This is a genomic window from Bacillus sp. LJBS06 (assembly GCF_016924995.1).
Taxonomy (GTDB): Bacteria; Bacillota; Bacilli; order Bacillales; family Bacillaceae; genus Bacillus; species Bacillus stercoris.
This window is the reverse complement of the sequence record NZ_CP070483.1, coordinates 3,374,466-3,432,136: the sequence shown is the minus strand read 5'-3', so window position 1 is coordinate 3,432,136 and position 57,671 is coordinate 3,374,466. Positions and strand designations below refer to the sequence as shown.

Genomic DNA, 57,671 nt, shown 5'->3' with positions numbered 1-57,671 from the left:
CGGCGGCCGATTCCTGTTCACCGGCAAACCGGAATGTTGTTTTCGGCTTCCACCATTTCAAAAACACAGCAAGCGCAGCCATTGAAACAAGAGCTGACAAAACATCAGGCAGCTCAGGCCCTAAAAAATTGGAACTGAGATATTGAACAACAGCAAAGGAAACACCGGATACGAGAATTGCCGGCCAGACCTCCAAGGCTTTCCTGAACCCGCTCATAATGATGATTAAATAAAGAGGAATAAATACGGATAAAAACGGCAGCTGCCGCCCGACCATTTGTGAAATCTCCATCGCCGGAATCCCTGTCGGCCCTTCTACGGCTGTAATTGGAATTCCAATTGCGCCAAAGGCGACAGGCGCCGTATTGGCGATCAAACAGATCCCCGCCGCATAAAGAGGATTAAAGCCGAGACCGACCAAAAGCGCGGCAGAAATGGCGACAGGCGCTCCGAAGCCTGCTGCCCCTTCTAAAAAAGCCCCGAATGAAAAAGCGATCAAGAGGGCTTGAAGCCGCCGGTCATCAGTAATCGAGAGAACCGAACTGCGAATGATATCAAACTGCCCCGTTTTCACAGTAATTTTATACAAAAAAACAGACGTCACAATGATCCAGCCAATCGGCAATATTCCGTAAACGGCTCCTTGTGTCGCCGACATCAGCGCTTTTTCCGCAGGCATCCGATAAACCAATACAGCAATGACAAGGGCGATCCCCAATGTGGCCAAGCCCGCTGTATACCCCTTCATCCGTTTAATCGCGAGTGCCCAAAAAAAGAAAATAATCGGTACAAGTGCGGCAAGCGCTGATAAAAGCAAATTTCCCCCTATAGGCGTATATGCCTGTGTCCATAGCATCCCAAACCCCTCCTTGAAACATAAACTGGCGTTGTATGTAAGCGGTTTCTATAGATGATATGATCATCTGATGACTGGGTAATAAGACCAGTTACCTAGCATTATATTTTGAAAAAAATCAAAGTACAAGACTTTTTGACAAAATAGTCAAAATCTTTTGGCGGCCCATAAAACAGAGTATAATAGATCGTAAACAGCCAGACCTACAAGTTACGGGGTGAATTGCATGAAATACAAACAAATTAAAACAAAAAAAATATATGAAGAAGTAGCGGATGCACTATTAGATATGATCAAAAACGGCGAATTGAAGCCTGGAGATAAACTGGACTCTGTTCAGGCGCTTGCTGAGAACTTTCAAGTCAGCCGTTCAGCGGTTCGAGAAGCACTTTCTGCGCTAAAAGCGATGGGGCTTGTCGAAATGAAACAGGGGGAAGGCACGTACCTGAAGGAATTTGAGCTCAATCAAATTTCTCAGCCGCTCTCAGCCGCCCTTCTTATGAAAAAAGAGGACGTCAAGCAGCTGCTCGAGGTCAGAAAACTGCTTGAACTCGGCGTGGCGTCATTAGCTGCTGAAAAAAGGACAGAAGCAGATCTCGAAAGAATTCATGATGCACTAAAGGAAATGGGGAGCATTGAAGCAGACGGGGAGTTGGGAGAGAAAGCAGATTTTGCATTTCATCTGGCGCTTGCGGACGCTTCTCAAAATGAACTTCTTAAACACTTGATGAATCACGTATCATCATTGCTGCTGGAAACAATGAGAGAAACGCGGAAAATCTGGCTGTTTTCCAAGAAGACCTCAGTTCAGCGGCTGTATGAGGAGCACGAACGGATTTACAATGCCGTGGCTGCCGGGAACGGTGCACAGGCGGAAGCCGCCATGCTGGCGCACTTGACGAATGTGGAAGATGTGCTTTCGGGATATTTCGAGGAAAATGTGCAATAACCAACTCATTTCCCGGGCAATTCTGCCGGTTCCGGATGATACGAACAACTGAGACTGAGCCGCAAATGGTTCAGTCTTTTTACATGAGGTAGCCAGGGGCTTTGTACGCTTGACATTTTTGAAAAAGAAAGTAAAATATTTTACTAAAATGAATGCGAGCTGCATAATGGAGGCAGATGCAATGGCGACAATTAAAGATATCGCGCAGGAAGCGGGATTTTCAATCTCAACCGTTTCCCGCGTTTTAAATAACGATGAAAGCCTTTCTGTTCCTGATGAGACACGGGAGAAAATCTATGAAGCGGCGGAGAAACTCAATTACCGCAAAAAAACAGTAAGGCCGCTGGTGAAACATATTGCGTTTTTATATTGGCTGACAGATAAAGAAGAATTGGAAGATGTCTATTTTAAAACGATGAGATTGGAAATAGAGAAACTGGCGAAAGCATTCAATATCGATATAACCACTTATAAAATATCAGATGGAATCGAGTGCATTCCTGAATATACGGAAGGGTTTATTGCCGTCGGCACATTTTCAGATGAAGAGCTGGCTTTCCTTAGAAATCTCACTGAAAACGGCGTCTTTATCGATTCAACTCCTGATCCCGATTATTTTGACTCGGTAAGGCCTGACTTAGCACAAATGACAAGGAAGACGGTAAACATCCTGGCTGAGAAGGGACATAAAAGCATCGGCTTTATCGGCGGCACATACAAAAATCCGAACACCAACCAGGATGAAATGGACATCCGTGAAGAAACCTTCAGGTCCTATATGAGGGAAAAAGGCATGCTGGACGAGCGCTATATTTTCTGTCATCGCGGATTCTCTGTAGAAAACGGCTACCGCCTGATGTCAGCGGCGATCGAGACATTAGGCGACCAGCTTCCGACTGCTTTTATGATCGCAGCGGACCCGATTGCAGTGGGCTGTCTGCAAGCCCTGAACGAAAAAGGAATTGCCATACCGAACAGGGTAAGTATTGTGAGTATCAACAACATCAGCTTCGCGAAGTATGTCTCACCTCCTCTGACGACGTTTCATATTGATATACATGAATTATGTAAAAACGCTGTTCAATTGCTGCTTGAACAAGTGCAGGACAAGAGAAAGACGGTAAAAACTTTATATGTGGGCGCGGAATTAATCGTCAGAAAGAGTATGAATTAAAAACGGCTTAGGACACTAAGCCGTTTTTTTAATTAGGTAAAATAATTTACCTAAAGTAGTAAATAGTTTGTTTACACATTTTCTCAAGCGTGCTATATTATTTTAAAAGCGCTTTCATTTCTACCGAAAGGGTGACAATCAATGAAAAAGGCAAAAAGGTGTTCCGTACTCATGCTCTGCGCAGCTGTCAGTTTATCCTTGGCGGCTTGCGGCCCAAAGGAAAGCAGCAGCGCCAAATCGAGTTCAAAAGGGTCAGAGCTTGTTGTATGGGAGGATAAAGAAAAGAGCAACGGCATTAAAGACGCTGTGGCTGCGTTTGAAAAAGAGCACGATGTGAAGGTCAAAGTCGTTGAAAAACCGTATGCCAAGCAGATTGAAGATTTGCGAATGGACGGACCGGCCGGCACAGGCCCTGACGTGTTAACAATGCCAGGTGACCAAATCGGAACGGCTGTCACGGAAGGATTACTCAAGGAATTACATGTCAAAAAAGACGTTCAATCACTTTATACTGACGCTTCCATTCAGTCTCAAATGGTCGATCAAAAGCTTTATGGACTGCCAAAAGCAGTTGAAACGACTGTGCTGTTTTACAACAAAGATCTCATCTCAGAAAAGGAATTGCCCAAAACGCTGGAAGCGTGGTACGACTATTCCAAAAAGACTGCTGATGGCAGCAAATTTGGCTTTTTAGCCTTATTCGATCAAATTTATTATGCGGAAAGTGTAATGAGCGGATACGGCGGATACATTTTTGGGAAGGACAAAGACGGCAGCTATAACCCGTCAGACATTGGAATCAATAATGAAGGTGCTGTCAAAGGTGCGGCGCTGATGCAGAAGTTTTACAAAGAGGGCTTATTCCCGGCAGGCATTATTGGAGAACAAGGGATTAACGTGTTGGAATCACTGTTCACAGAAGGAAAAGCCGCCGCGATTATTTCTGGTCCATGGAATGTAGAAGCCTTTTCGAAAGCAGGGATCAATTATGGCATTACGAAACTGCCGAAGCTGGAAAATGGGAAAAACATGAGTTCCTTTATCGGCGTCAAAAGCTACAACGTCAGCGCATTTTCAAAGAATGCGGAGCTGGCGCAAGAATTAGCCGTATTCCTGGCAAATGAAAAAAATTCTAAAACACGATATGAAGAGACGAAAGAAGTTCCTGCTGTAAAATCTCTAGCCAATGACCCGGCTATTATGAAAAGCGAGGCGGCACGGGCTGTTACTGAACAATCCCGCTTCTCAGAGCCAACACCAAATATTCCGGAAATGAATGAAATATGGACGCCGGCTGATTCAGCATTACAGACAGTTGCAACAGGGAAGGCGGATCCGAAACAAGCATTGGATCAAGCAGCTGAAACGGCCAAAGGACAAATCAAGGCAAAGCACAGCGGAAAATAAAGAGAAAGCTAGATTTGTATTGTAAGAGAGGTGAAAACGGTGCAGCATCGTCAAATTGCTTTGTTGCTGTCTATCATCCCGGGGCTCGGGCAATTTTATAACAAGCAATGGATAAAAGGCTTTGTCTTTCTTTTCTTAGGCGCATCGTTTTTTGCGGTCTTTGGAGATCTGCTCAATATGGGGTTTTGGGGAATCTTTACACTGGGAACAGAAGTGCCGCGGGATAATTCCGTTTTCTTGCTGGCGGAAGGAATTATCGCTGTCATCGTGACCTGCTTTGGCCTTGCGGTGTATTATGTGAATCTTCGCGATGCGTTTCAAAGCGGAAAGCAGCGTGATGAAAACAAGCCATTAAGTTCCTTAAAAGAACAATACCGGCATATCATTTCTGAGGGCTATCCTTATGTCGTCAGCGGCCCATCTTTGTTTATTTTAATTTTCGCCGTGATCTTCCCCATTTTATTCAGCTTTGCATTAGCGTTCACAAACTATGATTTGTATCATTCTCCTCCTGCAAAATTAATTGATTGGGTCGGTTTTCAAACGTTCGCAAATATATTCACAGTTGATATTTGGAGGTCGACCTTTTTTGATGTATTGGCTTGGACGGTGGTTTGGACACTCGCTGCATCCACACTGCAAGTCAGCTTGGGGATTTTTCTCGCGATCATTGTCAACCAGAAAGACCTTCGGTTTAAACGCTTTTTCCGGACGATACTGATTTTGCCATGGGCCGTTCCCGGTTTTGTGACGATTTTAATTTTTGCGGGGCTGTTTAATGATAGCTTTGGTGCGATGAATCACGACATCTTGGCTTTCTTCGGGATAGATCCGCTTCCGTGGATGACAGATGCCAATTGGTCGAGGCTTGCGTTGATTCTCATGCAGGGCTGGCTCGGATTTCCGTACATCTTTCTCGTCTCAACAGGCGTATTGCAATCCATCCCGGACGATCTGTATGAAGCAGCTACGATTGATGGCGCTTCTGTCTTTTCAAAGCTGAGATACATTACGCTTCCAATGGTGTTCATCGCCATGGCTCCGATTATCATTACTCAGTTTACGTTTAATTTTAATAACTTTAATATTATCTATCTATTTAATGGCGGAGGTCCGGCTGTAACCGGATCGACAGCCGGCGGGACAGACATCCTAGTTTCATGGATTTATAAGTTGACAATGCAGTCCAGTCAATATTCACTTGCTGCGGCTTTAACGATTTTATTATCTGTGTTTGTCATCTCCATCGCATTATGGCAGTTCAGACAGACAAAGTCTTTTAAAGAGGAGGCATGAGTCATGCTGGCAGATATGAAGGTCAGAAAATATTTCCGTCTCCTTTTCTCTTACTTGTTGTTAGCCTTTATGGCGGTCATCATTGTTTATCCTCTCCTTTGGACGGCAGGCGCAAGCTTTAACCCCGGCAACAGCTTAATCAGTACATCCATCATTCCGAAGCATCCGACATTCGATCATTACAAGGAATTATTTGCGGGCAAGGAAAGCCTTCAATATGTGCAGTGGTATGTCAACTCAATGAAGATCAGCCTGTTTACAATGGCAGGGTCTTTGCTCTGTGTGACGTTTACGGCCTATGCGTTTTCGCGCTTTCGGTTCAAAGGGAGGAAATACGCTTTAACCCTCTTTTTATTGCTGCAAATGATTCCTCAGTTTTCGGCTTTAATCGCTTTGTTTGTATTGGCGCAAATCTTGGGCATGATCAATAGCCACTGGCTGTTAATCTTGCTTTATATCGGCGGCCTGATCCCGATGAATACGTATTTGATGAAAGGGTACATGGATTCGATTCCGATGGATTTAGACGAAAGCGCCAAGATTGACGGGGCCAGCAGCACCCGAATCTTCTTCCAAATCATTCTGCCATTATCAAAACCGATGGCGGCAGTGGTGGCCATGAACAGCTTTACAGGACCGCTCGGAGATTTTGTGCTGTCATCAACGATATTGAGAACGCCTGAATCATATACATTGCCCGTCGGCCTATTCAATTTAGTGAATGATGTTATGGGGGCCAGCTATACGACATTTGCGGCCGGAGCCTTGCTTATCAGCATTCCGGTTGCCGTCATCTTTATCATACTGCAAAAGAATTTTGTGTCCGGATTAACCGCAGGCGGAACGAAGGGCTAAGAGAATAAGGAGGAGAATGTGATGTCAAAGCTTGAAAAAACGCACGTAACCGAAGCAAATTTTATGCTTCATGGGGGAGACTACAACCCCGATCAGTGGCTGGATCGGCCCGATATTTTAGCTGACGATATCAAACTGATGAAGCTTTCTCATACGAATACGTTTTCTGTCGGCATTTTTGCATGGAGCGCACTTGAGCCGGAGGAGGGCGTATATCAATTTGACTGGCTGGATGATATTTTTGAGCGGATTCACAGTATAGGCGGCCGGGTCATATTAGCAACGCCGAGCGGAGCCCGTCCGGCCTGGCTGTCACAAGCCTATCCGGAAGTTTTGCGCGTCAATGCCTCCCGCGTCAAACAGCTGCACGGCGGAAGGCACAATCACTGTCTCACATCTAAAGTCTACCGAGATAAAACACGGCACATCAACCGCCTATTAGCAGAACGATACGGCAATCACCCGGCGCTGTTAATGTGGCATATTTCAAACGAATACGGGGGAGATTGCCACTGTGATCTATGCCAGCATGCTTTCAGGGAGTGGCTGAAAGCAAAATACGACAACAGCCTCAAAACATTGAACCGTGCGTGGTGGACTCCTTTTTGGAGCCATACATTCAATGACTGGTCACAAATTGAAAGCCCTTCGCCGATCGGTGAAAACGGCTTGCACGGCTTGAACTTAGACTGGCGCCGGTTCGTCACCGATCAAACGATTTCGTTTTATGAAAATGAAATCGTTCCGCTGAAAGAACTGACGCCTGATGTCCCTATCACAACGAACTTTATGGCTGACACACCGGATTTAATTCCGTATCAGGGTCTCGACTACAGCAAATTTGCGAAACATGTCGATGCCATCAGCTGGGACGCTTATCCTGTCTGGCACAATGACTGGGAAAGCACAGCTGATTTGGCGATGAAGGTCGGCTTTATCAATGACCTGTACCGAAGCTTGAAGCAGCAGCCTTTCTTATTAATGGAGTGTACGCCAAGCGCGGTCAATTGGCATAACGTCAATAAGGCGAAGCGCCCGGGCATGAATCTGCTGTCATCTATGCAAATGATAGCCCACGGCTCGGACAGCGTTCTCTACTTCCAATACCGCAAATCACGCGGGTCATCAGAAAAATTGCATGGGGCGGTTGTGGATCATGACAACAGCCCGAAGAACCGCGTCTTTCAAGAAGTGGCCAAGGTCGGCGAGACATTGGAACGGCTGTCCGAGGTTGTCGGAACGAAGAGGCCGGCACAAACCGCTATTTTATATGACTGGGAAAATCATTGGGCGCTCGAGGATGCTCAGGGGTTTGCGAAGGCGACAAAACGTTATCCGCAAACGCTTCAGCAGCATTACCGCACATTCTGGGAACACGATATCCCTGTCGATGTCATCACGAAAGAACAAGACTTTTCACCATATAAACTGCTCATCGTCCCGATGCTTTATTTAATCAGCGAGGATACCATTTCCCGTTTAAAAGCGTTTACAGCTGATGGCGGCACTTTAGTCATGACGTATATCAGCGGAATTGTGAATGAGCATGACTTAACATACACAGGCGGATGGCATCCGGATCTTCAAGCAATTTTCGGAATTGAGCCTCTTGAGACTGACACGCTGTATCCGAAGGATCGAAATGCTGTCAGCTACCGCGGCAAAACATACGAAATGAAGGATTATGCAACCGTGATTGATGTAAAGACTGCTTCAACAGAAGCGGTGTATCAAGAGGATTTTTACGCCCGTACGCCAGCTGTCACAAGCCATCAATATCAGCAGGGCAAGGCGTATTTTATCGGCGCGCGTTTGGAGGATCAATTTCACCGTGATTTCTATGAGGGTCTGATCACAGACCTGTCTCTTTCACCTGTTTTTCCGGTTCGGCACGGAAAAGGCGTCTCCGTACAAGCGAGGCAGGATCAGGACAATGATTATATTTTTGTCATGAATTTTACGGAAGAAAAACAGCTGGTCACGTTTGATCAGAGTGTGAAGGATATGATGACAGGAGAGATATTGTCAGGCGACCTGACGATGGAAAAGTATGAAGTAAGAATCGTCGTAAACACACATTAGGCTGATGCTCCGCTCGATACGGGCGGATTCTTTTTTCTGCATTTTAGAAAACGCTTACTAAATCCTGAGGGGTGGAATCATGAGGAATGGAGTGAAAATGTGCTTAGCGGCTGCCATCGTGTGGAGTGCATTCAGTTCACCGGGATCTGCCGCTGCCGTTAAGAAGGAGAAGCATGTGCCAGAGCTTCGGGCAGAGGATCTTTTTGTTAAAAAAGTAGAGGGAATGAACAAGGACTTTATTAAAGGGGCAGATGTGTCCAGCGTTATTGCTTTGGAAAACAGCGGTGTCACCTTTTATAATACAAGCGGAAAACGCCAGGACATCTTTACAACTTTAAAACAGGCTGGGGTCAACTATGTTCGGGTCCGCATTTGGAATCACCCGTATGATTCAAATGGCAACGGGTATGGGGGAGGAAACAATGATATTCAAAAAGCCATCGAAATCGGAAAAAGAGCGACAGCGAACGGAATGAAGGTGCTTGCCGACTTTCATTATTCTGATTTTTGGGCAGATCCCGCGAAACAAAAGGTGCCCAAAGCTTGGGCGAATCTCAGCTTTGAAGCAAAAAAAGCCAAGCTCTATGAGTATACGAAACAAAGTCTGCAAAAGATGATCAAGGAAGGCGTTGACATCGGCATGGTTCAGGTCGGAAATGAAACAACAGGAGGATTTGCGGGCGAAACCGATTGGACGAAGATGTGCCAATTATTTCAAGAAGGAAGCCGAGCGGTCAGGGAGACAAATCCAGGCATTTTGGTCGCCCTGCATTTTACCAATCCTGAAACGGCTGGAAGGTATTCATTTATTGCAGAAACACTCAGCAAAAACAAAGTAGATTATGATGTGTTCGCGAGCTCCTATTATCCTTTCTGGCATGGCACATTACAAAATTTGACCTCCGTGCTGAAGGCTGTTGCCGATACGTACGGCAAAAAAGTCATAGTGGCGGAGACGTCGTACACCTATACCGCTGAGGATGGCGATGGGCATGGAAATACAGCGCCAAAAAGCGGGCAGACGCTGCCATATCCCATTTCTGTTCAAGGCCAGGCAACTGCAGTAAGAGATGTAATGGCGGCAGTAGCGAATACGGGTAAAGCAGGACTTGGCGTTTTCTATTGGGAGCCGGCGTGGATTCCAGTCGGACCGAAGACGCAGATAGAGAAAAACAAAGTGTTATGGGAAACATACGGGTCAGGGTGGGCCTCAAGCTATGCCGCAGAATACGATCCTGAGGACGCCGGGAAGTGGTATGGGGGAAGTGCTGTAGATAATCAAGCTTTGTTTGATTTTAATGGTCATCCGCTGCCTTCCTTGCAAGTGTTTCAATATGCGGAATCAGGCCATATTCCAAAGAAACGCTGAAACAAAAAAATCCATGAGATGTAACAAATCATTGTTATGTCTCATGGATCATTTTATTTTACATCCACTAATATAAAACATTCATCATCACTCTTATGATGAGCTTCCTTTTGATGCTGGAGCGATGTAAGGATTTTCTCCTTCAGGTCAGTGATCGGCGAATCAGGATGCTCTTTTAGTAAATCAAATAAATAGCATGAAGCCGTAGGATCCATCACGCCATCCGTATATAGAAGCAGTCTCCCGCCATCCGTATATGAAAGGCTGCTTGACTGAAACACTAAGTCTTCAAACATCCCGATCGGAGGCGATGTCGCGTGAAGCAGATGTTGAGTTCCGCTGTCGTCCTGCCATAGTGCCGGCGGATGCCCTGCGTTGACATAATCAATGCTTTGCCGTGCTATATCAATCTCAAGATAAATAGCAGTGCAATAATGTCTTGCTTCCTCATCATTTTGAAACAAGCTGTGAAGGTGCCGGTCTAACTCTTTCATGACGTTAACGGGACTGAGACCTTGCGTGATCTGGCGCTGAAACAAAGGATGAAGAGACATCGTAATCAATGCAGATGAAATCCCATGCCCCATCACATCAAGGATAATAATGCCGTAACGGTGTTCATCGATTTGATAGAATCCGTAAAGATCCCCTGACAAATCACTTGATGCATTGTAATAAGAGTCAATCTGCACCTGATCGTTTACAATCGGTTCAGTCAACGAGTTTTTCTGGATCTTTCTGGCGAGTTCAAGCTCTCTTTTGGTGTTTAATTTAAATTGTTGATTTTGTTTATTGATCTCAAGAAGTTCTTCTTGTTTTGCCTTCAGCGTTTCCAAGGCAATCTCTAACTCCGCATTGGCTTTCTGTTTGGCAAGCAACGCTTCTTGAGCTTCATTTCTGGCTATCAGCAGCTCATTTTCATATTCATTTCGCTTTCGCATTGGAATAAGAACACAATCAAAGACAGAAACCCCGCTACTGTGTCTCGCAATAGCATTGATAAGGACGGGGACTTCTTCTCCATCTCTTGCTTTCAGGGAAATGTATAATTCTTCGATGTGATGCTCCAATTTCAAAAGCGGAAAAAAATAAAGCTGGCAGAAAAGCTGTGCGGGAATGGTCAACATCGTATTCATATGCTGGCCGAAAACCTGCTCCGGTTCATAATCCAGAATATTGATAAGGGTAAGGTTGGCAGCTATGATCGACCCCTCTTCTGACAAAGTGAGGAAACCGCATGGTGCATCATTCAATTGTTTGTCCATTAAGAGGGTCACCTCTATCCTTTTTGTTCCGCTATCACACGTGAGCTTTTAAATAATCACCGATCAGCTGTATCGTCTCATCTGGATGGCTCATATGAGGGCAATGTCCGCGGGCCACCATTTGTTTCAGACTGCTATAAGGCAGATGCTTATGCATATAATCACCTACTGTTGCAGGTGCGATGATATCCTCTGCACATTGGAGAATAAGAGAGGGAACCGTTACCTTCGAAAGATCTTCCCGGTGATCAGAAAAAAACGCCGCTTTTGCGAATTGGCGGGCAATGACAGGGTCAGTAGAACAAAAACGGCTTTCAAGCTCTTCCTTAATTTCAGGCCGATCTGGCTGATTCAGAACGGTTGCCGCAAATACAGTTGCCCAACCGATATAGTTTTTCTCCATCATCTCCAGCAAACCAAGGAGCTGCTCCTCTTCAAATCCTCCATAATACTCAGGCGGATCATTCAAATAGCAAGGAGAAGGCCCTACCATCACCAGTTGGGAAAAAAGCTCCGGGCGGCGGATGGATGCAAGCATCCCTATCACGGCTCCGACGGAGTGCCCCACAAACACGGTTTCCTCCAGATCTAAAGCGTCACAAACATCAAGGACATCTTGGGCATAGCCGTCAAGTGTCTGGTAGCGATTCAGGTCATATGCGCGCAAATCTGAATGTCCCGAACCGACGTAATCAAATAAAATGACCCGGTGCTCTTCTTCAAAGGCCGGTGCCACGGCATTCCACACGCTTTGATCGCATCCAAAACCGGGTGCGAACATGATAGATGCTTTGCCGCTGCCTTTCACCTTCACATGATTTCTAGACAAAATCGCTTCGTTCATGATTGGCTCCTTTCAGCCGGAAAGTAATATAAAGTTCAATGTGTCTATCATAACACTCGCATGCTTTGAAAAGTGTATCTTTCTATGAAAGTCATAGCAGTTTAAAAGAAAGAGGACATGGGTGATAGAAAAGGTGGATGAATTGGAAGATGCAGGAGGATTGCCTAGATACTAACGGTGAGAAAGAAAATGACATTTGTCACTCCATCATCATGACACCCCATACTAACAACAGCTGCTCCGGCATTTTACAATCAATGTAAGCCATCAGGAGGTGCTCATGTGATGAATGAGGCAGTATCAGTAAGCAACGTGACAAAACAGTTCCAGCAAAAAACAGCTGTAAACAACATCAGCTTCAGCATGAAAAAAGGAGAAATCGCAGCCATTCTCGGACCGAATGGAGCAGGGAAGACGACCGTCATCTCTATGATATTAGGATTGCTGAAACCGAGTGAGGGAGAAATCAAACTATTTAACCGGGTTCCCGATGATCAACAGGTTCGTGAAAAAATAGGTGTAATGCTTCAGGAAGTAAGTGTCATGCCGGGCCTTAAGGTGGATGAAATCCTTGAACTCTTCCGGAGCTATTATCCGAATCCATTGTCCATGAAAGAACTCGTTTCGTTAACAGCACTCACCAAAGAAGATTTGAAAACAAGAGCAGAAAAATTATCCGGCGGACAAAAACGCCGTTTAAGCTTTGCTTTGGCTCTTGCCGGGAATCCGGAGCTGCTTATATTTGATGAACCGACAGTCGGCATGGACACTTCATCAAGACATCGATTCTGGCAGACCATTCACGGACTGTCGGACCAAGGAAAAACGATTATTTTTTCAACGCATTATTTACAGGAAGCAGACGATGCCGCACAGCGAATCTTATTTTTTGCTGATGGACGGCTTGTGGCAGATGACTCGCCGATGCAAATCCGCTCAAGAATTCAAAAACAGTCTGTTTCCTTTGCGCTCCATTCAGATGAATCGTTGGAAAAGCTGTCTCGGCACCCGGAGGTAGAGCGGGTGTTCCGCAGGCATCAAAGAATCATCATCCAAACATCAAATACAGACAAAGTGTTGGCGTTGATCTTTCAAGAAAACATCCCAGCACGGGATATTCGAATTGAACACGGAACGCTCGATGAGGCATTTCGCCGGCTGGCTGACGGAAACAGGGAGGCGATGTGAGTGAACATGCTGCAGAAGCAAAGCATAGCTGAAATGAAAAGGGTGCTTAGGAACAAGTATTTTGTGCTTTGGTCGCTGATCATGCCAATAGTCTTTTATTATCTCTTTACCAATGTAGTGAATACCAACGTTCCCGACCAACGTGCATGGGACGCCCATTACTTAATGTCAATGACAGTCTTCAGCGTGATGGGTTCCTCTATCATGACACTGGGCATCCGTATGGTTCAAGAACGGTCACAAGGCTGGACTGCCTTTATCCGCCTTACGCCTCTTCCAGATCATATCTATTTATTAGCTCAGATGATCGGACAAAGTGTCATTCACGTTTTATCGATTACCGTCATTTTTCTGTTCGGCGCAATGATCAATGACATTGCCTTGTCACCGTTTGAATGGATGATGAGCGGACTGTGGATTTTGTTTGGCGCATTGCCTTTTTTAGCATTAGGCACACTAATCGGCCTCATGAGAAAAGTAGAAACAGCGGCCGGAATCAGTAATGTGCTTTATATGCTGCTGGCTTTAGGCGGGGGGATGTGGATGCCGTTTGAGGTCATGCCTGACATGATGCAGAACATTGGCCAGTGGCTCCCGTCTTATCATTTCGGGAGCGGCGCGTGGGAACTAGTGCGGGGCGGGAGTCCGGATTGGAAAAATATCCTGATATTAATCGCTTATATGATGTTCTTCATGCTACTATCTAAATATATTAGAAGAAAACAAGAAGCGGTGTAATACATGAAAAAGGCAATATCAATTTTCCCGAAGCAATTCGGTTTTTTCCCTTATATCTTTCTGGTGTACACCATTATGCCGTTCCTCTCTTTATTAAAAGAATCAGGGGTCAAACAGGTCATTGGATATGGCATCCTGCTTCTATTTATCGCGGCATATCGCCAGTTATTCTGCTGCGTGGGCAGAGTTTCGTTTACGTATTGGCTTATCATGCAAATGGCGGTTATTTTGATATATAGTGTGTTTTACAATATCACCTATATATACTTAGGTTTTTTCCCGGCAAACTTTGTTGGTTATTACAAAGAGAAAACGAATTTTAACCGTGCGTTCTGCGCTTTAATCTTTATCCTGCTTTTTCCATGCCTATACCAATTTATCGTGAATTCAGTCACGCTCCGGGAGCTTTTTTCTGTTCTCCCGTTTCTCGTCATCATGCTCATTTCTCCATTCGGCATTCGTTCAATGTTTCGGAGAATTGAGCTTGAAGCTAAGCTGGCACAAGCCAACGAACAGATAAAAGAACTCTCTAAAAGAGAGGAGCGTGTTCGAATCGCCCGTGATCTTCACGATACTCTTGGCCATACCTTGTCGCTGCTTACATTAAAAAGCCAGCTCATTCAGCGGTTGGCTGCATCTGATCCAGAACGGACCAAGCATGAGGCAAAAGAAATGGAAACCAGCTCGCGAGCCGCACTCAAGCAAGTCCGAGAGCTGGTTTCTGATATGAGGACGGTCACGATAACAGAGGAGCTCGTAAACATTCAGCACATTTTAAGGGCGGGGAACATTACCTTTCAATACGAAGGAGCCGACGACTTTTCAGCGATATCTCCCGTCACTCAAAATATTATCAGTATGTGTATGCGGGAAGCCGTGACTAACATCATCAAGCACAGCAAAGCAACCCACTGCGCCATCACCATTTCTCAGTTTGCTGGCAAAATGAGGATCGTGATACGGGATGACGGAAAGGGAGCAGCGAAGGAGAAAACCTTTGGGAATGGCCTGCGGGGAATGGAAGAACGGCTCATGCTCATTGAAGGGGGATTAACAGTTTCAGATCATAACGGAACGGTTGTGACTTTGACGATTCCGCTGATTAAAAAAGCAGAATGATTGGAGGACGAAAAGAATGATTCGTCTGTTTATTGCTGAGGACCAGCGAATGCTTTTAGGCGCTTTGGGATCTTTGCTTGATTTAGAAGAGGATATGACAGTCATCGGACAAGCATTAAACGGGGAAGAGGCGCTACATGCTATTTTGAAGCTGGAGCCGGATGTATGCATCATGGACATTGAAATGCCGGTTCGAAGCGGACTGGATGTGGCAGAGGAATTAATGAAAAAAGGCTGCGTCAGCAAGGTCATTATTTTAACTACCTTTGCCCGCCCCGGATATTTTGAACGTGCGGTAAAAGCCGGTGCACATGGCTATCTGCTGAAAGACGGAGAAATTGACGATCTGGCCGATGCCATTCGAAAATGTGTAGAGGGAAAACGTGTCTTCAGCCCCGAGCTGACGTTTAATATGATGCGAGACGAAAATCCCCTAACCGTTAGAGAACAAGAAATTCTGAGGCTTGCGGCTTTAGGCAAGACAACAAAAGACATTACGCTGGAGCTCTATTTATCTCAAGGCACAGTCCGAAACTATATCTCAGAAATCATCCAAAAGCTTCATGCGAAAAACCGGACAGAAGCCGCCAGCATTGCTGAGGAAAAGGGATGGATTTAACCGTATACTTTTCACCATTTACTGCACTCCTGGGAGATCAGGAGTGTTTTTGATATGCCCGCTAATGAAAATATCCCCAGAAAACCCTTCCCTTCTATTATCAGAATAGTGTACGATATTCATATAGTTATTTTAACTCAGGTCATCAGATGACCTGATCATATATTGGGGATGAGAGAGGGGTTCATCATGAAAGTCTCACTTTTTGTCACTTGTCTTGTTGATATGTTTCAAACAAATGTCGGAAAAGCAACGGTTGAGCTGCTGGAGCGGCTTGGGTGCGAGGTTGATTTTCCGGAGGGGCAGATTTGCTGCGGGCAGCCGGCTTACAACAGCGGCTATGTACATGACGCCAAAAAAGCAATGAAACGGATGATCGAAACGTTTCAGGATTCCGAATATGTTGTCAGTCCTTCCGGTTCCTGCACAACGATGTTCCGGGAATACCCGCACTTGTTTGCGGATGATCCGAAATGGGCCGATAAAGCGCAAAAGCTGGCGGATAAAACGTATGAACTGACAGATTTTATCGTGAACGTCCTTGGGGTAGAGGATGTCGGCGCGACCCTTCATACAAAAGCGACCTTACATACGTCGTGCCATATGACAAGGCTGCTCGGGGTTCGGGAGGAGCCGATGAAGCTGTTGAGCCATGTAAAGGGACTGCAGTTTACAGAGCTTCCGGGCAAACATAACTGCTGCGGATTCGGAGGAACGTTCTCCGTCAAAATGGCGCAGATTTCAGAGCAGATGGTCGATGAAAAAGTCGAATGTGTGGAGGAAACGGGAGCAGAGGTGCTGATCGGTGCTGACTGCGGCTGTTTGATGAATATCGGGGGACGGCTTGACCGAAAAGATAAGAATGTCAAAGTGATGCACATCGCCGAAGTGCTCAACAGCAGATAAAACTGGATTCAGAGGGGGAAAGGATCATGGCGATGAAAATCGGTACTGACGCTTTTAAAGAGCGGGTATCACAGGGGATTGATAATGAATTTATGAGAGGCGCTGTTTCAGGTGCACAGGAGCGTCTGCGGACGCGGCGCCTAGAGGCAGCCGAAGAGCTGGGAAACTGGGAGGAGTGGCGTTCTTTATCAGAGGAAATCAGGCAGCATGTCCTTGAAAACCTTGATTTCTATCTCGGACAGCTTGCCGAAAATGTGGCGAAAAGAGGCGGACATGTCTATTTCGCGGAAACAGCGGAAGAGGCGTCTTCTTATATTCGCGACGTCATTCAAAAGAAGAACGGGAAGAAAATCGTAAAATCAAAATCAATGGTTACAGAGGAAATCAATCTGAATGAGGTGCTGGAGAAGGAAGGCTGTGAAGTCATCGAAACCGACCTCGGCGAGTATATTTTGCAGATTGATGATCACGATCCGCCGTCACATATCGTCGCGCCCGCCCTTCATAAAAATAAAGAGCAGATACGCGATGTGTTTAAAGAAAGGCTGGGCTATCAACATACAGAAAAACCGGAAGAGCTTGTCATGCATGCGCGTGCCATTCTCCGGAAAAAGTTTCTGGAAGCGGATATCGGCATTACCGGCTGTAACTTCGCCATTGCGGACACGGGTTCTGTCAGCCTTGTGACCAATGAAGGAAATGGACGGCTTGTGAGCACCTTGCCGAAAACACAAATTACCGTCATGGGAATGGAACGGATTGTCCCGTCGTTTTCTGAATTTGAAGTGCTTGTCAGCATGCTGACAAGAAGTGCTGTCGGACAGCGGCTGACAAGTTATATTACAGCATTAACGGGTCCGAAGCTGGAAGGTGAAGTGGATGGTCCGGAAGAATTCCATCTTGTCATCGTTGACAATGGACGATCCAACATCCTAGGAACAGAATTCCAGTCTGTGCTGCAATGTATCCGCTGTGCCGCCTGTATCAATGTCTGCCCTGTGTACCGCCATGTCGGCGGACATTCATACGGCTCAATCTACTCGGGGCCGATCGGAGCGGTTTTATCGCCATTGCTCGGCGGTTATGACGATTATAAGGAGCTGCCGTACGCTTCTTCACTGTGCGCTGCTTGTACAGAAGCCTGCCCGGTCAAAATTCCGCTGCACGAGCTCCTTCTCAAGCATCGCCAAAACATCGTCGAAAAAGAAGGCAGAGCGCCGATCAGTGAAAAGCTTGCGATGAAAGCGTTCGGACTTGGCGCATCCTCCTTGTCACTATACAAAATGGGCTCAAAATGGGCGCCGGCCGCCATGACACCTTTTACAGAGGACGAAAAAATTTCGAAGGGACCCGGCCCGCTCAAAAGCTGGACACAGATCCGCGACTTCCCGGCACCACATAAATCGAGATTCAGAGACTGGTTTGCAGACAGAGAAACAAGTGAACGCACGAAGGAGGAGCAGTGATGACGAAGGGAACCATTCAGAATCAAGAGAGCTTTTTAAACCGAATCGCATCCAGCCTTGGCCGTGAAAGAAGAACAGGAGGCGTGGCAGTTCCTGAGTGGGCGCATCAGCCGCAATATAAAACACTTGAAGGATATTCAGCGGATGACTTAGTCACAGTGCTCAAAAACCATTGTGTCAAAATCCATACAGAGCTGATTGAAACGGATTCAACCGGCCTTTACGATGCCCTGCGCGAGCAAGTCAGCCGCTTCTCCGGAGGCCCTGTCATCATTCCGAAGGACCCCCGCTTTGAAGCATACGGACTGAAAAGCCTGCTCACCAAGGATTGGCCGAGCGAGGGAACGCCAGTCTGGGAGTGGGATGCTGACAAAGGCGAGGAAAATATCAAAAAAGCGGAGCAAGCCAATGTAGGGATTACATTCAGCGAAATTACATTGGCTGAGTCGGGGACGGTTGTCCTCTTCTCCTCAAAAGACATCGGCCGATCTGTCAGCCTTCTGCCGACGACTTATATTGCGATCGTGCCGAAATCAAGCATTGTGCCAAGAATGACACAAGCCAGTGATATCATACGCCAAAACATTGCGGACGGTGTCACTGTTCCTTCATGTATCAACTACATTACCGGACCGAGCAACTCAGCCGACATTGAAATGGATTTAGTTGTGGGAGTGCACGGACCAGTAAAGGCAGCCTATATTCTCGTCTCTGACCGCTAAACTCAGAAAGCCCGGCAGGCATATGCCGGGTTTTTTGCTTGAAAAAAAACTTCAACTTCCAATTTTTTGGCCGATGAGAAGAGTATGACTTGATACAGGAGGAAATGTGATGAAAAAATGGCTGATCATAGCGGTTTCACTGGCGATTGCGATTGTTCTGTTTATGTATACAAAAGGAGAAGCGAAGGCAGCCGGTATGACATTAGGCTACACGACTGGGGATACGGCTTCATACAATTCTCTTGCGAAATATCATACATACATGAATGCCATCGCAACCGATACATTTGCGTTTGAAAAAAACGGACAAATCATTGGCGATGCCCCAAGCAAGCAGCTGACATATGCGAAAAAGAAAAAAATCAAGACATGGGCTGTCATTTCAAACTATAATGATGCCATTTATGACTTTGACGGAGATTTGGCAAGTCGGGTCATGAGTAATAAAACAGCGAAAAAACGGTTCACTGATCAGCTCATATCTTTGGCGAAAAAGCACTCATACTACGGTATCAATATCGATTTTGAAGCAGTGAATCCAGAAGACCGATCTAAATACTCGCGTTTTATTCAAGATGTCTCACAGGCTTTGAAAAAGAAACATATTCAAACAATGGTATCCGTTCCTGCCAAAAGCGCTGATGATAAAAATGATGACTGGAGCTGGCCGTATGATTATGCGAAAATCGGCAAATATGCCGACTTCGTACAAGTCATGACCTACGACGAACACGGCATTTGGGGGAAGCCAGGATCAGTGGCAAGCACAAACTGGATCAAAAGCTCTCTGCAGTTTTCAGTCAAAAAGATCAAAGCCAATAAAGTCATCATGGGCATCCCCGCGTACGGCTATGATTGGGATGTAAAAGACGGAAGCGGAAGCTCTGTGAGGGAATGGAATGAACTCAAATCCATTATCCAAAAGCAAAAAGCAAAGCCTGCATTCAACAAAAAAACAGGTTCGATGACGTTTTCTTATGTTGATAAAAAGAAGCATAAACATGTCGTGTGGTATGAAAACGAAAAAACCGTTCAAACGAAAAGCCATTTGGCAAAGCAATATAAAATAGCAGGTGTTTCAGTCTACGCATTAGGAAACGAGTCAGAATCCTTTTGGAAAGCGATTCAAAAAGGGACAAAATAACAGTTTCTTTTTTCTCTGAAGTTATTGACAGGGAAAAGAGAAGCACGTATATTATGTTAATATATTCAGATCATAAAATTTGAGTTTTTCAGAAAACTAAAACGCATAGATTGGGAGCAGTAAAAGAAAGTAATCAGAACAGAGAGCTGCGGGGTGGTGCGACGCAGCCTGATTCTTCTTTGAACTCGCCCGGGAGTGGTAAGACGGAACGGAATAGATTGAATATTCCCTATGTTTTAACGGCTAACCTTCGTTACAGGTCAAAAGCAGGATTCTTCATGAAGAATCAACAAGAGTGGTACCGCGGTCAGCCGAAGGCTCGTCGTCTCTTTATCTATTAGATTAGATAGGGGGCGGCGGGCTTTTTTGTTTTTGAAAACGAGAAGGAGAGGTAGAAGAGGATGAAAAACGACAATCAAACGTTAAAACGCACGATGACGTCCCGCCATATTATGATGATGGCGCTGGGCGGAGCAATCGGCGCAGGTTTATTTAAAGGGAGCAGCTCAGCGATCGATGTGGCAGGGCCATCTGTCATTATCGCATACCTGCTCGGCGGGATTATTTTGCTGTTTATTATGCAGGGGCTCGCGGAAATGGCTGTTCGAAACCGCAACGCCAGAACCTTCAGGGACCTTGTCCAGCAGGTGTTAGGGAATTACGCCGCTTATTTCTTGGACTGGATCTACTGGAAAATGTGGGTGCTCAACATTGCGGCTGAAGCTGTTGTAGCTGCGATCTTTATTCAATACTGGCTCCCGGGCTGCCCGATCTGGGTGCTGGCATTGGGGATTTCTCTTATTGTTACGATCGTAAACTTGCTTTCTGTTAAAATCTTCGCCGAAACTGAATATTGGCTGGCCATGATCAAGATTACCGTTATTATCATCTTTATTATTTTAGGGTTATTGCTTTTATTCGTATCATTCGGTGATCATACAGCTGCTGGATTTTCAAACCTGACAGAGCACGGCGGATTTTTCCCGCACGGCGGCACAGGGCTGATTACGGCGATGCTTGTCGTCATCTACTCTTACGGCGGTACAGAAATTATCGGAGTGACACTTGCTGAAACAAAAAATCCAGAAAAGGTTGTCCCGAAAGCTGTCCGCAGCACACTGACACGGATTGTCGCGTTTTACCTGCTGCCGTTTTTCATCATCGTCAGCCTGATTCCGTGGAACCAAGTCAATTCCGTTCCGGAAAGTCCTTTCGTGATGGTCTTTAAAATGGTAGGCATTCCGGGCGCGGATCATATCATGAACGCAGTCATCCTGCTGGCGATCATTTCTTCTATGAATTCAGGTTTATACGGATCATCACGCATTTTGTATACACAGGCAAGTGACGGAAGGCTTCCAAAGGTCTTCTCGAAGCTTTCATCGAAAAACGTACCGATGTTTGCAATTCTGATGTGCACTTCTTCTCTCTATATTGGCGTGTTGATTTCTCTGTTCGCAGGAAGCCAAACATTTAATTATTTAATGGGATCATTGGGATATACCGTTTTATTCATTTGGCTGATCATCGGATTCGCTCATTTGAAATCGAGAAAACAGCAAACGGAAAAACCGGCTTATTATGTAAAATGGTTCCCGTACACGACATGGTTTGCGATTGTGGCATTACTCGCCATTCTGATCGGGGTCGTCATGACAACGTCAATTGTCATTACCGGCATTACTGCGGCGATCTACCTTTTGATTACCGTTGCATATTTGGTCAAAGGACGCAAGCATCAGTAAATAAGAAACCCTCTCGCCGCATTCGGCAAGAGGGTTTTTATTATTGTGCAGCTTTCTCATTTATGCCAATCGCCGCTGCTTTCTGCGCTTTTGATTTTGTATTCACGAGACAGATGCTTGTGACAATCAGCAGCAGCCCTGCCAAGAGGCTAAGGGTGAGCGGTTCATGCAGGAAAATGGAGCTGGCCACGATCGATATGAGCGGAATCAAAAACGTATAAGATGCGACCTTGCTTGCTTCTCCTGAACCGACAAGTGTAAAAAAGATAAGCCAGCCGAGTGCGATAACGAATACAGAGATGAACAGCAGGCTCGTGATAAACGGAGCTGTCCATTGGATCGCGGAAAAGCTTTCTGTCCAAAGACCGGATATAAGCAGAAACACGCTGCCGATCGTCAGCTGCAAGGCAACCATCCAGATGGAATCGACGCGGCTGCCTGTTTTTTTCATATATACTGTTCCGAGCGCCCAGCTGATTGCGGAGCCAAGCGCCAGCAGAACCCCAATGACAGAAATATGCCCGCCAAAGCCCGCGGCACTAATGACGGCTACTCCCGCAAAACCGAGGATGAGCCCGATCACTTTCAATACAAACATGGATTCGCCGAGCCACAGCCAAGAAAATACGCCCATCAGAACAGGCTGAAAGAAGACGATTGCAGAAAACAGGCCGGCCGGAAGATAATTCAGCCCGATCGTTTGCAGGCCGTAGAATAACGTAATATTTAAAAGTGCAGAAACCAAATAAATCGGCCACGTTTCTTTTAAATGTAATTTATGAAAACGCGGCAGTGCGACAATGACTAATAAAAGCCCGCCGATCAGCGTTCGGATGCCCGCGAATAATAAGGGCGGCGAATAGGCGAGCGCGGCTTTGGACAGCGGCCAATTGACGCCCCACATGATGACGAGAAATGCGAGCAGGAGAGCTGTCCGCGTTTTTGAGAGCTGCTTCATTGTTCATTCACTCCTTGTAGAACTTTTCCATCATATGATACGGTAGAACATAAGATAAATAAAATGAATCTTTTTTATGAGGAGCATAAGTAAATTGTTATGACCATTACACAATTAAGGGTTTTCGTCAAAATAGCTGAAACGGGAAGCTTTACAAAAGCGGGTCAGGCGCTGAACATGACACAGCCGGCTGTCAGCCATGCGATTTCTGCAATCGAAGCTGAGCTTGATGTAAAGCTGATTATTCGTGACCGCCGCAATGGCCTGATGCTGACTGATACGGGAAAACAGATCTTAGTACACATCAGGGAAGTCTTAAAAGGCATTGAAAAAGTTGAGCAGGTCGCAGCTGCGGAAAAAGGGCTTGAACTGGGTACGATCCATATTGGCACATTCTCAACTGCCTCGGCTTATTTTATGCCGAAGCTGATCAGTGAATTTAAACAAAAATATCCGAAACTGGAGCTTGTGCTGCACGAGGGAACTGTAAATGAAGTCAAGGAGTGGCTTCACACGCGGATGATAGATGTCGGCATTCTTCTGTATCCAACAGAGGAGATGGAGTATATTCATTTGAAAAAAGACAAAATGGCTGTCGTGCTCAGGGATGATCACCCGCTTTGCAGCCGTTCAGCCATTACGCTGAAAGATCTCGATGATGAACCGATGATCGTCTGCGACGGCGGCTATGAATCACCTTTTCACGATATGTTCAGGCAAGCGGGCGCTACGCTGAACGCCGCTTTCACAGTCTATAACATGAACACCTCGATCAGTATGGTCAAAGAAGGACTGGGTCTCGCGATTTTATCAGAAATGTCCATGTCGCACATGCCGCTGCCGGAGCATGTGGTGACCAGAGAGTTGGACCCGCAGGTATACCGTGATGTGCAGCTAGCTGTTCCGTCGCTGAAGGAGGCTTCTCTGGCGGCTAAGCTCTTTATTGAGATGGCTAAGGAGCTGTTTAGAGCAGAATAACGTCCCAAACCGTTCGTTTTATATTGTTCGAATTTCATCGAATCAAATTCTTTTATTCCAGAATGCAGTTGTGTTATGGTGTGATAGAAGTACATTCGATCATGACCTGACAGCTTTGGGCTGTTTCCTGATAACACATTTGCAAAGGAGAACAATATGTCTAACTACCAACGCAAAGATACCTTGCTTTCTGTCTTGAATTTATCTCCGGTTGTTCAGGGAGGAACGATCGCGGAATCATTCCGAAACAGCATGGACTTGGCGCGCCGTGCGGAGGAATGGGGATATCACCGTTACTGGCTTGCTGAGCATCATAATATAGAAGGTGTGGCAAGCTCTGCCACCGCAGTTTTGATTGGCCATATTGCCGGAGGCACTAAGAAAATCCGCGTCGGTTCCGGCGGCATTATGCTCCCGAACCACTCTTCATTAATCATTGCTGAACAATTCGGCACACTCGAAACATTGTATCCCGGGCGGATTGACCTGGGGCTCGGACGTGCGCCGGGAACGGACCAATTGACAGCAAGAGCGCTCCGCAGAAACATCAACAGCGGAGAGGATTTCCCAGAACAACTAGAGGAACTTCGCAATTACTTTAAACCGTCAGGAAATGTACGCAATCAAGTCCGCGCTATTCCCGGAGAGGGCATAGATGTGCCGATTTGGCTGCTGGGCTCAAGCGGCTTCAGCGCCCGCCTTGCAGGTGAACTAGGTCTTCCGTTTGCCTTCGCGGCTCATTTCTCGCCGGCGAATACGGTTCCTGCCTTGGAGCTGTACCGCAATTCCTTCACGCCCTCAGACGTACTCGACGAACCGTATGCAATGGTCGGTGTCACCATTATCGCGGCAGATACAAACGAGAAAGCGCAGCACCTTGCGACTTCACATTATCAAAGATTTCTTGATCTTGTCCGCGGTACGCCGAACCAGCTGAAGCCGCCTGTTGAGGATATGGACCAAATCTGGAGCCCGTATGAAAAAGCGATGGTCAATGAGCAGTTAAGCTCCACGATTGTCGGAGGGCCGGAAGAAGTGAAGGTGAAGCTTGAAGACTTCGTCAAAACGACACAGGCTGACGAAATTATGGTTAACTCAGAAACCTATGAACACGCAGACAGAATGCGTTCGTTTGAAATCATCGCTGATGTTTGGAAAAACAGATAACAGCTATAAAAAAAGCAATGTAGCGGGGAGACCCATACATTGCTTTTTTTATTCATTCAGTTTTCGTGCGGACTGGCGAATGATCAACTCAGGCTCAAATATAACATCCTCTTGCTTTGGCTTTTTATGCTCAAGGGAGTCAATCACATATTTCGCCGCCGCTTTACCGAGCACGGATTTCGGGTGCTTGACAGAGGTTAGTTTCACTTCGGAGATTTGGGCGAAATGTGAATCATCATACCCGACGATAGACATATCCTCCGGCACTTTTAGATCCATCTCCCGCAGCATATCGATCACCTTCAGCGCAATTTCATCGTTATAACAAAGAATGGCTGTCGGCATATGCTTGCTGTTTTTCTCCAGTGTGGCCCTTACTTTCTCCAGAAGTTTTGATTCTTTTTCTTCCGTTGTAAATGTCACAATCATATCTGGAGAGGGGAACAAATCACGCTCCCGGTGCGCCTGTATAAATCCGTTCATCCGTTTCACGCCTTGTGTGTCATCAGCTTTGAAAATACCCATCATGTGCGTGTGGCCGAGAGAAAGCAAATGCTCAGCCGCCATCATGCCGCCTTTCACATCATCCAAGGTAAAACTCGGTGCGGCAAGCTCGGCATATGACGCGTTAATCATCGCAAAGGGAATGCCGTTTTTCTCCAAGTTTAGATAGTAGCCGATGTTTGGGGTTTGCAGGGCGCTTTTTGTCGGTTCTACGATGAGTCCGTCAATATGCTGGGACAGCAGGTTTTCTAAGCCTCTTCTTTCATTGTCCGGGTTGTTGTTTGTGCTTGTCAAAAGCATAGAATATCCCTGCTCGCTTAAATAGGACTCGATTCCTCTAATAATGCTCGGGAAAATATAGTCTGATATGTAGGTTGTCAAAACACCGATCGTTTTATTGGAATGCAGCGCTGACTTCGCAGAGCGTGAAGCGACAAAGGTGCCTCCGCCTTGCACGCTGTACAGCAGACCTTGTGATACGAGGTCTCCGATCGCTTTGCGAATGGTATGCCGGCTGACGCCGAATTGCTGCATTAATTCGTTTTCGGTAGGGATTTTTTGATCGGGCAGTATTTTGCCTTGATTAATCCATGAACTAATTTCTTCTTTTACTTGCGCGTATTTTGGTAACATATCCATTCCTCCAAAATGTATACGGACAAATTTCAGTATATCATAGCGTTCTTTGGAAGAAAACATTGACAGAAAATACAAACAAGATTATTCTATATTTGTACGTACTAATTAAATGTAATTTTCGTTAAATTTTAATATAAGTACGTACAATTACAGGTTGAAATGAAAACGCTTTACTCAACATTTCGGGAGGGCAGGGAAATGAAGAATACTCCAACTCAATTAGAACCAAATGTTCCTGTAACAAGAAGCCATTCAATGGGATTTGTCATTTTAATCTCATGCGCGGCCGGGCTTGGCGGCTTATTGTATGGCTATGACACGGCGGTGATTTCTGGCGCCATCGGTTTTCTGAAAGATTTATACAGCCTGAGTCCGTTTATGGAGGGACTTGTCATTTCAAGCATTATGATTGGAGGAGTTGTGGGCGTCGGGATATCCGGATTTTTAAGTGACAGATTCGGCCGGAGAAAAATTTTAATGACAGCCGCTTTGTTATTTGCGATATCAGCAATCGTTTCAGCGCTTTCTCAAGATGTGTCCACTTTGATCATTGCAAGGATTATCGGGGGCCTGGGAATCGGGATGGGCTCATCGCTTTCTGTTACGTACATTACAGAAGCGGCGCCGCCCGCCATACGCGGAAGTTTATCATCCTTATATCAGCTCTTTACGATCCTGGGTATTTCCGCAACATACTTTATTAATCTGGCTGTGCAGCGGTCCGGAACATACGAATGGGGCGTGCACACCGGCTGGAGATGGATGCTTGCTTATGGAATGGTGCCGTCCGTCATCTTTTTCCTTGTCCTGCTCGTCGTCCCGGAAAGCCCGAGATGGCTGGCGAAAGCGGGCAAAACAAACGAAGCTTTAAAGATTCTGACACGTATTAATGGAGAAACTGTTGCAAAAGAAGAATTAAAGAACATTGAGAACTCATTAAAAATAGAACAAATGGGGTCGCTCTCCCAGCTGTTTAAGCCGGGTCTCAGAAAGGCGCTTATCATTGGAATCCTGCTGGCGCTGTTTAACCAAGTCATCGGCATGAACGCCATTACTTACTATGGGCCGGAAATCTTTAAAATGATGGGATTCGGGCAAAACGCCGGATTCGTGACGACTTGTATCGTTGGAGTTGTAGAAGTCATCTTTACCGTTATTGCGGTGTTGCTGATTGATAAAGTCGGACGAAAAAAACTGATGTCCATCGGTTCTGCTTTTATGGCTATTTTTATGATTTTAATCGGGACGTCGTTTTATTTTGAGTTAACAAGCGGGATCATGATGATCATCCTTATATTAGGTTTTGTCGCTGCTTTCTGTGTCTCGGTTGGACCGATCACATGGATTATGATTTCTGAAATCTTCCCGAACCATCTGCGTGCGCGGGCCGCGGGCATTGCGACCATCTTTTTATGGGGAGCAAACTGGGCGATCGGACAGTTTGTGCCAATGATGATTGATTCGTTCGGGCTCGCCTATACATTCTGGATCTTCGCGGTGATTAACATCCTTTGCTTCCTGTTTGTCGTAACAATCTGCCCGGAAACGAAGAACAAATCGCTTGAAGAAATTGAAAAGCTCTGGATAAAATGAAAACGCTTTAAAAGAACAGCCCTTTCTCTGGGAAGGGCTGTTTATATTGGGATGCACCATTTGGCGATTTCTGTATAAGATAAAGATATATAGGAAAAAATAGTGCTAGTTAAAACGCCGCGGCATGAAAACTCTGCGAATATTGTCGATGAATTGGCTCTTAACAGTTGAATAAACAATTCCACCCTGTTAAAATAATTAAAGAAAGCAGAAATGATTTTTTTTGGCTATGATGGGACGTTTTTTGTCATAGCGGGACATATAATGTCCAGCAAAAAAGGAAGGAACGTTTGAGTCATGAACCAGTTAATACAAGCTCAAAAAAAATTATTGCCTGATCTTCTGCTCGTTATGCAAAAGAGGTTTGAAATCTTGCAGTATATCAGGCTGACAGAACCCATCGGGCGAAGAAGCCTGTCTGCCAGTCTCGAAATCAGCGAGCGTGTGCTGAGGGGCGAGGTTCAGTTTTTAAAGGAACAGAACCTGGTCGATATTAAGACAAACGGCATGACATTGACAGAAGAGGGCTATGAACTGCTTTCTGTTCTGGAAGATACAATGAAAGATGTTTTAGGTTTGACGCTTTTGGAAAAGACATTAAAAGAACGTTTAAATCTAAAGGATGTCATTATCGTATCCGGAGACAGCGATCACTCTCCATGGGTCAAAAAAGAAATGGGTAGAGCGGCTGTCGCATGTATGAAAAAAAGATTTTCAGGCAAAAATATCGTCGCTGTAACTGGCGGTACGACAATTGAAGCTGTCGCCGAAATGATGACGCCGGATTCTAAAAACCGCGAGCTTTTGTTTGTGCCTGCAAGAGGCGGTTTAGGCGAAGACGTGAAAAACCAGGCGAACACCATATGCGCGCATATGGCGGAGAAGGCTTCAGGCACTTACCGGCTTTTGTTTGTTCCGGGACAGCTGTCACAAGGCGCCTATTCATCTATTATTGAAGAGCCTTCTGTCAAAGAGGTGCTGAACACCATTAAATCAGCGAGTATGCTGGTTCACGGAATCGGCGAAGCTAAAACTATGGCTCAGCGCAGAAACACACCTTTAGAAGACTTAAAGAAAATAGATGATAACGACGCGGTGACAGAAGCGTTTGGCTACTATTTTAATGCGGACGGCGAAGTGGTCCACAAAGTGCATTCTGTCGGAATGCAGCTGGATGACATAGACGCCATTCCCGATATTATTGCGGTAGCGGGCGGATCATCAAAAGCCGAGGCGATCGAGGCTTACTTTAAAAAGCCGCGCAACACGGTTCTCGTCACAGACGAAGGAGCCGCAAAGAAGTTATTAAGGGATGAATAATCCCTCAATATAAATATCTCTCACTTATTTAAAGGAGGAAACAATCATGGCAGTAAAAGTCGGTATTAACGGTTTTGGTCGTATTGGACGTAACGTATTCCGCGCAGCATTAAACAATCCTGAAGTTGAGGTAGTAGCGGTTAACGATTTAACAGATGCTAACATGCTGGCTCACCTTTTACAATATGATTCTGTACACGGAAAATTAGACGCTGAAGTTTCAGTTGACGGTAACAACCTTGTTGTTAACGGCAAAACAATTGAAGTTTCTGCAGAACGCGATCCTGCTAAACTTAGCTGGGGCAAACAAGGCGTTGAAATCGTAGTTGAATCTACTGGTTTCTTCACAAAACGCGCAGACGCTGCGAAACACTTAGAAGCTGGCGCGAAAAAAGTAATCATCTCTGCTCCTGCTAACGAAGAAGATATCACAATCGTTATGGGTGTTAACGAAGATAAATACGATGCGGCTAACCACGATGTTATCTCTAACGCATCTTGCACAACAAACTGCCTTGCGCCGTTTGCAAAAGTACTTAACGATAAATTCGGCATCAAACGCGGTATGATGACAACTGTTCACTCTTACACAAACGATCAGCAAATCCTTGATCTTCCGCACAAAGACTACCGTCGTGCGCGTGCAGCAGCTGAAAACATCATCCCAACATCAACTGGTGCTGCTAAAGCAGTTTCTCTAGTTCTTCCTGAACTAAAAGGCAAACTGAACGGTGGAGCAATGCGTGTTCCAACTCCAAACGTTTCTCTAGTTGACTTGGTTGCTGAACTGAACCAAGAAGTAACAGCTGAAGAAGTAAATGCAGCTCTTAAAGAAGCAGCTGAAGGCGACCTTAAAGGAATCCTTGGCTACAGCGAAGAGCCATTAGTTTCTGGCGACTACAACGGAAACAAAAACTCTTCTACAATTGATGCTCTTTCTACAATGGTTATGGAAGGCAGCATGGTAAAAGTAATCTCTTGGTACGATAACGAAAGCGGCTACTCTAACCGCGTTGTTGACCTTGCAGCTTACATCGCAAAAAAAGGTCTTTAATTTATAGCTGAAAAAGGACCTGACTTGGTTCTTTTGAATAGAAGCGCTATAATGAAAGCGGACAAGGGAAGGGGACGGACTCCCTTTCCCTTTTTCCATGAAGACCGGCTTTCAGAAAACGCTCTGTGAAAGAGAAACGACCGCGTTTTTAGCAGCTTTGCCGGCGCTTTCGCCTAAGGCCGCTGCCCTGGCTTTTAGACGAACTGCCCTGTGCCGAAAAAAGACTGCGATCTGCCCTAGCGGCGTTATCGCTTGACCAGACGGTTTCACGTTTTTCGTGCTGTATGCAAACCATTTTGAAGGAGGATCTCCTAGGCATGAATAAGAAAACTCTCAAAGACATCGACGTAAAAGGCAAAGTTGTATTCTGCCGCGTCGACTTTAACGTTCCAATGAAAGACGGGGAAGTAACAGACGATACACGTATCCGTGCTGCGCTTCCAACAATCAAACACCTTGCAGAACAAGGCGCAAAAGTCCTTCTTGCGAGCCACTTAGGCCGCCCGAAAGGCGAAGTGGTTGAGGAGCTTCGTTTAACTCCTGTCGCTGCACGTCTCGGCGAACTGCTTGGCAAAGAAGTGAAAAAAGCGGATGAAGCTTACGGCGATGCTGTAAAAGCACAAATTTCCGAGATGAAGGACGGAGACGTTCTTGTATTGGAAAACGTACGTTTCTATCCTGGTGAAGAGAAAAATGATCCTGAGCTTGCAAAAGCATTTGCTGAGCTTGCAGATGTATATGTAAATGACGCATTCGGTGCTGCCCACCGTGCTCACGCATCTACAGCTGGAATTGCCGAGCATCTGCCAGCAGTTGCAGGTTTCTTAATGGAAAAAGAGCTTGATGTACTCGGAAAAGCGGTTTCTAACCCTGACCGCCCGTTCACGGCGATCATCGGCGGAGCGAAAGTAAAAGACAAAATCGGTGTTATCGAAAGTCTTCTTGATAAAGTAGACAACCTGATCATCGGCGGAGGTCTTGCTTATACTTTCGTAAAAGCGCTTGGCTATGAAGTCGGTAAATCTCTTCTTGAAGAAGATAAAATCGAGCTTGCGAAATCATTTATGGACCGCGCTAAAGAAAAAGGCGTTAACTTCTACATGCCTGAAGATGTACTCGTTGCAGATGATTTCTCTAACGATGCAAACGTGAAAATTGTGCCGATCTCTGAAATCCCTAGTGATTTAGAAGCAATCGACATTGGTACGAAAACACGCGAAACGTATGCTGACGTCATCAAAAACAGCAAACTTGTCGTGTGGAACGGACCGATGGGCGTATTCGAAATCGACTTGTTCGCTCAAGGAACAAAAGCGGTTGCGGAAGCATTGGCAGAGGCGAAAGATACATACTCTGTCATCGGCGGAGGAGACTCTGCGGCAGCGGTTGAAAAATTCGGCCTTGCTGACAAAATGAGCCACATCTCAACAGGCGGCGGCGCATCCCTTGAGTTTATGGAAGGCAAAGAGCTTCCAGGGGTAGCTGCACTGAACGATAAATAATCTCAAAACTGCTATAAGGAAGTGGAACAGATGAGAAAACCAATTATCGCCGGTAACTGGAAAATGAACAAAACACTCGGCGAAGCTGTCAGCTTCGTTGAAGAAGTGAAATCTTCCATTCCAGCAGCAGACAAAGCTGAAGCTGTTGTTTGCGCGCCAGCACTTTTCTTAGAAAAGCTTGCTTCTGCTGTTAAAGGCACTGACCTAAAAGTCGGCGCTCAAAACATGCACTTCGAAGAAAGCGGCGCGTTCACAGGCGAAATCAGCCCGGTTGCTCTGAAAGACCTTGGCGTTGACTACTGCGTCATCGGCCACTCTGAGCGCCGTGAAATGTTCGCTGAAACTGATGAAACAGTTAACAAAAAAGCACACGCAGCTTTCAAACACGGCATTGTGCCGATCATCTGTGTAGGTGAAACGCTTGAAGAGCGTGAAGCCGGCAAAACAAATGATCTTGTTGCTGACCAAGTGACAAAAGGCCTTGCTGGTCTTTCTGAAGAACAAGTTGCTGCTTCTGTTATTGCGTATGAGCCAATCTGGGCAATCGGAACAGGCAAATCTTCTACAGCGAAAGATGCGAATGACGTGTGTGCGCATATCCGTAAAACCGTCGCTGAAAGCTTCAGCCAAGAAGCTGCAGACAAGCTTCGCATCCAATATGGCGGAAGCGTAAAGCCTGCAAACATTAAAGAATATATGGCAGAGTCCGATATTGACGGTGCTTTGGTCGGCGGCGCGAGCCTTGAGCCACAGTCATTCGTTCAATTATTGGAGGAAGGTCAATATGAGTAAAAAACCAGCTGCACTCATCATTCTTGATGGGTTCGGATTACGTAACGAAACAGTAGGGAACGCTGTCGCTTTAGCGAAAAAACCGAATTTTGACCGCTATTGGAACCAGTATCCTCATCAAACATTGACTGCTTCAGGCGAGGCTGTAGGTCTTCCTGAAGGGCAAATGGGGAACTCCGAAGTAGGTCACTTAAATATCGGTGCGGGACGTATTGTGTACCAAAGCTTAACACGCGTAAATGTTGCCATTCGTGAAGGAGAGTTCGAACGCAATCAAACATTCCTTGACGCGATCAGCAACGCGAAAGAAAACAACAAAGCCTTGCACCTGTTCGGTCTTTTATCCGACGGAGGCGTGCACAGCCATATCAACCATTTATTCGCACTGTTAAAGCTTGCGAAAAAAGAAGGGCTGACAAAGGTTTATATCCATGGCTTCCTTGACGGCCGTGATGTAGGTCCGCAGACAGCGAAAACGTACATCAACCAGTTGAACGATCAAATCAAGGAAATCGGTGTGGGTGAAATCGCCAGTATTTCCGGACGTTACTACTCTATGGACCGCGACAAACGCTGGGACCGTGTAGAAAAAGCGTACCGCGCAATGGCGTACGGCGAAGGCCCATCTTACCGCAGCGCCCTAGATGTTGTTGATGATTCATATGCAAATGGTATCTACGATGAATTCGTGATTCCATCTGTCATCACAAAAGAAAACGGTGAGCCTGTTGCGAAAATCCAAGACGGCGATTCTGTGATTTTCTATAATTTCAGACCGGACCGCGCCATCCAGATTTCCAACACGTTCACAAACAAAGACTTCCGTGAATTCGACCGCGGCGAGAATTATCCAAAGAACCTGTATTTCGTCTGCCTGACTCACTTTAGTGAAACAGTTGACGGCTATGTAGCGTTTAAACCGATAAATCTTGATAACACAGTCGGAGAAGTATTATCTCAGCACGGATTAAAACAGCTTCGAATTGCAGAGACTGAAAAGTATCCGCATGTCACGTTCTTTATGAGCGGCGGCCGTGAAGCTGAATTCCCGGGTGAAGAGCGTATTCTCATCAACTCGCCTAAAGTTGCAACGTATGACTTGAAGCCTGAAATGAGTGCGTATGAAGTGAAAGACGCGCTTGTCAAAGAAATTGAAGCTGACAAGCATGACGCGATCATTCTGAACTTCGCAAACCCTGATATGGTCGGCCACTCCGGAATGGTTGAACCAACAATTAAAGCAATTGAAGCAGTGGACGAATGCTTAGGCGAAGTCGTTGACGCGATTCTCGCTAAAGGCGGACACGCTATCATTACCGCTGATCACGGTAATGCTGACATTCTGATTACAGAATCAGGCGAACCGCACACTGCGCATACAACAAACCCAGTCCCTGTGATTGTAACGAAAGAAGGCGTTACGCTGCGTGAAGGCGGAATCCTAGGAGACCTTGCACCAACGTTATTAGACCTTCTCGGTGTTGAAAAACCGAAAGAAATGACAGGAACATCTTTAATTCAAAAATAATTTGAAAATCAAAAGGAGAGACAAAACTCATGCCATACATTGTTGATGTTTATGCACGCGAAGTATTAGACTCCCGCGGCAACCCAACAGTTGAAGTTGAAGTATATACAGAAACAGGAGCTTTCGGCCGCGCATTAGTGCCAAGCGGAGCTTCTACAGGTGAATACGAAGCGGTTGAGCTTCGTGACGGCGACAAAGACCGTTACCTTGGAAAAGGCGTGTTAACAGCTGTTAACAACGTAAACGAAATCATTGCTCCAGAGCTTCTTGGCTTTGATGTAACTGAACAAAACGCAATCGATCAGCTTTTAATCGAGCTTGACGGCACTGAAAACAAAGGCAAACTTGGTGCGAACGCAATCCTTGGCGTATCTATGGCTTGTGCGCGTGCTGCTGCTGATTTCTTACAGATTCCTCTTTACCAATACCTTGGAGGATTCAACTCAAAAACTCTTCCTGTACCGATGATGAACATCGTAAACGGCGGAGAGCATGCTGATAACAACGTGGATATTCAAGAATTCATGATCATGCCTGTAGGTGCTCCTAACTTCCGTGAAGCACTTCGCATGGGCGCTCAAATCTTCCACAGCCTGAAATCAGTTCTTTCTGCTAAAGGAATGAACACAGCTGTAGGTGATGAAGGCGGATTCGCTCCAAACCTTGGTTCTAACGAAGAAGCGCTTCAAACAATCGTTGAAGCAATCGAAAAAGCCGGCTTCAAACCTGGCGAAGAAGTGAAACTTGCAATGGATGCTGCATCTTCTGAGTTCTACAACAAAGAAGACGGCAAATACCATCTGTCTGGCGAAGGCGTTGTGAAAACATCTGCTGAAATGGTTGACTGGTACGAAGAAATGGTTTCTAAATACCCAATCATCTCTATCGAAGACGGACTTGACGAAAACGACTGGGAAGGCCACAAGCTTCTTACTGAGCGTCTTGGCAAAAAAGTTCAGCTTGTCGGTGATGACCTCTTCGTTACAAACACGAAAAAACTTGCTGAAGGTATTAAAAACGGCGTAGGCAACTCTATCCTGATCAAAGTAAACCAAATCGGTACATTGACTGAAACATTCGATGCAATCGAAATGGCGAAACGCGCAGGCTACACAGCTGTTATCTCTCACCGTTCTGGTGAAACTGAAGACAGCACAATCGCTGACATCGCTGTGGCAACAAACGCAGGACAAATCAAAACAGGTGCTCCGTCTCGTACGGACCGTGTTGCGAAATACAACCAGCTTCTTCGCATCGAAGATCAGTTGGCTGAAACTGCTCAATACCACGGTATCAACTCTTTCTACAACTTAAACAAGTAATAAAAAGACCGCCGAGTTAAGTCTCGGCGGTTTTTTTATGCAAACTTTCCTAGCTCCAGCTTTTATTCTCCTCCTGTCTATTTCCTATATTGATGTACAAACAGATATGTATTTTTTAAAGACTGTCCCGACTTGAATACTTCGGAAGAATTTCCTCACTTTTTCTGATTGTAGAACCTCTTTCAGCAGCTGTTTACACAGGCCTTCTAGTTTTTATGGATGCTGATTATATCTGTCTGTCGGTCTGACTCTCATGCTGGCTTTTTTTTATCATATCAGTGAGACATGGAATGCAGCGGGATACCGGGAAAAAAGCCATCAGCTCTTTTATAAAAGATCCAAATAAAGCCTCACCATATCGCGGCATTGAATCCCGTTTTCAAAAATCTCTTCATCATAGTGTCTGATAAAGAAATCATGGTCGATTGCCTGAAGGCGGAATCCGCATTTTTGATAGAGAGAAAGCTGATGAATGCTTGAATTCCCCGTGCCGATTTCAATTGTGTCCGCCCCCAGATCCTTCGCCTTTTCGATGGCGTCAAGTACAAGCTGTTTGCCAAAGCCCTTCTTCTGAAGAGATTCTTTTACGGCAATATTTACAATTTCAACCGTTTGCGGCCTTGTTTTTAGCAACACATAAACACCTGCAAGCTCATCATCGGCCCAAGCCGTGTAACATTCTCCCCTCTCAAGGTATTCATCTACAATGTCTTTGGACGGATCGGCGAGCAGCAATAGATCATATAATTCGTCATTTGTATCTTCTCTTAATTCGATCCTGAGCTTTTGCATATTCTTACCACCTTTTTTAGTCTGATAGACATTTAATTTTTTCATTCGTTCCCAATTTCATTCTGTTTTATTATAAAATATGAAAAGTAGTAAATGTTATCAATTCAGTAGAATAGGAGGAAAGTCATGTTTTTTTGCAAGAATTGCGGTACCAAGAATAATGAAGGGGCCAAGTTTTGTAAAGAATGCGGCATCCCGATCGGAGGGAGCAGTAAACAGGCCGATCCAGAAACAGCAAGCACTGCCGAAACGAGGCAGGCTCCGCGAAAACCGATTCCTAAGAAAACCATCATTTTATGGAGCAGCATTGCCGCAGCGTGCGTTATATTATTTGCCGCATATAAAACCGGAGCGTACTTTACTTCAAAGGATAGGTTAATTGACAAGTTTGAGCAGGCCGTAAATGATGAGGACAAGGACCAAATCGCGTCTCTTCTCACACCGGTAAATGACAAGCTGAAGCTCACTAAAAACAATGTAAAACCGTTTCTTACATATTTGAAGGACCATCCAGACAAAAAGGATGAACTTTTTGCATCGCTGCGTGATGAAGCAGCCCAGAAGGACATCGTATATGCGGAAAAAGACGGGAAAAGCCTGCTGGTATTCGATCATTACGACTTAATGATAGCACCTGTTTATTTTGAAGTAACTAGCAATTATAAAAATACCGATTTATATGTCAATAAAGAGGAAGCCGGATCTGTAAAGAAAGCCGATCAAGCACAAACCCTTGGTCCGTACATTCCCGGTGAATATACAGTCTCAGCCAAACTGAAAAACGATGTCGTCGATCTTGTGAAAAAAGAAGACATTCAGGCGGTTGGCGATAACAGCTTTCGTGTAGATCTCTCATTGGAAGCAGACGATGTGACATTCAGCTTAGCGGATGACATTAAGAGCGGGAAGGGAGATTTGCTGATTAACGGCAAGTCGATTCATAAAGATCCATTCAAAACTTTTACATATGGCCCTCTTTTGACTGATGGCAGTATGTCGGCGACTGTGAAAACTGACTTTCCATGGGGAAAGCAAATGACTGATGCAATGCCAATTACAGGTAGCGACATGAAGATGAGATTAGTTCCCGATAAAGAAACAAAAGAAAACATCATAGAAACCATTAATAAGGCGACTGAGCAATACACGGCTGCCTTTTCCAATGGGAAAACCGAACAGATGACAAAAGCTGTATCCGATGTTAAAGCTCAAACGAAAAAACAAATTTCAGAGATGAAGAGCAATCATATGTATTATAAGGATAAATATATAGAAACAGATTACGATCTTGATTCATTTGCTATTTCACAAAGTGACAAGGGACAATGGATTGTTTCAGTGAACGGAAATGAACTTCACGAATCAGCTTATTTTGATGATTATACAGAACCTGAGATGAAACAAGAACATACAGCTTATCGTTATTATTTGTCTTATGATAAAAAACAACAAGAATGGAAGCTTGAGAGTGCGGAGACCACTTCTGATTCCATAGGAGACCATATAAAAACTCTTAAAAATGAAAATCCTAAAATATACACCTCCGCTTGGGCGTCATCAAATGAGTCCAAAGTTAATTCCGACACACTTACAAAAGAGCAAGTGACATCATTTATGGTTGATTATCTGACAAATCAATCAAGTGCTGTGAGTTTAAATGAATTTGCAGTGATGGAAGGTAATTTGGAAAAAGGAAGCACATTATATGCTGATCAGCAGAAACTAGTTAAGAAATTGTATAGCGAGGGGACGACTGAAGTATTTATTGATGTAGAGGTCAAAAGCTTTAGTCAAAGCGGCTCGAATATCACAATTAAAACATACGAAGAATTCGAAATCACAAAATCAGGCGGCAGTCCAAAGCTCAGAACATATAATTGGACCTATACCGGTGTAGTGAAGAACGGAAGAATATACTTAACGTCTATTCAATAAAAGAACCCCATCGCCAGCAGGTGATGGGGTTCTTTTTAAAAGAGCATATAACGGAAAATCTCTTTGACATAGTGTTCGATAATAAGCTGAAATGTGACGCAGATGATCAGATAAATCACAATCGTTGAGTAAATGACATCAACCTTCCCTTTATACGAATGCTGGTAACTGCTCAGCATCGCAGGAGGAATGGCGAAGAATGCACCGATTAAACCAACGGCTAATATAGTAAAGCAAATGTCTGTATGTAATAAAAAGAAGAAAAGGGCAAGAATCAAAATAGCCGTAAACGGAATGAGAAACGCTCCGAATCTTGAGAATGAATCTTTAAAAGACACTTGGTTCCCCGCGATTTTCAGGGCGAAAAAAATGCATGCATGCAGGCCAAATAGAAATAAAATAAAATAAATGGTTGGCTCTAAGAAGATTGCTGTAAAGCTTACGCTTCCGGGACCGTCTGAAAAAAGAATATAAAACATCAAAGGGGTCAGCAAACTGAAAAGAACCAGCGTAATCACCGCGCTGATCAACTGCTCTCCGCCTGTTGCTTTACATTCCTGATAAGGGCGTTTCAGGACGGCCAGGACAAATGAACCGAACTGTTTTGCTGCTTGTTTTGCAGCGGCTCCAGTCTGAGATGTCTGCTGTTGGCCTGGTTGACCAGGGAGCGGCGAACCGCATTTCTCACAAAACTTTCCGCCATCAGTTTGATGGCCGCATTGAGGACAATACATAAAATAACTCCTTTACCTGTAATATAGGGAAAATAGACTAATAGTTTTATTATAAAAGAAAAAAGTTGTAAAGTAATCAATATTCATACAAAAAAAGACACGAGCCTTATAGCAGCTGTGTCTTTTTTTATGCTAGTTATTCATATATTTCTCAAATACATCTCCAAAATCCTTGATATGATACTGCGAGCGAACGGATGTCAGCCAAGTGAATCCGAATTCGGTCAGTCTTTATATTGCGTTTCAATTGACGTGCTCAGGGCGGGTATGGGAAGAATCGTCACTGTGGACATCAATGTCGAATTGTTCACCGCCCAGCTTAAACTTAATTTCAACATCCAAATCGACTTTTCCGGCAGTTTCAAGAAAAACGTCAGAGATTTTATATTGCGAATAAGAGTAGCGTTTCTAACAGGCTATAAAGGTTTACCGGGAAATCACCTCCGGGTAAAAGGGGGAAGAATAATTCTATTTTCTGTGCAGACAATACCAACAAGGAGGTATATGATGTTCTCATTCATCGTTCACGTCTTCATTTCTTTATTCGCAGTATCAAATCCGATCGGAAACGTACCGATATTTCTGACGCTGACAGAAGGCTATACATCAGCGGAAAGAAAAGCGATTGCCCGGAAGGCAGCTATTTTATCCTTTTTTATTCTCGCGGCTTTTTTGGTTTTCGGCCATCTTATCTTTAAACTGTTTGATATCAACATTCACGCGCTCCGAGTGGCGGGCGGCATATTCATTTTCGGCATTGCCTATAATCTATTGAATGCGAAAGAATCACACGTGCAATCTCTTCATCATGATGAACATAAGGAAAGCAAGGAAAAAGCCGATATATCCGTCACGCCTTTATCCATTCCGATTATTGCTGGGCCCGGAACGATTGCAACAGTGATGAGCCTTTCCGCCGGTCATAGCGGCATCGGTCATTATGTCGCTGTCATGATTGGCATAGCTGCAGTGATTGCCCTGACCTTTCTCTTTTTCCACTATTCTGCATTCATTAGCAGCAAACTCGGAAAAACCGAGATGAATGTGATTACCAGACTGATGGGATTAATCTTAGCCGTGGTCGCGGTCGGGATGATTGGTGCCGGGCTGAAAGGCATGTTTCCGGTCTTAACCTCATGATGCAAAAAAGCAGCTCCCTTATTTTAGAGAGCTGCTTTCTTTTGTTTTCGGCACATATTGAAAGATTTCCTCACTCTCAAAAAATTCAATCAACCTGCTCAGCCAGTCATAGTAATGAAGCCATTCTTTTAATTCATTCAGCAGCTGATTAACCTTCTCTTCCGCTTCCGGGGTGAGCCCGTCCCTTTGTAAAAGATCAGTCAGCTCCCGGTTTAATTTTTTATAAAGCACTTTGTTTTTGCTCACGACCTTTGTCCAATTGGCCGCGAATAAAGAAATGAAGGTTTGATAATAATCCTGCTCGACGTCATAAAGGTCTTTTCGTACGCCTTTTTCAAACACCTTTTCGGCGATATTGGCATCGATCATTTCACGGACAACCTGGCTCATCCGTGTTTTGCTCATGCCCGTAGCCTCAGAGAGCTCGCTTAAGGTCATCGGTTTTCGATTCATATAAATAATTCCGAGCACACGTCCGACAGTTGAAGGCATTCCAAACGTATGCATATTTTCGGCAATCTTCTCAATGAGATGCTCTTCAGCATGTTCAATGATGTCGAGAGCGGTTTTTTTCACAGCTGATCATCCCTTCAAATGGCAATTGATGGTGTCAATATATCATATTTCTTCCTGATGTTGAAAATAGCTGAATGCAGAGGAAGTGGGAGGTATCCGGCGTAATTGTAAGAACACCCTTTCCGTCTCGGTCATAACAATAAATAATCTATAAATAACATATAATTTCAACACATTGTAAACTTTTTATTTTACAAAGTTCAAATTATAATAAGGATTATACTTTTCAGAAAATTTAATGGAAACCTGCGGAGGTGCACGGATTGCTGAAATTGGAACAAGTGTCAAAAGTATATAAAGGCGGCAAAAAAGCTGTGAACAGCATTGATTTAGATATTGCCAAAGGTGAGTTTATCTGTTTTATCGGCCCGAGCGGCTGCGGAAAAACGACAACGATGAAGATGATCAACAGGCTGATAGAACCATCGTCTGGAAGGATCTTTATCGACGGAGAAAATATTATGGAACAGGACCCTGTTGAGCTGAGGAGAAAAATCGGCTATGTGATTCAGCAGATTGGTTTGTTCCCCCATATGACCATCCAGCAGAACATCTCACTCGTACCAAAGCTGCTGAAATGGCCTGAGGAAAAACGGAAAGAACGGGCGCGAGAGCTGTTAAAGCTTGTGGATATGGGTCCGGAGTATTTAGACCGTTATCCCCATGAGCTCAGCGGCGGACAGCAGCAAAGAATCGGCGTGCTGCGCGCGCTTGCCGCGGAACCCCCTCTCATTTTAATGGATGAACCGTTCGGAGCGCTTGATCCAATTACGCGTGATTCCCTTCAGGAAGAATTCAAAAAACTGCAGAGAACACTAAACAAAACGATTGTGTTTGTTACCCACGATATGGATGAAGCGATTAAGCTTGCTGACAGAATCGTGATTTTAAAAGCGGGAGAAATCGTTCAAGTCGGCACACCTGATGAGATTCTCCGGAACCCGGCAAATGAATTTGTTGAAGAATTTATCGGAAAAGAACGCCTGATTCAGTCAAGACCGGATATTGAGCGGGTAGAGCAAATGATGAACAGAACGCCGGTGACGGTATCTGCGGACAAAACGCTTTCTCAGGCGATTCAGCTGATGAGAGAAAAACGTGTTGACTCGCTGCTAGTTGTGGACCGGCAAAACGTGCTGAAGGGCTATGTTGATGTGGAAATGATTGATCAAAACCGCAAAAAAGCGAGCATCGTTGGCGATGTATACCGCTCAGATATATATACCGTTCAAAAAGGGGCGCTACTTCGCGATACAGTCCGAAAAATTTTGAAGCAGGGGATCAAGTATGTTCCGGTCGTCGATGAACAGAATCATTTAGCAGGGATTGTGACAAGAGCGAGTCTTGTTGATATCGTGTACGATTCCATATGGGGCGACGAGGAAAACCAGCTCATGACGATCTGACCAGGGGAGGAGCTCTTTTAAGATGAATCAAATGATGACTTTTTTGCAAACGAACGGCGGAGAGCTGCTGTATAAAACAGGAGAGCATTTATATATTTCACTCATAGCCGTTGTATTGGGCATTATCGTTGCGGTGCCGCTCGGTGTTGCTCTTACCAGAATGAAAAAAGGCGCAGGTGCGGTTATCGGTTTCGTAAACATTGTGCAAACCCTGCCGAGTCTTGCGATTTTAGCCTTTTTTATTCCGCTTCTCGGCGTAGGAAAGGTGCCGGCGATTGTCGCTTTATTTTTCTATTCGGTGCTGCCGATCCTGCGCAATACGTATACCGGCATTAAAGGTGTAAATAAAAACCTGCTGGAATCGGGAAAAGGGATTGGCATGACCGGCTGGGAGCAGATTCGGCTCGTCGAAATCCCGCTGGCGATTCCCATCATCATGGCGGGTATCCGCACATCAACGATCTACCTAATCGGCTGGGCGACACTTGCGTCGTTTATCGGGGGAGGCGGCCTCGGGGACTATATTTTTATCGGCCTGAACCTATATCAGCCTGAATATATCATTGGCGGTGCCGTGCCTGTCACAATTCTGGCCATTATCATTGATTATGTGCTGGCTGTGACAGAACGAAAGGTGACGCCGAAAGGCTTGCAAGGGATGAAGGAAGTTTCGTAAGGAGTTGGCTCTGTTGAAAACGAAAAAAATCAAATGGCTTGGCGCGTGCGCTCTAGGTTTGGTCATACTGCTAAGCGGCTGTTCTCTGCCGGGACTCGGCGGCGCTTCAGACGACACGATCAAAATCGGGGCGCAAAGCATGACTGAATCAGAAATTGTAGCGAATATGATCGCGCAGCTTATTGAACATGATACAGATTTGAATACCGCTTTAGTGAAAAACCTCGGGTCAAACTATGTGCAGCACCAAGCGATGCTGGGCGGTGACATTGATATTTCTGCCACGCGCTATTCCGGAACTGATTTAACAAGCACCCTCGGCAAGGAAGCGGAGAAAGATCCGAAAAAAGCCCTGAACATTGTGCAGAACGAGTTTCAAAAGCGCTTTTCTTATAAATGGTTTGATTCCTACGGCTTTGATAACACATATGCCTTCACCGTAACAAAAAAGTTTGCGGAGAAGGAGCATATTAACACCGTGTCTGACCTGAAGAAAAATGCCTCCCAATATAAATTAGGCGTCGACAATGCTTGGCTGAAACGAAAAGGCGATGGGTATAAAGGCTTTGTCAGCACATATGGCTTTGAGTTCGGCACAACGTATCCAATGCAGATCGGGCTAGTCTATGACGCAGTCAAAAACGGGAAAATGGACGCCGTTCTGGCTTATTCAACGGATGGACGGATTAAAGCCTATGACTTGAAAATCTTAAAAGATGATAAGCGTTTCTTCCCGCCGTATGACTGTTCACCAGTGATTCCGGAAAAGGTGCTTAAGGCGCATCCCGAGCTTGAGGGTGTGATCAATAAGCTGATTGGGCAAATCGATACGGAAACGATGCAGGAGCTGAACTATGAGGTGGATGGCAAGCTGAAGGAGCCGTCTGTCGTAGCAAAGGAATTTTTAGAGAAACATCATTATTTTGACTAAGGAAAGAGGCGGATCATATGGAAGTACTACAGCAGCTTGGCACTTACTATTCGCAAAACGGCGGTTACGTGCTGCAGGAGTTTTACCGCCATTTTCTGATGTCGGTGTACGGCGTTTTATTTGCTGCCATTGTTGGAATTCCGCTCGGCATCCTGGTAGCCAGATACAGAAAATTAAGCGGATGGGTTTTTGCGGTCACGAACGTCATTCAGACGATCCCGGCTCTCGCCATGCTCGCCGTGCTGATGCTTGTCATGGGGCTGGGCGCTAATACGGTGATATTGTCATTATTTCTGTATTCTCTTCTGCCGATTATCAGAAATACGTATACAGGGATTATCAGCATTGAACATGCTTATCTTGAATCCGGAAAAGCAATGGGGATGACAAAATTTCAAGTGCTGCGGATGGTCGAGCTTCCGCTTGCGCTTTCGGTCATAATGGCCGGCCTGCGCACTGCGCTTGTCATTGCCATCGGCATTACGGCCATCGGGACATTTGTCGGTGCAGGCGGTCTCGGGGACATCATCGTCAGGGGATCAAACGCCACAAACGGAACCGCGATTATATTAGCGGGCGCAATCCCCACAGCTTTGATGGCGGTGATTGCCGATTTGGTCATGGGCTGGCTTGAACGAGCGTTAAGCCCGATTAAAAAGAAAAAGAAGAAAAACCTGGCCAGTGCTGCATAAGAAAAAACGCCTTGTAATAACAGGGCGTTTTTTACGGCTTCGGCACATATTTAAAAATGTCTTCGCTCTCAAAAAACTCAATCAAACGGCTGAGCCAATTATAATAATCGAGCCATTCCTTTAATTCCTTCAGCAGTTCATTCACTTTTTCTTCCGCTTCAGGAGTAAGCTCTTCATCCAACACGCTAAGCAGCTCCCGATTGAGTTTTTTATGCATCATTTTGTTTTTGCTGACGACTTTGCTCCAAGTGGCTGAAAACAGCGTGATAAACGTTTGATAGTAATCCTGTTCAACCTCATATAAATCTTTTCGGACGCCCTTTTCGAACACCTTCTCGGCGATATTGGCATCAAGCATTTCCCGCACTACCTGGCTCATGCGTGTTTTGCTCATGCCGGTGGCCTCAGATAATTCCATAAGCGTCATCGGTTTTCGATTCATATAAATAATGCCCAGCACACGTCCGACGGTAGAGGGCATTCCAAATGCATGCATGTTTTCCGCAATTCTTTCTATAAAATGGTCCTCGGCTTGTTCAATGATCGTTAACGGATCTTTCTCCAACGGTTTCATCCTTTCAGCTAACAATTCCGATGTCAATATACCACATTTTTGATACGGCGAAAATGCTGTCAAAAGAGAATTTGGCAGGAAATTGGAGCAATAAGGAGATCAACACACGTCAATGCGGGTAAATCAGCGTTTACACATACTTTATAAATAATATGAACAAATTGTAAACTTTTTATTTTATAAACTTTAATCTATAATGGAAAGCATTCAATTGTCTGAAAAATTAAATTTAAACTGAACAAATTGAATAAATTTAATTTTGGAGGTGCGATGTTTGCTGACATTAGAAAATGTCTCGAAAACATATAAGGGCGGCAAAAAAGCCGTGAACAACGTGAATCTTAAGATTGCAAAAGGTGAATTTATCTGTTTTATCGGGCCGAGCGGCTGCGGAAAAACGACAACGATGAAAATGATTAACCGATTAATTGAGCCTTCCGCCGGGAAGATTTTCATTGACGGCGAAAACATTATGGAACAGGATCCTGTAGAGCTCAGGCGCAAAATTGGCTATGTGATTCAGCAAATCGGCCTGTTTCCCCATATGACCATTCAGCAGAATATCTCACTCGTCCCAAAACTGCTGAAATGGCCGGAGCAGCAGCGGAAAGAGCGGGCGCGTGAGCTTTTAAAATTGGTCGATATGGGGCCAGAATATTTAGACCGTTACCCTCATGAATTAAGCGGGGGGCAGCAGCAGCGAATTGGTGTATTACGGGCACTTGCCGCGGAGCCGCCGCTTATCTTAATGGATGAACCGTTCGGGGCACTCGACCCGATTACGAGGGATTCCCTTCAGGAAGAATTTAAAAAACTGCAAAAAACCTTACATAAAACCATCGTATTTGTTACCCACGATATGGACGAAGCAATTAAGCTGGCAGATCGGATTGTGATTTTAAAAGCGGGAGAAATCGTTCAAATTGGAACGCCCGATGACATTTTGAGAAATCCGGCAGACGAATTTGTTGAGGAATTTATCGGCAAGGAGCGGCTGATTCAGTCATCCAGCCCGGATGTTGAACGGGTTGACCAGATTATGAATACTCAGCCTGTAATGATCACCGCGGATAAAACGCTTTCTGAGGCCATTCAGCTGATGAGGCAGGAACGGGTCGATTCATTGCTTGTCGTCGATGACGACCACGTTCTGCAAGGTTATGTCGATGTTGAAATCATTGATCAATGCCGGAAAAAGGCCAATCTCGTAGGAGAGGTTTTACATGAAGATCTATACACAGTATTGGGAGGCACATTGCTGCGCGACACGGTCCGCAAAATTTTAAAACGGGGTGTCAAATATGTCCCTGTTGTGGATGAAAACCGACGTTTAATCGGAATTGTGACGAGAGCAAGTCTGGTCGATATCGTGTATGACTCCCTCTGGGGAGAAGAAAAGCAGCTCGCGGTATTGTCATAGGGAGGGGATAAGTCATGCATCATATTGTTCAATTTTTGCAAACCAACGGGGGCGAGCTTCTTTATAAAACATACGAGCATATTACGATATCGCTCATTGCTGTTATCTTAGGCGTGCTGGTTGCCGTCCCCCTAGGCATTGTGCTGACCAGAATGAAAAAAGGAGCCGGCACCATTATCGGCATTGTGAATATCATTCAGACGCTGCCGAGTCTGGCTATCCTTGCCTTTTTTATCCCGCTCCTTGGTGTAGGGAAGGTTCCAGCCATTGTGGCTTTGTTTTTCTATTCCGTATTGCCAATACTTCGCAACACGTATACCGGCATTCGCGGCGTCAACAAAAATTTGCTCGAGTCTGGCAAAGGCATCGGAATGACACCGGCTGAACAAGTCCGCTTGGTGGAGCTGCCGCTTGCCGCGCCAGTGATCATGGCAGGAATTAGAACATCGACGATTTACTTAATCGGCTGGGCCACGCTTGCATCTTTTATCGGAGGCGGCGGATTGGGTGATTACATTTTTATCGGACTAAATTTATATCAGCCGGAATATATCATCGGGGGCGCGGTTCCCGTCACAATATTGGCGATTGTGATTGATTATGTGCTGGCAGTGTCTGAACGAAAACTGACACCTGCCGGCATGCAAAGGTTGAAGGAAGTGTCATAAGGAGGCGGCTTATGAAAAGAAAATATCTTACATTAATGATTGGTTTAGCACTTGCGGCAACATTGACGTTGAGCGGCTGTTCGCTTCCTGGTCTCAGCGCCGCTCCAGACCAGACCATTAAAATTGGCGCGCAAAGCATGAGCGAATCAGAAATCATCGCCAGCATGCTTGGCCAGTTGATCGAACACCATACTGATCTCAAAACAACAACAATTAAAAATCTTGGCTCCAACGCGGTGCAGCAGCAGGCTTTAATGAACGGGGAAATCGACATTGCAGCCACAAGATATACGGGAGACGCGCTGACAGGAACATTGAGAATGCAACCGGAAAAAGACCCGGACAAAGCGCTGGCGCTTACTCAGCGGGAGTTTAAAAAAAGATACGATTTAAAATGGTATGACTCCTACGGGTTTGATAATACGTACGTCTTTACGGTCAGCAAAAAGCTGGCAGATCAATATCATTTAGAAACTGTATCAGACGTAAAAAAACGGGCGCCGCAATTAAAACTTGGCGTCGATAACTATTGGATGAAGCTCAAAGGAAACGGCTATCAGGATTTTACGAAAACCTACGGTATGACATTCGGCGGCACGTATCCAATGCAGATCGGCCTTGTGTACGATGCGGTGAAAAGCGGAAAAATGGACATTGTGCTTGCGTATTCAACCGATGGAAGAATCAAGTCCTATGGTCTCAAAATGCTGAAGGACGATAAACAATTTTTCCCGCCGTACGATTGCTCTCCGGTTATTCCGGAAAAGGTGCTCAAAGAACATCCTGAGCTTGAAGGCATCATCAAGAAAATGATCGGAAAAATCGACACAGCCACGATGCAGGCGCTTAACTATGAAGTCGACGGCAATCTAAAGGAACCGTCTGTCGTTGCCAAGGAATATTTAGAAAAACATCACTACTTTGAATCGTGAAAGGGGGATGAGGTCAATGAACGTGCTTGAACAGTTAATGACGTATTTCGCGCAGAATGGCAGTTATGTCATGGATGAATTCGGCCGCCACTTTCTTATGTCGGCTTACGGCGTTTTGTTTGCCGCTGCCGTCGGGGTTCCGGCGGGAATCCTCATCGCGCATTTTCGCCGTTTGTCAGCTTGGGTGTTCGCCGTAACAAACGTTATTCAAACAATCCCCGCGCTCGCCATGCTGGCCGTCTTGATGCTTGTTATGGGGCTCGGCGCAAATACCGTAATTGTATCATTATTTCTGTATTCCCTGCTTCCGATTATCCGAAACACGTACACAGGGATTGTCAGCATTGAGCATGCCTACCTAGAATCGGGAAAAGCAATGGGCATGACGAAATTCCAAGTGCTCAGAATGGTTGAGCTCCCGCTCGCGCTTTCTGTCATCATGGCGGGCCTTCGCACGGCTCTCGTCATAGCCATCGGGATTACAGCAATCGGCACATTTGTCGGCGCCGGAGGCCTTGGGGACATGATCGTCCGCGGATCGAACGCGACAAACGGAACTGCGATTATTCTAGCCGGGGCGATACCGACTGCGGTGATGGCGGTGGCAGCCGATTTGCTCATGGCCTGGCTGGAGCGGGCATTAAGTCCGGTGAAGAAAAAAAGAACAAGAGCCAAACACGTTCAATCAGCTGCATAGAATAGAAAAAGAGGCTGGAGTCCAGCCTCTTTTTTCTAATTAAATTGTAAACTGCTCCATCTTTGCATTAAGCTCCTTCGCCAGCCGCTCCAACTCCTCAGCATTTTGAAGCACTTGATCCATCGAATGGGCGGATTGCTCGGTAATTGAAAATGTTTCTTCAATGCCGGCGGCCGACTCTTCGGATACAGAAGCGATATTTTCAATCGATTGATTGATGGTAATCGATTGGTTTGTTAACTGCTTCAGGCCATCCGTAACTTCCTTAATGCTGTCAGCAACATGAGTGACAGATTGTTTGATATGCTGCATAGCCTGTCCGGTGTCTGTCAGGTTTTCCGTTCCTTTTTCGACTTCTGTAAAGCTGCTTTCCAAGTACTTAATAACGGAGTGGATTTCCTGCTGTGTCCCGTTTACAATCCGGGTAATGTCCTGCACGGAATCAGAAACGCCGTCAGCCAGCTTTCTGACTTCATCAGCCACAACGGCGAAGCCTTTGCCGCTTTCTCCTGCGCGGGCAGCTTCAATCGCGGCGTTAAGGGACAGCAAATTCGTTTGCTCGGCAATCCCGTTGATGACCTGAACGAGCTTGTTGATATCCTGAGAATGCTGTTCAAGTGATCTCACTTTATGCACGGCTTCTTGAACGATATGGTGGATGGTTTTCATTTGCTGTAATGACGTATCCATATTTTCGTTTCCGCTTACCGCGAGTTCGAGAACGTTTTGAGACGTATCGCTGATTGTAATGCCGTGATTATAGGCTTTATCAATGCTTTCGGTAAACTCATTCATCGATTCGGCAATCGTCACAGCGTCTTGGGCTTGCTGTTCAGAGCCCTCAGCCATTTCGTTCATCGTTTCAGTAATATGTTTGCTGCCGGATCTTGTTTCGTTCGTTGCGGTAGCAAGCACCTGTGAAGAAGAAAGAACCCGGCTTGAGATGTCTTTAGAATATCCGACAATATCTCTCAGATTCCCTACCATTTTTTGCAGGGCTTCATTCAGGTCGCCCAGCTCGTCTTTTGAGTTGAGCGGCTCCATGTCGTTCGACAAATCTCCCTTGGCAATATGATTGGCAGACTCCTTCATGCGAATGATAGGCTTTACAATGTTTCGCGCGATATAAAGCCAGATGAAAATGCTGACGATGATCGAAGCTGCCACAAGCAGAGCAGTATAAATGAGCCCTTTTTGATAGACGGCCTTCGTTTCTTTTACTGCTGTGTTGCTGCCTTCTTTATTGTAGTCAACAAGCTGAGTGATTGTTTTTTTCATATCCTCAAAACTGGTCTCAGTTTGGACCAATAAACCTCTTGCTTTGTCCATGTCATTAGTGCGGCCGCTCTCGATTATTTGCGCATGAATATCGATATAGGTGTTCACTTCAGTTTGAAGCTGCTCGAACAGTTTCTGCTCTTTATCAGTGGAGATTGTTTTTTTATAGCTATCAAGCTTTTGGTTAATGTCTTCCATGATTTGATTCATTTCTTGATCAAGTGTATCCATTTTACTTTTGTCTGTATAAATCAGAAAGTCCTTTTCTTTAGAAGACAGGTGTTCGGTTACATAATTAATCGAGGTAATGTCTTTGATGCCGTCAATCCATTTCGTGTTGATTTCATCTGTTTTTTGAATGATATGCTGCATATTAAGAACGCCTATTCCGCCTACAAGCAAATTGATCAGGATCAGTGTCAAAAATACCAGGCTGAATTTGCGGGAAATCGTCAGTCGCATATAGTGGTCTCCTTTAAAATCGTAATGTGTGGATGTACTATATATCGGCTGAGATATCTTTTTTTCACCTGGAAAATAAAAAAATAAAAAACGGTTCTTTTTCTCGTCTTTGAGATCAGAACCGTTTTAGCAATTAGTCAAGAAAGGAAGGGTCAATCCATTCAGTCGCCCATTTAGAAATCTCACCTAAAATGGGGGCTAGCGCCTTTCCTTTATCGGTCAATGAATATTCGATGCGAACCGGAGTTTCAGGGATGACATCCCGCTTTACTACTCCTTCAAGCTCAAGTTCTTTCAGCCGTTCTGACAGAACTCTGCCGCTTAGATTTGGAAGTGCTGCTTCAATTTCGCTAAATCGCTGCGACCCGTTCAAGAGCTGAAATACGATTAAAGCGACCCAGCGTTTACTTAAGATGTCGACTGCTTTTTCAAATCTAGGACACATTTCTGATTGGTTCATACTTTTCACCTCGTCTGTCACTATTATAACGCAAATAACGAGGGAAGGTATGCAGGCGTGATTGATGAAATGCAGAAAGAGGAATAGGGGATTATGAAGAAGAAGCGCGTTTTTTTGCTTCCGAAGATAAAAAATCGAAGTATTTGCTGAGATTTTCAATATCCTGCTTTGAAAGATGTTCCCACTTTTGGCTATTGAAAATCGGGAGGTGCTCCGCTCCGCGCGTGACAGCCGTCTGGTAAATGTCATAAACGGACTGATAGCTTTCAGATGCTTCGCGGATTTCTTTAGGAAAGGCCTGAATATGGCCTGCGGCGGCCATTAGGTCTTCGTACGGCACCTTCAGGACGGACGCCAGTTTTTTGATCGTGGCGGGTTTTGGCGTCCCGCGCTTGCCGTTTTCAATTTTCGAAATGGTGGCCGAGCTGATGCCTGAGTACACCGCAAGCTGATTCACTGTCAGTTTGCGGGCGCGGCGCAGCTCCCGTAATTGCTGTCCGAACGGTGACATGGTCTATCGCCTCTCATTTCTATCAATAGTCAGTCATCAGCAGACCGTTTTTTGGCTTCGTCTGAAATAAACGAAAAATAATGATCGAGCATGAGCAAATCTTCTTTATTGAGATATTGCCATTTTTCGTTCTCAAGAAGCGCAAGGTTTTTCAGGTCATAGGCCTCCGCTTTTTCGAGCAGCTTGCACTTCGTTTCATAAGGAGCCTTGGCTTCATGAACTTCTTCGATGTAACCAGCCTTGTACATAAGCCCCTCATAAGGAATTTTTAAGGCCTCCGCCAGTTTTTTGATGGTGGCGGGTTTGGGAACGCCCCGTTTTCCGTTTTCGATTCTGGAGATGCCGGCCGCGCTTACGCCTGAATAAGTCGCCAGCTGGTTGACCGTTAACTTTCTCTCCTCGCGCAATGCCCGCAATTGTTCGCCAAAGCTTTCCATATGTCTCACCCCGTCCCTCACTGTTACTCATATTTTAGTATGTTTATTGACTAAAGGGAATAGGTAGACTGGAAATGTGTTGACAAAAGTTAACATAAGCCGTAATGTAAAACTATAGAAAAAAGTTTTTTCAGGAATGGAAGGTGAGGAAAGTGCCAGTAGAAAAGATACAGATTAGACGTGATTATGTCTTGCAGTATATGGTTAATAACGATTATTCCCTTAATCAGCTTGCGCTGGAAATCGGAGTCTCACCCGCCACACTGAGCCGTGTGCTGAATGGTGAAAGGAGGCCGGGGCAGCTTGTGATCGGTAAAATGCTTCACTACTTTAATTTGAAATTTGAGGATCTTTTTTACTATGATTTTGTTGACAAAAGTCAATAAAGAGAAAAAACGCAAGAAGATCCAAGCGTTTTCTATCTTGAATGATGTGTCAGCACAAACCCTGTCACCAGTTCATTGCATGTTTTCCATTGTTTTGTCGGCAACTGATGTCCCTGATATTCCAATCTGAAAAATTCGGCATGGCTGCAAGCCCTTCGGTAATAGCCTGCGTTTGTAAAGGTCCAGTCCCGCAGGCCGCCATACATAAAAAGCATTGGCATGTTTAGCCGGGGCAGCTGTTCAATGCAGTTGTAGCCTAGCGAATCCTGATAATACTGATGCCAATGGGCCTGGTCTGCTTTTTTCATATGGCCTGTTAATATGCTGCGAAGCTGTCTGTCTTTTGTGTGGCTCCCAGCGAGGATTCTCATGAGCAAACCGGGGTTTTTTTCAAGCAGATACATTCCCAGTTTGTGCAGCTTCTGGCCAATTACATTATGAACAGCGGGGTAGGCGCCGGACAGAATCAGGTGTGACACTTTGTCCGGGCGGATGAAGCCGATGTGCTGCGCGATTAAGCCCCCGGCGGAATACCCGAAAAACACAGCTTTATCAATGTACAAAGCGTCCATGAATTGTATGATTTCGTTCGCATAATAGGAAATAGAAGCGGGTTCACCCGTGTGTTCACTGTCACCGTGCCCGCTTAAATCGGGAAAAATCACCCTGAAATGCTCTGAAAGAAGGCGTTGATAATAAAAAACCTTGCGTCCCATGCCCGGCGGGTGGATAAAAATGATAGGGATTCCCTGTCCATATTCTTCATAAAAAAGATGTTTCCTGTTGGCTATGCTGATAAGCGGCATCGCTTTTCTCCTTTGACCTTTTCATATGAATAGGATAACCAAGACAAAACGTCTTATCCGGCCTTTTGGCGTCTGATACAGCGTGACATGCCAACCCTTTTCATGTAAAATAGAAGTAATGTAGCCAGTGAGTCTGGAGGTGTAAGGGATGCACGCAGTTTTGATTACCTTATTGGTTATCGTCAGCATTGCACTTATTATTGTCGTTTTGCTTCAATCCAGTAAAAGCGCCGGATTATCTGGTGCGATTTCAGGCGGAGCGGAGCAGCTCTTCGGGAAACAAAAAGCAAGAGGTCTTGATTTAATTTTGCACCGCATTACGGTAGTGCTGGCAGTCTTGTTTTTCGTGTTAACGATTGCGCTTGCTTATATCCTATAGGGCAATGTTTGTATAAGGTCTGATGTGAAGTCAGGCCTTTTTCACGTTTCTGGCTGATATTCATAACGTTTTTTTCTGATTAAACTGTGGAAAACTATAATGATCGTGCAGATAGAAAGGGAGACATGAGCATGAAAGTTGTGACACCAAAACCATTTACATTTAAAGGCGGAGACAAAGCGGTGCTTTTGCTGCATGGCTTTACAGGAAATACAGCGGATGTAAGGATGCTGGGAAGATATTTGAATGAACGGGGCTATACGTGCCACGCGCCTCAATATGAAGGACATGGCGTCCCGCCTGAAGAACTTGTACATACGGGGCCTGAAGACTGGTGGAAAAACGTAATGGATGGCTATGAATACTTAAAATCTGAAGGCTATGAGAGCATTGCTGCCTGCGGACTGTCGCTTGGCGGGGTTTTTTCGCTGAAATTGGGTTACACTGTACCCATAAAGGGAATTGTCCCAATGTGCGCACCGATGCATATTAAGAGTGAAGAGGTCATGTATCAGGGTGTTCTTTCATACGCTCGCAATTACAAAAAGTTTGAGGGGAAAAGCCCTGAGCAAATTGAAGAGGAAATGAAAGAATTTGAAAAAACGCCGATGAATACCCTCAAGGCGCTGCAAGACTTAATTGCTGATGTGCGGAACAATGTCGATATGATTTATTCACCGACATTTGTGGTGCAGGCCCGTCATGATCACATGATTAATACCGAAAGCGCCAATATTATTTACAACGAAGTGGAAACTGATGATAAACAGCTGAAATGGTACGAGGAATCAGGCCATGTCATTACACTCGACAAAGAACGTGACCTCGTCCATCAGGATGTGTATGAATTTTTAGAGAAGCTCGATTGGTAATCAACAGGAGGTCGGATAATGGAAAAAGAAGCATTTATGGAAAAGCTTCTCTCGTTTATGAAGGAAGAGGCATATAAGCCTTTGACTGTTCAGGAACTAGAGGAGATGTTAAAAATTACGGAAGCCGAGGAGTTTAAAGAGCTCGTCAAAGCGTTAGTCACCTTGGAAGAAAAAGGGCTTATCGTACGGACGAGAAGCGACCGCTACGGCATTCCGGAGAAGATGAATTTAATAAAAGGAAAGATTTCAGCGCATGCGAAAGGATTCGCCTTTTTGCTGCCTGAGGATACGTCGTTAAGCGATGTGTTTATTCCGCCTAATGAGCTGAATACGGCAATGAACGGCGATATCGTCATGGTTCGCCTGAATTCACAGTCAAGCGGCTCTAGGCAGGAAGGAACCGTTATACGGATTTTAGAAAGAGCGATTCAGCGGGTTGTCGGCACGTATACAGAAACGAGAAACTTCGGCTTTGTCATTCCGGACGACAAAAAAATCACGAGTGACATCTTCATTCCGAAAAACGGGAAAAATGGAGCTGCGGAAGGGCATAAGGTTGTTGTCAAGCTGACGAGCTATCCTGAAGGCCGCATGAACGCTGAGGGCGAGATTGAAACCATTCTCGGCCACAAAAATGATCCGGGCATTGATATTTTATCGGTCATTCATAAGCACGGCCTGCCGGGAGAATTTCCAGCTGACGCGATGGAACAGGCATCTAGTACGCCTGACACAATTGATGAAAAAGATCTGAAAGACCGCCGTGATCTCCGTGACCAGGTGATTGTCACCATTGATGGGGCGGACGCGAAGGATTTGGATGATGCAGTTACCGTGACGAAGCTGGACGATGGAAGCTACAAGCTTGGCGTTCATATTGCTGATGTCAGCCATTATGTAACCGAAAACTCACCGATTGACAAAGAAGCGCTTGAAAGAGGGACAAGTGTGTATTTGGTTGACCGTGTCATCCCGATGATTCCGCACAGATTGTCAAACGGCATCTGCTCCTTAAATCCAAAGGTTGACCGCCTGACGCTTTCTTGTGAAATGACCATTAACAGTCAGGGACAGGTGACAGAGCACGAGATCTTCCAAAGTGTCATCAAAACAACGGAAAGAATGACATATTCAGATGTGAATAAAATTCTTGTTGACGATGATGAAGAGCTGAAACAAAAATACGAGCCTCTTGTTCCGATGTTCAAAGACATGGAGCGCCTGGCTCAAATTCTTCGCGATAAGCGGATGGACCGCGGCGCCGTTGACTTTGATTTCAAAGAAGCAAAGGTGCTTGTCGATGACGAAGGAGCGGTTAAAGACGTTGTGATCAGAGAACGCTCTGTCGCCGAGAAGCTCATTGAAGAATTTATGCTTGTGGCAAATGAAACAGTAGCGGAGCATTTCCATTGGATGAACGTCCCGTTTATATACCGGATTCACGAAGAGCCGAATGCTGAAAAGCTGCAAAAGTTTTTAGAGTTTGTGACGACATTTGGCTATGTGGTGAAAGGAACGGCGGGAAATATTCACCCGCGCGCCCTGCAAAGCATTCTGAACGCTGTGCGTGACAGACCTGAGGAAACGGTTATATCTACTGTTATGCTCCGTTCGATGAAACAGGCGAAATACGACCCGCAAAGCTTGGGGCACTTCGGTCTGTCAACGGAATTCTATACGCATTTCACATCGCCGATCCGCCGTTACCCTGACTTAATCGTTCACCGTCTAATCCGTACGTATTTGATCAACGGCAAAGTCGATGAAGCGACACAGGAAAAGTGGGCTGAACGCCTGCCGGATATCGCTGAACATACATCATCTATGGAGCGCCGTGCAGTTGACGCCGAGCGTGAGACGGATGATCTGAAAAAAGCGGAATACATGCTTGATAAAATCGGTGAAGAGTTTGACGGCATGATCAGCTCTGTGACAAACTTCGGCATGTTCGTCGAGCTGCCGAATACAATCGAAGGACTCGTACACGTCAGCTTTATGACAGATGACTACTACCGTTTTGACGAACAGCATTTCGCAATGATCGGCGAGCGGACAGGAAACGTCTTCCGCATCGGGGATGAAATCACAGTCAAGGTTGTCGATGTCAATAAGGATGAGCGCAATATCGACTTTGAAATCGTCGGCATGAAGGGCTCTCCACGCCGTCCGAGAGAATTGGACAGCAGCCGGAGCAGAAAACGCGGAAAGCCTGCCAGAAAACGCGTTCAAAGCACCAATACACCTGTTTCTCCAGCGCCGTCTGAGGAAAAAGGAGAATGGTTCACTAAGCCGAAGAAGAAAAAGAAAAAACGCGGCTTCCAAAATGCGCCGAAACAGAAACGGAAAAAGAAGAAATAACAGCTCAACCAGCAAATAGGGCCGCAGCGCTCTATTTGCTTTCTTTCGGAAACAGCTTTTCATTGTAGCGGTACGTGACATTTGGTAAAATAGAGCGTATCGCAAAAGGTGGACAGTTTTTCCTTAGAGAGAGGAGGTTCTGGCATGCCAAAAGGGTCAGGAAAAGTATTATCTCAAAATAAGAAAGCCAACCATGATTATTTTATAGAAGAAACCTATGAAACAGGCATCGTTCTGCAAGGAACCGAAATCAAATCGATTCGCGCCGGCCGCGTAAACCTTAAGGATTCCTTCGCCAAAATCGAACGGGGAGAAGTGTTTCTCCACAATATGCACGTCAGCCCATATGAGCAGGGAAACCGCTATAACCACGATCCGCTCCGTACGAGAAAGCTGTTAATGCACCGTAAGGAGATTAACAAGCTGATCGGGTTAACAAAGGAAAAAGGCTATTCTCTCGTTCCGCTAAAGCTGTATTTGAAAAATGGCTTTGCCAAAGTGCTTCTCGGCCTTGGAAAAGGAAAGAAGAACTATGACAAACGGGAAGACCTGAAGCGCAAGGACGCGAAGCGGGAAATCGAAAGAGCATTCAGAGACAGTCAAAAAGGCTTCTAAAGGCATAGTGCTTGATTCGAAAATCAGGCCTGTGCTATACTGTGTTCACGATCAGATCACAACGCTATTCATTTGAAGGATTTGACAATTGAAAAGAGCCGTGATCATGTTATAATAAGACTATAGCCAGTTTGAGTGAGAGCTTGATATTTTCTCCCGTATTTCCCTTATACCAAGGGGACGTTACGGATTCGACAGGGATGGATCGAGCTTGAGCTGCGAGCCGAGAGGCGATCTCGTAAACACGCACTTAAATATAACTGGCAAAACTAACAGTTTTAACCAAAACGTAGCATTAGCTGCCTAATAAGCGCAGCGAGCTCTTCCTGACATTGCCTATGTGTCTGTGAAGAGCACATCCAAGTAGGCTACGCTTGCGTTCCCGTCTGAGAACGTAAGAAGAGATGAACAGACTAGCTCTCGGAAGGCCCGCCCGCAGGCAAGAAGATGAGTGAAACCATAAATATGCAGGCTACGCTCGTAGACGCTTAAGTAATCGATGTTTCTGGACGTGGGTTCGACTCCCACCGTCTCCATACATACTGACAATAAAGCAGAACCTCTCAAGAGGTTCTGCTTTATTTTTTCTCCAAATCACAGGCACCAAAAAGTGCGTACTTCCATTTCAATCCCAGCTGTTTCATACTGTTTGCAGAGCAGATGTTTCACCAATCAGATTCCTGTTAATAAATAAGAGGAATCAAAAACGGAGGGATGAAGAATGAAGCTGAATTTACAAGGAAAAACCGCACTGGTTACCGGCTCGACATCGGGGATCGGAAAAGCTATTGCCTCTTCATTAGCTGAAGAAGGGGCGGCAGTGATTATTAACG

At 45.3% G+C, this 57,671-nt stretch carries 55 protein-coding genes, 1 other RNA gene, 1 pseudogene and 1 other annotated feature (2 of these 58 cut by a window edge); of the genes and pseudogenes, 42 read left to right on the top strand and 15 right to left on the bottom strand.

The annotated features are described in order from the left end of the window. Positions 1–856, bottom strand: the 5' portion of a protein-coding gene (gene lutP, locus JQX68_RS17495) for an L-lactate permease LutP (protein WP_147772551.1). Its footprint begins 836 nt before the window's first position; 856 of the gene's 1,692 nt are visible here — the first part of the coding sequence; the start codon lies at positions 854–856; the stop codon falls past the left edge of the window. Between the two features lie 226 nt (positions 857–1,082). Here lutP and lutR point away from each other — a divergent pair, with 226 nt between their 5' ends. From lutR to ganB, 7 genes are all read left to right on the top strand, one after another. Beyond that, positions 1,083–1,805 (top strand): L-lactate utilization/bacilysin biosynthesis transcriptional regulator LutR, encoded by a 723-nt coding sequence (lutR, locus tag JQX68_RS17490; RefSeq protein ID WP_071582404.1) that lies wholly within the window; start codon positions 1,083–1,085, stop codon positions 1,803–1,805. 181 nt (positions 1,806–1,986) lie between these two features. Next, the gene (gene ganR / locus JQX68_RS17485; RefSeq protein ID WP_136653768.1) at positions 1,987–2,979 is read left to right on the top strand and encodes a galactan degradation operon transcriptional regulator GanR; all 993 of its coding nucleotides are present in this window, start codon (positions 1,987–1,989) and stop codon (positions 2,977–2,979) included. Between the two features lie 141 nt (positions 2,980–3,120). Further along, the gene (ganS, locus tag JQX68_RS17480; protein ID WP_136653767.1) at positions 3,121–4,386 is read left to right on the top strand and encodes an arabinogalactan oligomer ABC transporter substrate-binding protein GanS; all 1,266 of its coding nucleotides are present in this window, start codon (positions 3,121–3,123) and stop codon (positions 4,384–4,386) included. Positions 4,387–4,425: 39 nt separating this feature from the next. After that, complete coding sequence (ganP, locus tag JQX68_RS17475) at positions 4,426–5,682, top strand: galactooligosaccharide ABC transporter permease GanP (protein WP_040081765.1); 1,257 nt, start codon at positions 4,426–4,428, stop codon at positions 5,680–5,682. 3 nt (positions 5,683–5,685) lie between these two features. Beyond that, entirely contained in the window at positions 5,686–6,537 is an 852-nt protein-coding gene (gene ganQ, locus JQX68_RS17470) for a galactooligosaccharide ABC transporter permease GanQ (protein WP_014665437.1), read from the top strand. Positions 6,538–6,555: 18 nt separating this feature from the next. After that, positions 6,556–8,619: a beta-galactosidase GanA gene (gene ganA, locus JQX68_RS17465; RefSeq protein WP_205440359.1), complete on the top strand. Its 2,064-nt coding sequence runs from the start codon at positions 6,556–6,558 to the stop codon at positions 8,617–8,619. 79 nt (positions 8,620–8,698) lie between these two features. Next, positions 8,699–9,988, top strand: coding sequence for an arabinogalactan endo-beta-1,4-galactanase (gene ganB, locus JQX68_RS17460; RefSeq protein ID WP_069150343.1), 1,290 nt, complete (start codon positions 8,699–8,701; stop codon positions 9,986–9,988). Positions 9,989–10,041: 53 nt separating this feature from the next. On the opposite strand, the gene rsbP is transcribed toward ganB, so the two are convergent. Together rsbP and rsbQ are read right to left on the bottom strand one after the other, a co-directional pair. Further along, positions 10,042–11,253 carry a phosphoserine phosphatase RsbP gene (rsbP, locus tag JQX68_RS17455; protein ID WP_205440358.1) on the bottom strand — a complete coding sequence of 404 codons (1,212 nt, stop codon included), beginning with the start codon at positions 11,251–11,253 and terminating at the stop codon, positions 10,042–10,044. Between the two features lie 34 nt (positions 11,254–11,287). Then, positions 11,288–12,097 carry a sigma factor SigB/phosphatase RsbP regulator RsbQ gene (gene rsbQ, locus JQX68_RS17450; protein ID WP_205440357.1) on the bottom strand — a complete coding sequence of 270 codons (810 nt, stop codon included), beginning with the start codon at positions 12,095–12,097 and terminating at the stop codon, positions 11,288–11,290. Positions 12,098–12,379: 282 nt separating this feature from the next. Here rsbQ and JQX68_RS17445 point away from each other — a divergent pair, with 282 nt between their 5' ends. From JQX68_RS17445 to JQX68_RS17405, 9 genes are all read left to right on the top strand, one after another. Then, positions 12,380–13,285: an ABC transporter ATP-binding protein gene (locus tag JQX68_RS17445; RefSeq protein WP_205440356.1), complete on the top strand. Its 906-nt coding sequence runs from the start codon at positions 12,380–12,382 to the stop codon at positions 13,283–13,285. Further along, positions 13,286–14,023, top strand: a complete 738-nt coding sequence (locus JQX68_RS17440) for an ABC transporter permease (protein WP_014665431.1) — start codon at positions 13,286–13,288, stop codon at positions 14,021–14,023. A 3-nt stretch (positions 14,024–14,026) separates the two neighbouring features. Further along, on the top strand, positions 14,027–15,142 hold the full coding sequence (yvfT, locus tag JQX68_RS17435; protein WP_205440355.1) for a two-component system sensor histidine kinase YvfT: 1,116 nt from the start codon (positions 14,027–14,029) through the stop codon (positions 15,140–15,142). 16 nt (positions 15,143–15,158) lie between these two features. After that, the gene (gene yvfU, locus JQX68_RS17430) at positions 15,159–15,761 is read left to right on the top strand and encodes a two-component system response regulator YvfU (RefSeq protein ID WP_040081775.1); all 603 of its coding nucleotides are present in this window, start codon (positions 15,159–15,161) and stop codon (positions 15,759–15,761) included. Between the two features lie 189 nt (positions 15,762–15,950). After that, positions 15,951–16,667 (top strand): lactate utilization iron-sulfur protein LutA, encoded by a 717-nt coding sequence (gene lutA, locus JQX68_RS17425; protein ID WP_014665428.1) that lies wholly within the window; start codon positions 15,951–15,953, stop codon positions 16,665–16,667. Between the two features lie 26 nt (positions 16,668–16,693). Further along, positions 16,694–18,133, top strand: a complete 1,440-nt coding sequence (gene lutB / locus JQX68_RS17420) for a lactate utilization iron-sulfur protein LutB (protein WP_147772545.1) — start codon at positions 16,694–16,696, stop codon at positions 18,131–18,133. Further along, positions 18,133–18,855, top strand: coding sequence for a lactate utilization protein LutC (lutC, locus tag JQX68_RS17415; RefSeq protein ID WP_040081779.1), 723 nt, complete (start codon positions 18,133–18,135; stop codon positions 18,853–18,855). The genes lutB and lutC overlap by 1 nt, the downstream gene beginning before the upstream one ends. Positions 18,856–18,964: 109 nt before the next feature. Further along, the gene (locus tag JQX68_RS17410) at positions 18,965–19,999 is read left to right on the top strand and encodes a glycosyl hydrolase family 18 protein (protein ID WP_205440354.1); all 1,035 of its coding nucleotides are present in this window, start codon (positions 18,965–18,967) and stop codon (positions 19,997–19,999) included. A 97-nt stretch (positions 20,000–20,096) separates the two neighbouring features. After that, positions 20,097–20,332 (top strand) — a binding site (T-box leader). Between the two features lie 68 nt (positions 20,333–20,400). Continuing rightward, complete coding sequence (locus JQX68_RS17405; protein WP_040081782.1) at positions 20,401–21,744, top strand: amino acid permease; 1,344 nt, start codon at positions 20,401–20,403, stop codon at positions 21,742–21,744. 40 nt (positions 21,745–21,784) lie between these two features. Here the strand turns inward: JQX68_RS17405 and JQX68_RS17400 are convergent, their stop codons facing one another. Continuing rightward, positions 21,785–22,702, bottom strand: coding sequence for a DMT family transporter (locus JQX68_RS17400; RefSeq protein WP_069150335.1), 918 nt, complete (start codon positions 22,700–22,702; stop codon positions 21,785–21,787). A 99-nt stretch (positions 22,703–22,801) separates the two neighbouring features. Here JQX68_RS17400 and JQX68_RS17395 point away from each other — a divergent pair, with 99 nt between their 5' ends. Continuing rightward, positions 22,802–23,680, top strand: coding sequence for a LysR family transcriptional regulator (locus tag JQX68_RS17395; RefSeq protein ID WP_069150334.1), 879 nt, complete (start codon positions 22,802–22,804; stop codon positions 23,678–23,680). A gap of 156 nt (positions 23,681–23,836) precedes the next feature. Next, positions 23,837–24,847 carry an LLM class flavin-dependent oxidoreductase gene (locus tag JQX68_RS17390; protein ID WP_147772543.1) on the top strand — a complete coding sequence of 337 codons (1,011 nt, stop codon included), beginning with the start codon at positions 23,837–23,839 and terminating at the stop codon, positions 24,845–24,847. A 48-nt stretch (positions 24,848–24,895) separates the two neighbouring features. Here JQX68_RS17390 and araR read toward each other — a convergent pair whose 3' ends face one another. Then, positions 24,896–25,984: an arabinose utilization transcriptional regulator AraR gene (gene araR, locus JQX68_RS17385; RefSeq protein ID WP_040081787.1), complete on the bottom strand. Its 1,089-nt coding sequence runs from the start codon at positions 25,982–25,984 to the stop codon at positions 24,896–24,898. Positions 25,985–26,188: 204 nt separating this feature from the next. Here araR and araE point away from each other — a divergent pair, with 204 nt between their 5' ends. From araE to eno, 7 genes are all read left to right on the top strand, one after another. Next, complete coding sequence (araE, locus tag JQX68_RS17380) at positions 26,189–27,583, top strand: arabinose-proton symporter AraE (RefSeq protein WP_040081788.1); 1,395 nt, start codon at positions 26,189–26,191, stop codon at positions 27,581–27,583. Positions 27,584–27,880: 297 nt separating this feature from the next. Beyond that, a complete protein-coding gene (cggR, locus tag JQX68_RS17375; RefSeq protein ID WP_014665418.1) occupies positions 27,881–28,903 on the top strand; it encodes a gapA transcriptional regulator CggR in 1,023 nt (340 codons plus the stop codon). A 46-nt stretch (positions 28,904–28,949) separates the two neighbouring features. Next, complete coding sequence (gene gap / locus JQX68_RS17370; protein WP_003219957.1) at positions 28,950–29,957, top strand: type I glyceraldehyde-3-phosphate dehydrogenase; 1,008 nt, start codon at positions 28,950–28,952, stop codon at positions 29,955–29,957. Between the two features lie 317 nt (positions 29,958–30,274). After that, positions 30,275–31,459, top strand: coding sequence for a phosphoglycerate kinase (locus tag JQX68_RS17365; RefSeq protein ID WP_040081789.1), 1,185 nt, complete (start codon positions 30,275–30,277; stop codon positions 31,457–31,459). A 30-nt stretch (positions 31,460–31,489) separates the two neighbouring features. After that, positions 31,490–32,251, top strand: coding sequence for a triose-phosphate isomerase (gene tpiA, locus JQX68_RS17360; RefSeq protein ID WP_205440353.1), 762 nt, complete (start codon positions 31,490–31,492; stop codon positions 32,249–32,251). After that, the gene (gene gpmI / locus JQX68_RS17355; protein ID WP_040081790.1) at positions 32,244–33,779 is read left to right on the top strand and encodes a 2,3-bisphosphoglycerate-independent phosphoglycerate mutase; all 1,536 of its coding nucleotides are present in this window, start codon (positions 32,244–32,246) and stop codon (positions 33,777–33,779) included. The genes tpiA and gpmI overlap by 8 nt, the downstream gene beginning before the upstream one ends. 29 nt (positions 33,780–33,808) lie before the next feature. Beyond that, the gene (eno, locus tag JQX68_RS17350) at positions 33,809–35,101 is read left to right on the top strand and encodes a phosphopyruvate hydratase (RefSeq protein WP_003151625.1); all 1,293 of its coding nucleotides are present in this window, start codon (positions 33,809–33,811) and stop codon (positions 35,099–35,101) included. A gap of 327 nt (positions 35,102–35,428) precedes the next feature. Here the strand turns inward: eno and JQX68_RS17345 are convergent, their stop codons facing one another. After that, complete coding sequence (locus tag JQX68_RS17345; RefSeq protein ID WP_014665413.1) at positions 35,429–35,893, bottom strand: GNAT family N-acetyltransferase; 465 nt, start codon at positions 35,891–35,893, stop codon at positions 35,429–35,431. Positions 35,894–36,019: 126 nt separating this feature from the next. Between JQX68_RS17345 and JQX68_RS17340 the strand changes: the two genes are divergently transcribed. Then, positions 36,020–37,828: a zinc ribbon domain-containing protein gene (locus JQX68_RS17340; RefSeq protein WP_014665412.1), complete on the top strand. Its 1,809-nt coding sequence runs from the start codon at positions 36,020–36,022 to the stop codon at positions 37,826–37,828. Positions 37,829–37,863: 35 nt separating this feature from the next. Here the strand turns inward: JQX68_RS17340 and JQX68_RS17335 are convergent, their stop codons facing one another. Beyond that, positions 37,864–38,562: a zinc ribbon domain-containing protein gene (locus JQX68_RS17335; RefSeq protein ID WP_014665411.1), complete on the bottom strand. Its 699-nt coding sequence runs from the start codon at positions 38,560–38,562 to the stop codon at positions 37,864–37,866. Between the two features lie 132 nt (positions 38,563–38,694). Further along, positions 38,695–38,970: pseudogene (locus tag JQX68_RS17330) on the bottom strand (YvbH-like oligomerization domain-containing protein); the annotation flags it as partial. A gap of 96 nt (positions 38,971–39,066) precedes the next feature. Here JQX68_RS17330 and JQX68_RS17325 point away from each other — a divergent pair. Beyond that, the gene (locus JQX68_RS17325) at positions 39,067–39,702 is read left to right on the top strand and encodes an NAAT family transporter (protein ID WP_080478277.1); all 636 of its coding nucleotides are present in this window, start codon (positions 39,067–39,069) and stop codon (positions 39,700–39,702) included. Positions 39,703–39,720: 18 nt separating this feature from the next. Here the strand turns inward: JQX68_RS17325 and opcR are convergent, their stop codons facing one another. Continuing rightward, positions 39,721–40,278, bottom strand: coding sequence for an opuC operon transcriptional regulator OpcR (gene opcR, locus JQX68_RS17320; protein ID WP_014665408.1), 558 nt, complete (start codon positions 40,276–40,278; stop codon positions 39,721–39,723). A gap of 263 nt (positions 40,279–40,541) precedes the next feature. On the opposite strand from opcR, the gene opuCA reads away from it, so the two are divergent. Genes opuCA through opuCD form a run of 4 tightly spaced genes read left to right on the top strand, consistent with a single transcriptional unit; the run spans position 40,542 to position 43,983 of the window. Beyond that, entirely contained in the window at positions 40,542–41,684 is a 1,143-nt protein-coding gene (gene opuCA / locus JQX68_RS17315) for an osmoprotectant ABC transporter ATP-binding protein OpuCA (RefSeq protein ID WP_003243370.1), read from the top strand. A 22-nt stretch (positions 41,685–41,706) separates the two neighbouring features. After that, positions 41,707–42,360: a glycine betaine/carnitine/choline/choline sulfate ABC transporter permease OpuCB gene (opuCB, locus tag JQX68_RS17310; RefSeq protein WP_003228349.1), complete on the top strand. Its 654-nt coding sequence runs from the start codon at positions 41,707–41,709 to the stop codon at positions 42,358–42,360. A 13-nt stretch (positions 42,361–42,373) separates the two neighbouring features. After that, entirely contained in the window at positions 42,374–43,291 is a 918-nt protein-coding gene (opuCC, locus tag JQX68_RS17305; protein WP_071582318.1) for an osmoprotectant ABC transporter substrate-binding lipoprotein OpuCC, read from the top strand. Between the two features lie 17 nt (positions 43,292–43,308). Then, positions 43,309–43,983 (top strand): glycine betaine/carnitine/choline/choline sulfate ABC transporter permease OpuCD, encoded by a 675-nt coding sequence (opuCD, locus tag JQX68_RS17300; protein ID WP_014665405.1) that lies wholly within the window; start codon positions 43,309–43,311, stop codon positions 43,981–43,983. Between the two features lie 31 nt (positions 43,984–44,014). On the opposite strand, the gene JQX68_RS17295 is transcribed toward opuCD, so the two are convergent. After that, on the bottom strand, positions 44,015–44,548 hold the full coding sequence (locus JQX68_RS17295) for a GbsR/MarR family transcriptional regulator (RefSeq protein WP_014665404.1): 534 nt from the start codon (positions 44,546–44,548) through the stop codon (positions 44,015–44,017). A 283-nt stretch (positions 44,549–44,831) separates the two neighbouring features. On the opposite strand from JQX68_RS17295, the gene opuBA reads away from it, so the two are divergent. From opuBA to opuBD, 4 genes are read left to right on the top strand one after another with little or no spacing between them, the layout of a single operon-like run. Then, complete coding sequence (gene opuBA / locus JQX68_RS17290; protein ID WP_014665403.1) at positions 44,832–45,977, top strand: choline ABC transporter ATP-binding protein OpuBA; 1,146 nt, start codon at positions 44,832–44,834, stop codon at positions 45,975–45,977. A 14-nt stretch (positions 45,978–45,991) separates the two neighbouring features. Next, a complete protein-coding gene (gene opuBB, locus JQX68_RS17285) occupies positions 45,992–46,645 on the top strand; it encodes a choline ABC transporter permease OpuBB (protein ID WP_147772541.1) in 654 nt (217 codons plus the stop codon). A gap of 11 nt (positions 46,646–46,656) precedes the next feature. Next, positions 46,657–47,577 carry a choline ABC transporter substrate-binding lipoprotein OpuBC gene (opuBC, locus tag JQX68_RS17280; protein WP_069150324.1) on the top strand — a complete coding sequence of 307 codons (921 nt, stop codon included), beginning with the start codon at positions 46,657–46,659 and terminating at the stop codon, positions 47,575–47,577. A 16-nt stretch (positions 47,578–47,593) separates the two neighbouring features. Next, positions 47,594–48,274 (top strand): choline ABC transporter permease OpuBD, encoded by a 681-nt coding sequence (gene opuBD, locus JQX68_RS17275; protein WP_147772540.1) that lies wholly within the window; start codon positions 47,594–47,596, stop codon positions 48,272–48,274. 39 nt (positions 48,275–48,313) lie between these two features. On the opposite strand, the gene JQX68_RS17270 is transcribed toward opuBD, so the two are convergent. The 4 genes from JQX68_RS17270 to rghR form a co-directional block, all read right to left on the bottom strand. Further along, positions 48,314–50,014: a methyl-accepting chemotaxis protein gene (locus JQX68_RS17270; RefSeq protein ID WP_147772539.1), complete on the bottom strand. Its 1,701-nt coding sequence runs from the start codon at positions 50,012–50,014 to the stop codon at positions 48,314–48,316. Between the two features lie 133 nt (positions 50,015–50,147). Then, positions 50,148–50,474, bottom strand: coding sequence for a catDE operon transcriptional regulator CatR (catR, locus tag JQX68_RS17265; protein ID WP_003242888.1), 327 nt, complete (start codon positions 50,472–50,474; stop codon positions 50,148–50,150). 91 nt (positions 50,475–50,565) lie between these two features. Next, the gene (locus tag JQX68_RS17260; RefSeq protein WP_147772538.1) at positions 50,566–50,985 is read right to left on the bottom strand and encodes a helix-turn-helix domain-containing protein; all 420 of its coding nucleotides are present in this window, start codon (positions 50,983–50,985) and stop codon (positions 50,566–50,568) included. Positions 50,986–51,014: 29 nt separating this feature from the next. Continuing rightward, positions 51,015–51,422 (bottom strand): transcriptional repressor RghR, encoded by a 408-nt coding sequence (rghR, locus tag JQX68_RS17255; protein ID WP_014665397.1) that lies wholly within the window; start codon positions 51,420–51,422, stop codon positions 51,015–51,017. A gap of 152 nt (positions 51,423–51,574) precedes the next feature. On the opposite strand from rghR, the gene JQX68_RS17250 reads away from it, so the two are divergent. Further along, positions 51,575–51,808, top strand: coding sequence for a helix-turn-helix domain-containing protein (locus tag JQX68_RS17250; RefSeq protein WP_009968172.1), 234 nt, complete (start codon positions 51,575–51,577; stop codon positions 51,806–51,808). A 32-nt stretch (positions 51,809–51,840) separates the two neighbouring features. On the opposite strand, the gene JQX68_RS17245 is transcribed toward JQX68_RS17250, so the two are convergent. Continuing rightward, positions 51,841–52,614 (bottom strand): alpha/beta fold hydrolase, encoded by a 774-nt coding sequence (locus tag JQX68_RS17245; protein ID WP_147772537.1) that lies wholly within the window; start codon positions 52,612–52,614, stop codon positions 51,841–51,843. 148 nt (positions 52,615–52,762) lie between these two features. Between JQX68_RS17245 and secG the strand changes: the two genes are divergently transcribed. The 6 genes from secG to JQX68_RS17215 form a co-directional block, all read left to right on the top strand. After that, a complete protein-coding gene (secG, locus tag JQX68_RS17240) occupies positions 52,763–52,993 on the top strand; it encodes a preprotein translocase subunit SecG (protein ID WP_003220028.1) in 231 nt (76 codons plus the stop codon). Between the two features lie 131 nt (positions 52,994–53,124). Further along, positions 53,125–53,865, top strand: a complete 741-nt coding sequence (locus tag JQX68_RS17235) for an alpha/beta hydrolase (RefSeq protein ID WP_003242610.1) — start codon at positions 53,125–53,127, stop codon at positions 53,863–53,865. A gap of 18 nt (positions 53,866–53,883) precedes the next feature. Next, a complete protein-coding gene (gene rnr / locus JQX68_RS17230; protein ID WP_147772536.1) occupies positions 53,884–56,223 on the top strand; it encodes a ribonuclease R in 2,340 nt (779 codons plus the stop codon). 144 nt (positions 56,224–56,367) lie between these two features. Continuing rightward, complete coding sequence (smpB, locus tag JQX68_RS17225) at positions 56,368–56,838, top strand: SsrA-binding protein (protein WP_003220025.1); 471 nt, start codon at positions 56,368–56,370, stop codon at positions 56,836–56,838. Positions 56,839–57,014: 176 nt separating this feature from the next. Next, positions 57,015–57,377: a transfer-messenger RNA gene (ssrA, locus tag JQX68_RS17220) on the top strand. A gap of 182 nt (positions 57,378–57,559) precedes the next feature. Continuing rightward, a protein-coding gene (locus tag JQX68_RS17215; RefSeq protein WP_014665393.1) for an SDR family NAD(P)-dependent oxidoreductase crosses the window boundary here: on the top strand, positions 57,560–57,671 show its start. 683 nt of this gene lie beyond the right edge of the window; the window shows 112 of its 795 coding nt (coding positions 1–112); it begins with the start codon at positions 57,560–57,562; the stop codon falls past the right edge of the window.

Coding starts and splice junctions, on each gene's coding strand:
- lutR (WP_071582404.1), top strand. CDS start 1,083: ATGAAATACAAACAAATTAAAACAAAAAAAATATATGAAGAAGTAGCG.
- ganR (WP_136653768.1), top strand. CDS start 1,987: ATGGCGACAATTAAAGATATCGCGCAGGAAGCGGGATTTTCAATCTCA.
- ganS (WP_136653767.1), top strand. CDS start 3,121: ATGAAAAAGGCAAAAAGGTGTTCCGTACTCATGCTCTGCGCAGCTGTC.
- ganQ (WP_014665437.1), top strand. CDS start 5,686: ATGCTGGCAGATATGAAGGTCAGAAAATATTTCCGTCTCCTTTTCTCT.
- ganB (WP_069150343.1), top strand. CDS start 8,699: ATGAGGAATGGAGTGAAAATGTGCTTAGCGGCTGCCATCGTGTGGAGT.
- rsbP (WP_205440358.1), bottom strand. CDS start 11,253: ATGGACAAACAATTGAATGATGCACCATGCGGTTTCCTCACTTTGTCA.
- rsbQ (WP_205440357.1), bottom strand. CDS start 12,097: ATGAACGAAGCGATTTTGTCTAGAAATCATGTGAAGGTGAAAGGCAGC.
- yvfT (WP_205440355.1), top strand. CDS start 14,027: ATGAAAAAGGCAATATCAATTTTCCCGAAGCAATTCGGTTTTTTCCCT.
- yvfU (WP_040081775.1), top strand. CDS start 15,159: ATGATTCGTCTGTTTATTGCTGAGGACCAGCGAATGCTTTTAGGCGCT.
- lutA (WP_014665428.1), top strand. CDS start 15,951: ATGAAAGTCTCACTTTTTGTCACTTGTCTTGTTGATATGTTTCAAACA.
- lutB (WP_147772545.1), top strand. CDS start 16,694: ATGGCGATGAAAATCGGTACTGACGCTTTTAAAGAGCGGGTATCACAG.
- lutC (WP_040081779.1), top strand. CDS start 18,133: ATGACGAAGGGAACCATTCAGAATCAAGAGAGCTTTTTAAACCGAATC.
- JQX68_RS17410 (WP_205440354.1), top strand. CDS start 18,965: ATGAAAAAATGGCTGATCATAGCGGTTTCACTGGCGATTGCGATTGTT.
- JQX68_RS17405 (WP_040081782.1), top strand. CDS start 20,401: ATGAAAAACGACAATCAAACGTTAAAACGCACGATGACGTCCCGCCAT.
- JQX68_RS17400 (WP_069150335.1), bottom strand. CDS start 22,702: ATGAAGCAGCTCTCAAAAACGCGGACAGCTCTCCTGCTCGCATTTCTC.
- JQX68_RS17395 (WP_069150334.1), top strand. CDS start 22,802: ATGACCATTACACAATTAAGGGTTTTCGTCAAAATAGCTGAAACGGGA.
- JQX68_RS17390 (WP_147772543.1), top strand. CDS start 23,837: ATGTCTAACTACCAACGCAAAGATACCTTGCTTTCTGTCTTGAATTTA.
- araR (WP_040081787.1), bottom strand. CDS start 25,984: ATGTTACCAAAATACGCGCAAGTAAAAGAAGAAATTAGTTCATGGATT.
- araE (WP_040081788.1), top strand. CDS start 26,189: ATGAAGAATACTCCAACTCAATTAGAACCAAATGTTCCTGTAACAAGA.
- cggR (WP_014665418.1), top strand. CDS start 27,881: ATGAACCAGTTAATACAAGCTCAAAAAAAATTATTGCCTGATCTTCTG.
- gap (WP_003219957.1), top strand. CDS start 28,950: ATGGCAGTAAAAGTCGGTATTAACGGTTTTGGTCGTATTGGACGTAAC.
- JQX68_RS17365 (WP_040081789.1), top strand. CDS start 30,275: ATGAATAAGAAAACTCTCAAAGACATCGACGTAAAAGGCAAAGTTGTA.
- tpiA (WP_205440353.1), top strand. CDS start 31,490: ATGAGAAAACCAATTATCGCCGGTAACTGGAAAATGAACAAAACACTC.
- gpmI (WP_040081790.1), top strand. CDS start 32,244: ATGAGTAAAAAACCAGCTGCACTCATCATTCTTGATGGGTTCGGATTA.
- eno (WP_003151625.1), top strand. CDS start 33,809: ATGCCATACATTGTTGATGTTTATGCACGCGAAGTATTAGACTCCCGC.
- JQX68_RS17345 (WP_014665413.1), bottom strand. CDS start 35,893: ATGCAAAAGCTCAGGATCGAATTAAGAGAAGATACAAATGACGAATTA.
- JQX68_RS17340 (WP_014665412.1), top strand. CDS start 36,020: ATGTTTTTTTGCAAGAATTGCGGTACCAAGAATAATGAAGGGGCCAAG.
- JQX68_RS17335 (WP_014665411.1), bottom strand. CDS start 38,562: ATGTATTGTCCTCAATGCGGCCATCAAACTGATGGCGGAAAGTTTTGT.
- JQX68_RS17325 (WP_080478277.1), top strand. CDS start 39,067: ATGATGTTCTCATTCATCGTTCACGTCTTCATTTCTTTATTCGCAGTA.
- opuCB (WP_003228349.1), top strand. CDS start 41,707: ATGAATCAAATGATGACTTTTTTGCAAACGAACGGCGGAGAGCTGCTG.
- opuCD (WP_014665405.1), top strand. CDS start 43,309: ATGGAAGTACTACAGCAGCTTGGCACTTACTATTCGCAAAACGGCGGT.
- opuBB (WP_147772541.1), top strand. CDS start 45,992: ATGCATCATATTGTTCAATTTTTGCAAACCAACGGGGGCGAGCTTCTT.
- opuBC (WP_069150324.1), top strand. CDS start 46,657: ATGAAAAGAAAATATCTTACATTAATGATTGGTTTAGCACTTGCGGCA.
- opuBD (WP_147772540.1), top strand. CDS start 47,594: ATGAACGTGCTTGAACAGTTAATGACGTATTTCGCGCAGAATGGCAGT.
- JQX68_RS17270 (WP_147772539.1), bottom strand. CDS start 50,014: ATGCGACTGACGATTTCCCGCAAATTCAGCCTGGTATTTTTGACACTG.
- catR (WP_003242888.1), bottom strand. CDS start 50,474: ATGAACCAATCAGAAATGTGTCCTAGATTTGAAAAAGCAGTCGACATC.
- JQX68_RS17260 (WP_147772538.1), bottom strand. CDS start 50,985: ATGTCACCGTTCGGACAGCAATTACGGGAGCTGCGCCGCGCCCGCAAA.
- rghR (WP_014665397.1), bottom strand. CDS start 51,422: ATGGAAAGCTTTGGCGAACAATTGCGGGCATTGCGCGAGGAGAGAAAG.
- JQX68_RS17245 (WP_147772537.1), bottom strand. CDS start 52,614: ATGCCGCTTATCAGCATAGCCAACAGGAAACATCTTTTTTATGAAGAA.
- secG (WP_003220028.1), top strand. CDS start 52,763: ATGCACGCAGTTTTGATTACCTTATTGGTTATCGTCAGCATTGCACTT.
- JQX68_RS17235 (WP_003242610.1), top strand. CDS start 53,125: ATGAAAGTTGTGACACCAAAACCATTTACATTTAAAGGCGGAGACAAA.
- rnr (WP_147772536.1), top strand. CDS start 53,884: ATGGAAAAAGAAGCATTTATGGAAAAGCTTCTCTCGTTTATGAAGGAA.
- smpB (WP_003220025.1), top strand. CDS start 56,368: ATGCCAAAAGGGTCAGGAAAAGTATTATCTCAAAATAAGAAAGCCAAC.